The sequence below is a fragment of the Mycobacterium sp. NPDC050441 genome, assembly GCF_040655355.1.
Classification (GTDB): domain Bacteria; phylum Actinomycetota; class Actinomycetes; order Mycobacteriales; family Mycobacteriaceae; genus Mycobacterium.
The window spans coordinates 114,660-172,330 of record NZ_JBFAJS010000004.1; the positions used below are offsets into that span (position 1 = coordinate 114,660).

The 57,671-nt window shown below is 64.7% G+C and carries 54 protein-coding genes and 1 tRNA gene (2 of these 55 cut by a window edge); 17 read left to right on the plus strand and 38 right to left on the minus strand.

All coding sequences use genetic code 11. The features are described 5' to 3' along the window. From AB0I14_RS13420 to AB0I14_RS13440, 5 genes are all read right to left on the minus strand, one after another. Positions 1 to 303: the 5' end (the start) of a hypothetical protein gene (locus AB0I14_RS13420; protein WP_358021613.1), read on the minus strand. Its footprint begins 342 nt before the window's first position; 303 of the gene's 645 nt are visible here — the first part of the coding sequence; it begins with the start codon at positions 301 to 303; its stop codon lies off the left edge, out of view. Positions 304 to 1,335: 1,032 nt separating this feature from the next. Beyond that, complete coding sequence (locus AB0I14_RS13425) at positions 1,336 to 1,824, minus strand: hypothetical protein (RefSeq protein ID WP_358021616.1); 489 nt, start codon at positions 1,822 to 1,824, stop codon at positions 1,336 to 1,338. Between the two features lie 68 nt (positions 1,825 to 1,892). After that, a complete protein-coding gene (locus tag AB0I14_RS13430) occupies positions 1,893 to 3,620 on the minus strand; it encodes an alpha/beta hydrolase (RefSeq protein ID WP_358021619.1) in 1,728 nt (575 codons plus the stop codon). Continuing rightward, the gene (locus AB0I14_RS13435; RefSeq protein ID WP_358021622.1) at positions 3,617 to 3,916 is read right to left on the minus strand and encodes a type VII secretion target; all 300 of its coding nucleotides are present in this window, start codon (positions 3,914 to 3,916) and stop codon (positions 3,617 to 3,619) included. Before AB0I14_RS13435 ends, AB0I14_RS13430 begins: the two co-directional genes overlap by 4 nt. 263 nt (positions 3,917 to 4,179) lie before the next feature. Beyond that, positions 4,180 to 4,332 (minus strand): hypothetical protein, encoded by a 153-nt coding sequence (locus AB0I14_RS13440; protein WP_358022901.1) that lies wholly within the window; start codon positions 4,330 to 4,332, stop codon positions 4,180 to 4,182. On the opposite strand from AB0I14_RS13440, the gene AB0I14_RS13445 reads away from it, so the two are divergent. The 3 genes from AB0I14_RS13445 (at position 4,289) to AB0I14_RS13455 (ending at position 6,104) form a co-directional block, all read left to right on the plus strand. Further along, positions 4,289 to 4,636, plus strand: a complete 348-nt coding sequence (locus AB0I14_RS13445) for a DUF4333 domain-containing protein (protein ID WP_358022803.1) — start codon at positions 4,289 to 4,291, stop codon at positions 4,634 to 4,636. The genes AB0I14_RS13440 and AB0I14_RS13445 overlap by 44 nt on opposite strands. Before the next feature lie 196 nt (positions 4,637 to 4,832). Then, positions 4,833 to 5,411, plus strand: coding sequence for a hypothetical protein (locus tag AB0I14_RS13450; protein WP_358021625.1), 579 nt, complete (start codon positions 4,833 to 4,835; stop codon positions 5,409 to 5,411). A 141-nt stretch (positions 5,412 to 5,552) separates the two neighbouring features. Beyond that, positions 5,553 to 6,104 (plus strand): hypothetical protein, encoded by a 552-nt coding sequence (locus AB0I14_RS13455; RefSeq protein ID WP_358021629.1) that lies wholly within the window; start codon positions 5,553 to 5,555, stop codon positions 6,102 to 6,104. A gap of 25 nt (positions 6,105 to 6,129) precedes the next feature. Here the strand turns inward: AB0I14_RS13455 and AB0I14_RS13460 are convergent, their stop codons facing one another. The 20 genes from AB0I14_RS13460 to AB0I14_RS13555 form a co-directional block, all read right to left on the minus strand. Further along, complete coding sequence (locus AB0I14_RS13460; RefSeq protein WP_358021632.1) at positions 6,130 to 6,615, minus strand: hypothetical protein; 486 nt, start codon at positions 6,613 to 6,615, stop codon at positions 6,130 to 6,132. A gap of 9 nt (positions 6,616 to 6,624) precedes the next feature. Further along, complete coding sequence (locus tag AB0I14_RS13465; RefSeq protein WP_358021636.1) at positions 6,625 to 6,933, minus strand: DUF4333 domain-containing protein; 309 nt, start codon at positions 6,931 to 6,933, stop codon at positions 6,625 to 6,627. A gap of 58 nt (positions 6,934 to 6,991) precedes the next feature. Continuing rightward, on the minus strand, positions 6,992 to 7,753 hold the full coding sequence (locus AB0I14_RS13470; RefSeq protein WP_358021639.1) for a DUF4333 domain-containing protein: 762 nt from the start codon (positions 7,751 to 7,753) through the stop codon (positions 6,992 to 6,994). 9 nt (positions 7,754 to 7,762) lie between these two features. Next, positions 7,763 to 9,022 (minus strand): hypothetical protein, encoded by a 1,260-nt coding sequence (locus AB0I14_RS13475; protein WP_358021642.1) that lies wholly within the window; start codon positions 9,020 to 9,022, stop codon positions 7,763 to 7,765. Positions 9,023 to 9,025: 3 nt separating this feature from the next. Beyond that, a complete protein-coding gene (locus tag AB0I14_RS13480; protein WP_358021645.1) occupies positions 9,026 to 9,346 on the minus strand; it encodes a WXG100 family type VII secretion target in 321 nt (106 codons plus the stop codon). Between the two features lie 131 nt (positions 9,347 to 9,477). Then, positions 9,478 to 9,960 (minus strand): hypothetical protein, encoded by a 483-nt coding sequence (locus tag AB0I14_RS13485; RefSeq protein WP_358021648.1) that lies wholly within the window; start codon positions 9,958 to 9,960, stop codon positions 9,478 to 9,480. 36 nt (positions 9,961 to 9,996) lie between these two features. After that, positions 9,997 to 11,529: a type VII secretion integral membrane protein EccD gene (gene eccD / locus AB0I14_RS13490; RefSeq protein WP_358021651.1), complete on the minus strand. Its 1,533-nt coding sequence runs from the start codon at positions 11,527 to 11,529 to the stop codon at positions 9,997 to 9,999. Further along, positions 11,526 to 12,953, minus strand: a complete 1,428-nt coding sequence (locus AB0I14_RS13495) for an AAA family ATPase (protein WP_358021654.1) — start codon at positions 12,951 to 12,953, stop codon at positions 11,526 to 11,528. Before AB0I14_RS13495 ends, eccD begins: the two co-directional genes overlap by 4 nt. A 130-nt stretch (positions 12,954 to 13,083) precedes the next feature. Further along, a complete protein-coding gene (locus tag AB0I14_RS13500; protein WP_166907477.1) occupies positions 13,084 to 13,371 on the minus strand; it encodes a WXG100 family type VII secretion target in 288 nt (95 codons plus the stop codon). 31 nt (positions 13,372 to 13,402) lie between these two features. Beyond that, on the minus strand, positions 13,403 to 13,705 hold the full coding sequence (locus tag AB0I14_RS13505) for a WXG100 family type VII secretion target (RefSeq protein WP_166907475.1): 303 nt from the start codon (positions 13,703 to 13,705) through the stop codon (positions 13,403 to 13,405). Between the two features lie 94 nt (positions 13,706 to 13,799). After that, complete coding sequence (locus AB0I14_RS13510) at positions 13,800 to 15,128, minus strand: PPE family protein (RefSeq protein ID WP_358021658.1); 1,329 nt, start codon at positions 15,126 to 15,128, stop codon at positions 13,800 to 13,802. A 42-nt stretch (positions 15,129 to 15,170) separates the two neighbouring features. Then, positions 15,171 to 15,464: a PE family protein gene (locus AB0I14_RS13515; RefSeq protein ID WP_166907471.1), complete on the minus strand. Its 294-nt coding sequence runs from the start codon at positions 15,462 to 15,464 to the stop codon at positions 15,171 to 15,173. A gap of 159 nt (positions 15,465 to 15,623) precedes the next feature. Further along, positions 15,624 to 17,396, minus strand: coding sequence for a type VII secretion protein EccCb (gene eccCb, locus AB0I14_RS13520; protein WP_358021661.1), 1,773 nt, complete (start codon positions 17,394 to 17,396; stop codon positions 15,624 to 15,626). Beyond that, the gene (eccCa, locus tag AB0I14_RS13525) at positions 17,393 to 19,624 is read right to left on the minus strand and encodes a type VII secretion protein EccCa (protein ID WP_358021664.1); all 2,232 of its coding nucleotides are present in this window, start codon (positions 19,622 to 19,624) and stop codon (positions 17,393 to 17,395) included. Before eccCa ends, eccCb begins: the two co-directional genes overlap by 4 nt. Then, positions 19,621 to 21,063 (minus strand): type VII secretion protein EccB, encoded by a 1,443-nt coding sequence (gene eccB / locus AB0I14_RS13530; protein WP_358021666.1) that lies wholly within the window; start codon positions 21,061 to 21,063, stop codon positions 19,621 to 19,623. Before eccB ends, eccCa begins: the two co-directional genes overlap by 4 nt. A gap of 3 nt (positions 21,064 to 21,066) precedes the next feature. Then, positions 21,067 to 22,791, minus strand: coding sequence for a type VII secretion AAA-ATPase EccA (gene eccA / locus AB0I14_RS13535; RefSeq protein WP_358021669.1), 1,725 nt, complete (start codon positions 22,789 to 22,791; stop codon positions 21,067 to 21,069). After that, complete coding sequence (locus tag AB0I14_RS13540) at positions 22,784 to 23,320, minus strand: YbaB/EbfC family DNA-binding protein (protein ID WP_358021671.1); 537 nt, start codon at positions 23,318 to 23,320, stop codon at positions 22,784 to 22,786. The genes eccA and AB0I14_RS13540 overlap by 8 nt, the downstream gene beginning before the upstream one ends. Positions 23,321 to 23,334: 14 nt before the next feature. Next, a complete protein-coding gene (locus AB0I14_RS13545; RefSeq protein ID WP_358021674.1) occupies positions 23,335 to 24,183 on the minus strand; it encodes an ESX secretion-associated protein EspG in 849 nt (282 codons plus the stop codon). 15 nt (positions 24,184 to 24,198) lie between these two features. Next, a complete protein-coding gene (locus AB0I14_RS13550; RefSeq protein WP_358021677.1) occupies positions 24,199 to 24,510 on the minus strand; it encodes a type VII secretion target in 312 nt (103 codons plus the stop codon). A 32-nt stretch (positions 24,511 to 24,542) separates the two neighbouring features. Further along, positions 24,543 to 26,177: an EspA/EspE family type VII secretion system effector gene (locus AB0I14_RS13555; protein WP_358021680.1), complete on the minus strand. Its 1,635-nt coding sequence runs from the start codon at positions 26,175 to 26,177 to the stop codon at positions 24,543 to 24,545. 392 nt (positions 26,178 to 26,569) lie between these two features. Here AB0I14_RS13555 and AB0I14_RS13560 point away from each other — a divergent pair, with 392 nt between their 5' ends. Beyond that, positions 26,570 to 28,081 carry a MinD/ParA family protein gene (locus AB0I14_RS13560; protein ID WP_358021683.1) on the plus strand — a complete coding sequence of 504 codons (1,512 nt, stop codon included), beginning with the start codon at positions 26,570 to 26,572 and terminating at the stop codon, positions 28,079 to 28,081. Between the two features lie 10 nt (positions 28,082 to 28,091). Here AB0I14_RS13560 and AB0I14_RS13565 read toward each other — a convergent pair whose 3' ends face one another. After that, entirely contained in the window at positions 28,092 to 28,883 is a 792-nt protein-coding gene (locus AB0I14_RS13565; protein ID WP_358021686.1) for a transcriptional regulator, read from the minus strand. A 386-nt stretch (positions 28,884 to 29,269) separates the two neighbouring features. Between AB0I14_RS13565 and AB0I14_RS13570 the strand changes: the two genes are divergently transcribed. Further along, positions 29,270 to 29,563, plus strand: coding sequence for a WhiB family transcriptional regulator (locus AB0I14_RS13570; protein WP_358021689.1), 294 nt, complete (start codon positions 29,270 to 29,272; stop codon positions 29,561 to 29,563). Between the two features lie 237 nt (positions 29,564 to 29,800). Here the strand turns inward: AB0I14_RS13570 and AB0I14_RS13575 are convergent, their stop codons facing one another. Then, the gene (locus AB0I14_RS13575) at positions 29,801 to 30,067 is read right to left on the minus strand and encodes a DivIVA domain-containing protein (RefSeq protein ID WP_358021692.1); all 267 of its coding nucleotides are present in this window, start codon (positions 30,065 to 30,067) and stop codon (positions 29,801 to 29,803) included. A 45-nt stretch (positions 30,068 to 30,112) separates the two neighbouring features. On the opposite strand from AB0I14_RS13575, the gene AB0I14_RS13580 reads away from it, so the two are divergent. Further along, positions 30,113 to 31,078 (plus strand): pirin family protein, encoded by a 966-nt coding sequence (locus AB0I14_RS13580; protein WP_358021695.1) that lies wholly within the window; start codon positions 30,113 to 30,115, stop codon positions 31,076 to 31,078. Positions 31,079 to 31,082: 4 nt separating this feature from the next. Here AB0I14_RS13580 and AB0I14_RS13585 read toward each other — a convergent pair whose 3' ends face one another. From AB0I14_RS13585 to AB0I14_RS13600, 4 genes are all read right to left on the minus strand, one after another. Then, a complete protein-coding gene (locus tag AB0I14_RS13585) occupies positions 31,083 to 31,592 on the minus strand; it encodes a PPOX class F420-dependent oxidoreductase (RefSeq protein ID WP_358021698.1) in 510 nt (169 codons plus the stop codon). Positions 31,593 to 31,675: 83 nt separating this feature from the next. Then, positions 31,676 to 32,833 carry a hypothetical protein gene (locus tag AB0I14_RS13590; protein WP_358021701.1) on the minus strand — a complete coding sequence of 386 codons (1,158 nt, stop codon included), beginning with the start codon at positions 32,831 to 32,833 and terminating at the stop codon, positions 31,676 to 31,678. Between the two features lies 1 nt (position 32,834). Further along, the gene (locus tag AB0I14_RS13595) at positions 32,835 to 35,300 is read right to left on the minus strand and encodes a hypothetical protein (protein ID WP_358021704.1); all 2,466 of its coding nucleotides are present in this window, start codon (positions 35,298 to 35,300) and stop codon (positions 32,835 to 32,837) included. Beyond that, positions 35,297 to 37,225 carry a hypothetical protein gene (locus AB0I14_RS13600; protein ID WP_358021707.1) on the minus strand — a complete coding sequence of 643 codons (1,929 nt, stop codon included), beginning with the start codon at positions 37,223 to 37,225 and terminating at the stop codon, positions 35,297 to 35,299. The genes AB0I14_RS13595 and AB0I14_RS13600 overlap by 4 nt, the downstream gene beginning before the upstream one ends. A 196-nt stretch (positions 37,226 to 37,421) precedes the next feature. Here AB0I14_RS13600 and AB0I14_RS13605 point away from each other — a divergent pair, with 196 nt between their 5' ends. From AB0I14_RS13605 to rfbA, 3 genes are all read left to right on the plus strand, one after another. Next, positions 37,422 to 38,063 (plus strand): nitroreductase family protein, encoded by a 642-nt coding sequence (locus AB0I14_RS13605; RefSeq protein ID WP_358021710.1) that lies wholly within the window; start codon positions 37,422 to 37,424, stop codon positions 38,061 to 38,063. 17 nt (positions 38,064 to 38,080) lie between these two features. After that, on the plus strand, positions 38,081 to 38,854 hold the full coding sequence (gene ygiD / locus AB0I14_RS13610; RefSeq protein ID WP_358022806.1) for a 4,5-DOPA dioxygenase extradiol: 774 nt from the start codon (positions 38,081 to 38,083) through the stop codon (positions 38,852 to 38,854). 99 nt (positions 38,855 to 38,953) lie between these two features. Further along, a complete protein-coding gene (gene rfbA, locus AB0I14_RS13615) occupies positions 38,954 to 39,820 on the plus strand; it encodes a glucose-1-phosphate thymidylyltransferase RfbA (RefSeq protein WP_358021713.1) in 867 nt (288 codons plus the stop codon). Positions 39,821 to 39,973: 153 nt separating this feature from the next. Here the strand turns inward: rfbA and AB0I14_RS13620 are convergent, their stop codons facing one another. After that, positions 39,974 to 40,996: a sensor domain-containing protein gene (locus AB0I14_RS13620; protein WP_358021716.1), complete on the minus strand. Its 1,023-nt coding sequence runs from the start codon at positions 40,994 to 40,996 to the stop codon at positions 39,974 to 39,976. Positions 40,997 to 42,028: 1,032 nt separating this feature from the next. Beyond that, positions 42,029 to 42,979, minus strand: a complete 951-nt coding sequence (locus tag AB0I14_RS13625) for a hypothetical protein (RefSeq protein ID WP_358021719.1) — start codon at positions 42,977 to 42,979, stop codon at positions 42,029 to 42,031. Between the two features lie 730 nt (positions 42,980 to 43,709). Between AB0I14_RS13625 and AB0I14_RS13630 the strand changes: the two genes are divergently transcribed. The 7 genes from AB0I14_RS13630 to AB0I14_RS13660 all read left to right on the plus strand — a co-directional run bounded on the left by AB0I14_RS13630 (position 43,710) and on the right by AB0I14_RS13660 (position 50,424). Further along, a complete protein-coding gene (locus tag AB0I14_RS13630; protein ID WP_358021722.1) occupies positions 43,710 to 44,753 on the plus strand; it encodes a hypothetical protein in 1,044 nt (347 codons plus the stop codon). A 148-nt stretch (positions 44,754 to 44,901) separates the two neighbouring features. Continuing rightward, on the plus strand, positions 44,902 to 45,762 hold the full coding sequence (locus AB0I14_RS13635) for a sensor domain-containing protein (RefSeq protein WP_358021725.1): 861 nt from the start codon (positions 44,902 to 44,904) through the stop codon (positions 45,760 to 45,762). Between the two features lie 105 nt (positions 45,763 to 45,867). Beyond that, complete coding sequence (locus tag AB0I14_RS13640; RefSeq protein WP_358021728.1) at positions 45,868 to 46,200, plus strand: hypothetical protein; 333 nt, start codon at positions 45,868 to 45,870, stop codon at positions 46,198 to 46,200. A gap of 357 nt (positions 46,201 to 46,557) precedes the next feature. Next, positions 46,558 to 47,583: a hypothetical protein gene (locus AB0I14_RS13645; protein WP_358021731.1), complete on the plus strand. Its 1,026-nt coding sequence runs from the start codon at positions 46,558 to 46,560 to the stop codon at positions 47,581 to 47,583. 235 nt (positions 47,584 to 47,818) lie between these two features. Further along, on the plus strand, positions 47,819 to 48,148 hold the full coding sequence (locus AB0I14_RS13650) for a WXG100 family type VII secretion target (protein ID WP_358021734.1): 330 nt from the start codon (positions 47,819 to 47,821) through the stop codon (positions 48,146 to 48,148). Continuing rightward, complete coding sequence (locus tag AB0I14_RS13655) at positions 48,149 to 49,345, plus strand: glycoside hydrolase family 19 protein (RefSeq protein WP_358021737.1); 1,197 nt, start codon at positions 48,149 to 48,151, stop codon at positions 49,343 to 49,345. Beyond that, on the plus strand, positions 49,342 to 50,424 hold the full coding sequence (locus AB0I14_RS13660; RefSeq protein ID WP_358021740.1) for a hypothetical protein: 1,083 nt from the start codon (positions 49,342 to 49,344) through the stop codon (positions 50,422 to 50,424). The genes AB0I14_RS13655 and AB0I14_RS13660 overlap by 4 nt, the downstream gene beginning before the upstream one ends. A gap of 72 nt (positions 50,425 to 50,496) precedes the next feature. Here the strand turns inward: AB0I14_RS13660 and AB0I14_RS13665 are convergent, their stop codons facing one another. The 5 genes from AB0I14_RS13665 to AB0I14_RS13685 form a co-directional block, all read right to left on the minus strand. After that, on the minus strand, positions 50,497 to 50,697 hold the full coding sequence (locus AB0I14_RS13665; RefSeq protein WP_358021742.1) for a DUF3644 domain-containing protein: 201 nt from the start codon (positions 50,695 to 50,697) through the stop codon (positions 50,497 to 50,499). Positions 50,698 to 50,758: 61 nt separating this feature from the next. Further along, positions 50,759 to 54,175, minus strand: a complete 3,417-nt coding sequence (locus tag AB0I14_RS13670; RefSeq protein ID WP_358021745.1) for a DEAD/DEAH box helicase family protein — start codon at positions 54,173 to 54,175, stop codon at positions 50,759 to 50,761. Between the two features lie 9 nt (positions 54,176 to 54,184). Beyond that, complete coding sequence (locus tag AB0I14_RS13675; protein WP_358021748.1) at positions 54,185 to 55,342, minus strand: restriction endonuclease subunit S; 1,158 nt, start codon at positions 55,340 to 55,342, stop codon at positions 54,185 to 54,187. Continuing rightward, a complete protein-coding gene (locus tag AB0I14_RS13680) occupies positions 55,339 to 56,793 on the minus strand; it encodes a class I SAM-dependent DNA methyltransferase (RefSeq protein WP_358021751.1) in 1,455 nt (484 codons plus the stop codon). Before AB0I14_RS13680 ends, AB0I14_RS13675 begins: the two co-directional genes overlap by 4 nt. 263 nt (positions 56,794 to 57,056) lie before the next feature. Continuing rightward, positions 57,057 to 57,139, minus strand: a tRNA-Leu gene (locus AB0I14_RS13685). A gap of 274 nt (positions 57,140 to 57,413) precedes the next feature. Between AB0I14_RS13685 and AB0I14_RS13690 the strand changes: the two genes are divergently transcribed. Then, positions 57,414 to 57,671: the beginning of a DUF3662 and FHA domain-containing protein gene (locus tag AB0I14_RS13690; RefSeq protein WP_358021753.1), read on the plus strand. 1,221 nt of this gene lie beyond the right edge of the window; the window shows 258 of its 1,479 coding nt (coding positions 1-258); it begins with the start codon at positions 57,414 to 57,416; its stop codon lies beyond the right edge, outside the window.

The following is a 57,671-nucleotide window of genomic DNA, read 5'->3' on the forward strand; positions in this document are numbered from 1 at the left end:
GCCCGCTGCCCCCGCCGCTTGCATCGGCACCTGCACAGCCTGCTGCCCCACCTGCATCGCCACCCCCATCAACTGGCTCAACAGATTCATACCGCCATCGCCTGCCGACGAGGCAGCGGCAGGCGCGGCGCTCGCTGGGGAACCGGCCCCGAACGCATCGGCAGGGTCAGCCAACTTGCGTCCGGCCGCACCGATCTGATCCCCTCCCGCCCCATCGGTACCGTGATACACACCTCGCGCAGCCTGCAAGTTTCCGGCAAACCGCTCCTCCCGCGCACGAGTGGCGGCAACTTGCTGTTTCACGTCGGCTTCATAGTCCGGGACCACCGCTGCCACGAGAACGCTGAGAGGGTCACTGCCAGCTGTAACTGCAGGGGCTGGCGGCACCGTCACCTCAGCCGGATCCCAGGCAAGCTTCGCCTCATCGACCCGAATACCGGGATACCCCATCAGCAATTCCCCTCGCACACCCCACGGCACACCCACCAACGCTGGCACAGCACCTGTCAGCTTAACGGCCCTTCGTTCCTGCCATATGCGCCAATTCGTCAGCGTCCACCCCGGCCCGCCCAGCTGCAAGCAAGGTTCCTACCCAGGCAAGGCTTTCGAGGGTGCACACACCCCGATCAGCGCTCCCGGGCTTGAAGCAGCGAGCCGCCCGCCAGAGGCCTCAGCTGCCAAACAACTCCGGCGGACCCGAGTACTTCTGCGCCCACTCCGGTCCACACTGCTGACGTAGCCCCCCACTACATAGGTGACCGAATCCCAACCGCTGCCCCGACCTGCCCGGAACAGTCCCGCGTAGCGCTTCGAGGCACCGATTGCCGCCACCTCGGCCAGGCGGGGTTCCGGACTAGTCGAACGGCTTCCCCGTCAGTTCCCTGAAGGTGTGCGGATAGGAACGCCCATCCGTTTGAGGCTCTGAAGCCCGCTCGAGAAGTTGCCGACCTTACCCAGTTATCCATCGACATCGGCCATCTTTCAAAAAGGCCTTTCCCTCAGCCCAATTCGGGTCTGCGTCGTGCGATTGCTGACGACTCGGCGTCGACGGCTTGGCGGAATTCCCACCGACGATTCAGGCCCTCGTGGTCGTCATCCAATGAGACCTTAACCAGTCTGCGATCCACGACGGTCCCAAGCCGCAACGATTAGCGCGGACCACGACTACCGTGGGCTTTCATCCCGTTTGTGCCACCCGCCAACACGGTGTCATGAGCAGATTCACCTTGCGCGGCAACGCAATCACCTCGTTCATCCACCAAAGCGACTAACGACCGCAGCGGGCTAAGTGCCCCTACTTCGATAGGTCCCTGGCCGAATCGGTTGAGACGAACGCTATCGCGATTCCAGCTCAGCCGTGACGTCGCCTCGGTCGAACGGGTCTTTCGAGTGATCGTAGGAGTCGCGGCATTGTCCATACAGGGTGACGACGACATGTCCTACGGGGGGCGGATCGGCGTCGACCACATTCACTTCCGCGTCTACGTTGTTTTTCGTCAGAGTCTTTGCGTGCGAATGAAAGTCCGGGTCGCCCTGCCACCCGTGCTGCTGTAGCGCGGAAATTACCGTCGTCGGATCCACCGGAGCGGACCGGTCGGCTCCCGGCATCCAGAACACCACCAGCACCTTGCCCCTAAACGGGCCCTTGTTGTTGTCGGTGCAGGATTCGTAGGTGAACCTCGTCCGCACCAGGTTGCCCTGCAACCTCAGGTCCTGTACCAACCCCTTGCCGACATCCATCACCTGCGCGCGGGCCTGCTGCGGCGTCATCGGATCTGTCACCACGTCACCATTACCGCACCCGACCATCACAGCGGCCAGCATCAACAGTCCGATCGCCCCAACCACGCGTCTCCAGCACGTACCCAATCGTCATACTCCTCCCTCGATCGCTAATGCTTGTGGTTGTCTTGAGCTTGCCGGCCGACCTCCGGGTCCAGGGCTTGATCCAGCCCCGGCGGAGTGATCCAGGCGGGAAGGACGAACGGTGTGCCCGGTAGTCCCACTGGCACCTTGGCATACCAGTGATCGGAGCGGTGCTCGGCTGTCATCCCATGCTGTTGCAGTTGATCACCATGACCAGAGGCGATGTCGGCCATGCTATACAGCGACTCCGAGCCTTTTTCGAAGTATCTGCTGTGATCAGTGGTGAAGTCGCCCAGCGACGATTCGGCGTGGAACCGAGTCGATCCGTACCCGTCGATTGACGGGTCGGTACCCAGGCCCAGACCGGGGCCACTGACGTGTTCACGACCGAAGTAGGTGACCGGGTCGGTGCTGGCCGCCCCGACGTACAGGTGCCCGTCTGGGGGCAGGTGGAAATCGGCTGCGGATTTCGCCAGGTCGGTGCCGGGGCTGCCAATCAGCACAATGTCGTCGGCACGCATGCCATATCCGGCCGCCGCATCGGCCACCGTGGTGGAACCGTAGGAATGGCCAATTACCGTCAGATGCGACGGCCCCCTTTGATGGGCTGCCTCCAGGGCGTTGACGTCGGCGGCCAAAAGTTCAGCACCATGGCGAGCCATGTTGGGCACTGCGACAGCCTGGTCGTCCGGCGCGTCATAACCCATCCACATGACCACGGCGTTCGACGTGTCCTTGCCGGCCGCCATGCTGGTCTCGTTGTAGAGGTTGACCGGATCCGGGTTGTCCAACGACCCGGCCTTCACCGACGTAGTGAAGCCGGAGACTTTCACGGTGGTGTTGTCGGCAGTGTCGGGGTTGCCGATGGCGATCGCGGCGGCGCCCTTGCCGCCGAACGCCTCCGGGTCGTACTTCGTCAAAAGGATCGGCGGCTGCCCGCCGGTGCTATCGACGGCGTCGTTGGCGTAGCGGTCCATGGCCTTCTGCACCTCGACCGCATTGTGGTAACGCATCATGTCCCTGGCGGTCAAGCCGTACTGCTCCGGGTGCGCCTGCACCTCATCGGCGCTGACATGATGCGCCTCGGCCACCGAAGTGACCCGCGCCAGGTCCTGTTCGTGAACCTTGAGATTGGCATCGCTCTGCTTCTGGCTCGGGGTTCGGGGAATCCGGTCTCCGGCCTTGTCCCCGATCAACGGCACCGCGCAACCGCCCTGGGTACCCTGGGTGCTGTCCAGACCGGCCACTGCCTGCTGCACTGCTTGGTCGGTTTCCTGGTCGGTCGCGTCGAATTCAGCCAGCAACTTCTTCAAAGCGGCGGTGTTGCGCGCCGCCAGCGCGCGCACCATCAACACGTTGACGGTACTGAGCTGCGCGTAGCGATCCAGCGCACTGCCCGGACGGACCGTGACGGTACCGTCTGGGGCGACCTGCCAACCCTGGCCTTCCAATTGCGCGGTGGTCTGCAGCACCGACGTGCGTTGCTGGGTCAACTGCGCTCCGCCAGCCTGGAGGGGGTCCTGCACTTTCACCATGGCGTCGTGCACGCGCTGCATCTGCGTAAAGGTCTTCAGGCCGTCGGCAATTGCCGCATCCGAAGCCGTGCCCTGCCATCCCGACGCCAGCTTGGCCAGATTCGCTTGTTGCTTCTCGATCTGGGCTTGGTAGGTTGCCGCAGCCACGCCCATCTGGCCGGCGGCCCGGGTCAGCGCCTCCGGCTGTGAGGCCTGCACTTGCGCGATGGTGACAGTCATCGGCTCAACTGCTGAAATCGACGACCGAACGCGACGTCGGTCGCCTCGTACCGCTGAGCTGCCGCCTCAAGCTTCTCTGAGTGATCGTTTAGTGCGGCGCTGACGGCCTGGTTGGCCGCATCGAGCATTGTCTGGGCTAATCGGCAACCGTCTGCACTGTGCAATCCCGCCATGCCGGTCGCCGCATCAGCCAGCGCCGCAGCAGCTCCGGTGTTCGACGCGGCCGCAGCCACCGACTTCTCGTCGGCAGAAACATGTCGCAGCACCGTCGGATACACGCGCAGGGTAGGTGCCATCTTTCAATCGTAAGGTCGTCATCGGCACTGTTCAGGCACCAATTTCAGGTTGGCTGCCCGGCGGGGTCGGACGGAGGCGATGGAACAACAACGTCGGCGCGGCTTCCGGCTCGGGGCTTGAACTGGATTGCGCGAACAGGCGCGCGGGGCAGCTGTCGAACGCGTTCCACGCAATCGTGGGCAAAGCGGGTGATCCCAGGCCCGAATCTGCAGCCTGCCATACTCTTCGGACGCCCGCGGAGATCGCCGGGGGCTGCGAGGATTCAGGGGGCAGATGTGGCTGTGCAATCGATGACGCGATGGATGGCGGTTGCGACATTGCCAGTGATCGGGGTTTTGGCCGGATGCTCCGGCAGCTTCGAGGTCGGCACGATGTCGTCGTCATCCTCGTCGCCTGCACCTTCGTCGTCTGCCACTTCAAGCGCACCAGCCGTGCCCGAGGTGAGCAAGAAGGCTTTGGAATCCGCCGCAATGAAGCAGCTTCAGCCCCAAATCGACGTACCGATCGACTCGGTTGATTGCGACGGTAATCTGCCCGCCAAGGTGAGCGCGACCCAAACGTGCACAGTGACCGTGGGCGAAGACACCTATCACGCGACGGTAACGGCAACCGAGGTCAACGGCACCAACGTCGATTTCAACATTTCGATCCCACCCGGTCAGGGGACGTCAGGCGACTCATCGGGTACCGACGACTCGTCACCCAGCCCGGCAAACTGACACACCCCGCCGGCGCGCTGGCGTCGGATCGCATCGCCGACTGGCGGGAACAACACGGCACGAGCCAAACATCGCTTGCATCGCAGGACGACTTAGAAGAATATTCAGGCCGGAGCAGACCTCAGTCCGGAGATGATCTGCGGTGAACGTGACTAGTGGCCTGCCGGCCGGCTGACTGCCAAGGGGGATTACTGGCATGGCACCTTACGGTTCGAACGACTGGGACGACACCGCCGACGACAACGTCCTCGACGCGCTCGACTTCGGCACCCCGGTGTTCGACGATGATTCCGGCCTTGACGCCCTGCCAGACCTCCACAGCGGCCAAGACAGTGAACACGGTGGGGGCCTCGACGCAGCAACTGACTACCTGGACCACGCGTTCGAGGAACCCGAGGTCAACAGCTTCGGAGCCAACGTGGACCAAGCTGAGCCCAATGAAATAGAGCAGGTCCCAGTGGTTCACGCCACGAACCCGCCTGGCACCGTCACCGTCAGCGCGTATCTCAATGGCTCGATTGCGAAGGTGGACCTCGCGCCGAAAGTCGCCGTACTCACCGAAGCCCAACTGGCCGACGAAATCTTGTTCGTGGCCGGGGTGGCCAACAAACGCGCGACCGCGGTGCTACACGGCGAAGCCGTGGGGATGCTCGTCGAGCACGGAATGGACTTCCGTGAAGCTCAGTACTTCGTCGAGACAAACATGCCCTACGCAACCCCGGAGCAAGCCGACGACGCCGAACGCGCGCTCATAACGCGACACTTCGGCCAGTAGTCCTGCACGTTCCGATCCTGGTCGACCCCGCTCCCTGTGACCAATGCGCCGGCGCGTCGGACGGGCAGGCTCACCTGAGCGCGTTGCCAGGTCGGCGAGACGAGATTGGGGAGAATGAGCGAGTTCATGAACGCTGTCGCCGTGGCGGCGGCCGACACGCCCTATACCGTCGTGCCCACCAAGCGTGGTTTCGATGTGCAGTTAGACACCGCAAATGGGCAATGGTGGGAGCTTTTCGCTCGTATCAAGATGCGCAAGTCGTTCCGTTGGCGCGTTGCCGAGAAGCGCGGTGGCAATACGTTCACCATCACCGACCGCGAAGTCAGTGTGGACTGGCGCGCCGGGACACCCTCGATAAGCAACGGCTCGCAGTCGTTTTGGGACGGTGTCGACTTATCCACGTTGTCCTGGAACGGATCGTGGAAGATCAGAACTGGACGCATCATCGGATGGTCCCGCCAAAACATCTGGGCGATGTCTGATCGAGGCCGCATCGAGCGGGTGGTCGATTACAAGTTCAACGCACGCGAGGGCCGGGACCTGATCCGAATGGTTGCCAAGCAAAGTGGGCTCAAAGAGCGCCAACCGTTGACCGTGAAGATGACGTGGGCCATGGTGTCGGCAGTACCGATCGGATTCGGTGTCTACGGGCTGGTCGAACTGGCACACAACGCCTTGCCTGCGCTGGGATGACCTCAGGCTGGGGCCAACTCAAGTCTCACACGCTCCGGTACAGCAGTCCTTTGTACATCCAGCCAGAAGCGGTCGCAGTATCTCGCAACGGATTCTTCATGTCGTTCGTGTCGAATCGGTAGTCGTATCCATTGACGGTGCCCGACGCAGTCACCTGAAGGTTGCCGCTGGAATCGACCCGGATCTGGCGGAACCGATTGTTGTCGTCGCGGCGCCACTCCCACATCTGGTCTTTGGCTCGCAGTTCAGACTTCTCCGGATCCAACCGCATGAGGATCATGAAGCTCTCGTTGATGTTGATCTCATCGAAGATCGGCTGCCACCGCGGATCGCCCGTCCTCCACTCCGCGACAAGGTCAACCCGTTCTTCGGATGTGCCCTGCCGCACCCGCCACGGCGCTGCAGCGTTGTTCAACCGCATCAACCGTTGCCATAGTTCTTGGGGAGACACCGCGATGACGTCGGGTTGCGGCTTGCGACTGCCACTGCCGAAGAAGTCAGAGAAACCCATGGTTGCCGCTCAGGACATCGGCTTGTCGTCGACCTTGGCATCGAACTTGATGTTGCCGTCACTCACCGATGTCGCGGTGACAGTCACACCCAATTTCGCGCCCTTAACGGTCAACACACATCGCTGCGTCGCCCCCACCTTGGCCTCAAGGTCACCGTCGCACGTCACCGAATCCGCCTTCTTACCCGCTTGCGCCTCCAGCTTCTCCTTGACCGTTTTGGCCAACTGATCTTTTGGCGTTCCGGTCTTGCCGACATGTACGTTGGCCGAGCACGCGCCAAGGAGTCCAGCCGCCACGAGCATTGAAGCGGCCAGCATTCGGCGCGTATCAACCTTCGCACTTAGCATTTCAATTCCCCTCTGAGATATTTCTCAACTACACCATTGGTTTGCGATCAACCTGTATATCGAACTTGACGTCGGCATTTTCGACGCCGGTCACGGTAACTGTGACGCCCAGTTTCGTTTCACCAACCACTAACGCACATCGCTGGACGGCGCCAATCTCTGCAGGAAGGTCGCCGTTGCAGATCACGGCGTCAGCCTTCTTCCCGGCCGAGCGCTCCAGAAGTTCCTTAACCCGCGATTCCAGATGCGCTTTACCCAGGCCGGGACGCCCCGCACGACCGGGAGGTGCATCACCCGTTTCGCTGGTTTCTCGTCGCGCTTGGATAGATTCCATGAACTGCACAACCGCGGATTGCCCGGACTCATAGTCCGCTGCCGGCGCGCTGTACAGCAGCTGCAGCAGAACCAATTTAGACGGTTCTTCAGTCGGTATTTCGAAAAGAAACTGGGACTGCTTGATATCTATGGATCGTCCGTCGAGATTGACGGTGAATTGAAGTTCCTGGGCGTACTGGTCGGGCGGGGACTCCGAGATCATCCCTTCCCGCACCAACGTCAAATCCGTGGTCCGGCCGGCCAGTCTCTGGCGGTACGCAGCAGCGCGCTCGGCTAGGTCTCCAGTGGGCCCCATGAGCTGTTCGGTGACCGTGATGTTCGTCGTGAAGGGCGCATCAAGATCAGCTCTGCGCAGTAAGACGATTGATGCGGCGTCCTCGTTCACAACCTGGGGCTCGACAGAGACCCAACCGTCGGGTACGTCGCCTGTCAGCTCAATACCCTGCGTAGCCACATGTCCCCCTTAGAATCCGAACCACTTGCCGACCTTCTTGGCCCCGTCCTTGATGGTGTCGGTGACCTTACCGGGGTCAATCTCGACGTCGAAGCCCACCTTGCCGCCGATACCTAGTGCAGCACCGAACGATCCACCGATCTTGAGCTTGCCGTCGTGGAACCCGGCGTCCACATCTCCCGAGATTCCGATCCCAGCCTGCAATTCGCCGTGGGCTCCGACGCCCACGCCACCCACATCCACGCTGGCGTCCCCGGTCAGACGTGCGCCGGCAAACGCTTCGGCCTCCAGATTCACGCCGTCGGCGCCTATGGATGCATTGGCGGTCGCGTCGGCTTCGACGGCGGCGCGAACCTCGCCGTCGGCCTCGGCGATGCCGTAGGTTGCCGAACCCTTCGCCTCAGCACCAACCAAGGTCGCATTGGCGTTGGCACCGGCGGAGATGCCGTCTGAGGTGACTTCAACGTTGGCCTTCGCCTCCGCGCTGAGGACATCTACGCCAGCAGTGCCCTTGACCTCAGCTCCGTTGTCGAATGTGTGCTTGCCCTCGGGAGTCTCTTTTGAGTAGACCGACGCTTTTCCGCTGGTTACTTCTTTTTCGTACAGCTTTACGCCGGGGCCCTTTTTGGACTTATCGTCGCCGTTCTTGCCGTCTTTGCCGTCCTTATCCTTGCCGTCTTTGTCTTTGCCGTCTTTTTGCTCGTCTTTTCGAGATCCGAAGTCACGCTCTTTCTTGTTCTTCGGATCGAATTCCTTCGACTTCTCCAGGATCTTTTTCTTCTCGCCCGGCTCGAAGGCCTTCGCCAGGAGGTCGTCTGCCTTGTCCGCCGCTTGCAGCAGCTTGTCGACGGCTGACTGGGTGTTCTTCACCATCGTCTCTACGAGCTGTTTGCTCGCCGACTGAAGCGATTCGACCGACGGTGCTATCACCCGACTGGTGGCCGCGTCGATCACAATCCCGTAGGCGCCCGCCGTTGAACGAAGTGTCGCCAGTTGGGATTTAACCTGACTCACCTCGTTCGCCGCGGTCCTCGCGGCGGTGGAGACTCCCGTTGAATCCTGGACATGGCTGAGCAGATCGCTCGCGCGGGCCTGTGTCTGTTGCAGCGCCGCCGCCGACCCCTGGCCCGACCAACTTTGGAACGCCGTCAGGCCTCCGAGCGAGCCACTGACCCGAGAGGCAGATTCAGCTCGGACTGCGCTTGACTGACTGACCGCATTGATTGCAGCAGAATCCCACCGATCGATATCGGCTACGTTCAAGCCCACGGATCAGACTGCGCTGGAATCGAATGCGTCGCCTGCAGACTTCACCGTCTCCGCCTCGGATTCATCGGTGTGGCCGTACATCGCCGCAGCAGCAACGAAGCGTTCCCCGTGCCCAGAAATATTGTGGTGATGAATCTCGGCGTCCTCGTCCCATTCGGCTAACTTCGCCGCCAAGGCTGCAGCCGACTTACCGATCCACCCGGACTGCGCTGCCGCGAGCTGCTGGCTCGAGGAGGCAAATTCACCCCGCAACGTTTCAGCAAGCTCGCCTACCTGCTTGCCCGACTCATGCACAGCCGCCGCGTCCACACGTAGTTGGCTCATCGGCCCCCCTCTACCAATGCTCAAACAGTCCGCCAGGCGCGGCCTCTCACGAGTAGCTAGCCTAACCCGCGCTCACAGACCTCAGATGCAGAAGTTTGGGCCCACGGACCGCAACCAGCCGTGCGGGGTCCTCAGTTGCCGAACAGCTCCGCCGGTGCAGAGTATTCCTGTGCCCACTCGGTCCACACGGGCGCTGTGGGCCCCACGGCGCTGGTCACCAAATCCCAACCGCCGCTTTGATTTGACCGGAACAATCCGACGTACCGCTTCGATGCGCCGCCGTTTGCCGCCGCTTCGGCGAGCGGAGTCCCGGCATAGTCGAACGGGTTGCCGTCGGAATTCTTGAGCTGGGCGGATAGGAACGCCCACCCGTTCGCCGCCTTGAAGGTCTGTACTGAGAACTGCGCGGGCTTACCCAGTTGGCCATCTACGTCGGTGGCCGCGGCGTTCAGAATGGCCTCTCCCTCAGGCGAATTCTGATCTACGTCATGCAGTTGCGCTGCTTCCGACGTCGACGGCTCGGCCGGCGCACACCCCGCTGCCGCCATCGCCACAAACACGGCCACCAAGCCCACTTGCATGGCAAACAAAAGTCGCCGGCACCGGCTCGTCATGGTCTGACGCCACCCATACCCTGCCGCCCGTAAACCTCAGTGCAAACGCAGGTTCCGCAGCAGGTCGTAGACGCCGGCGATCCACAGCAGCAGCGGGATCACCGCGGCAATGGCCGCACCGTCGCCCAGTTCCAGGATTCGCTTGGTCACCGGTGACACGCGACGCACGCCGTCGGTGGCACCGATGGTGATCACCGCGACCAGTCCGAGTGCCGTGTAGATCGCGAGCACCAGCCAGGCACTGCCCGGATTCCACAGGCACAGGCGCACCATCACGCCGGTGGGCACGGCGACCGCCGCCGCGAGCAGCGCCCAGGAGCACCACCGCTCGGCATACAGCCGCGACCGGAAGCCACAGATCACGGCCACCAGGACGGCCACGATCATGCTGTGTACGAAGAAATGTCCTTGCACCACAACGGCAATCGCGCCGACCGACAGCACCAGCGCACCGGCCGAGAGGAACCCGATCAACAGTTGGCGGGTGAGGAGGCTGCGTTCCTGCAGCCGTGCAGCCGATTCCGGCACCGAGGCGATGATCGCCTTCCACGTGGGCGAGGCCTCGTCGACCTCGTCAGGGGTGATGACCGGGTCGAGCAGCTCGTCGTTGGACACCGACTCACCGGGCGCCGGGATCGGCGGCAGGGCGATACGGGCAACGGCGACAGTGAGTTTGGCTGCGTTGGTGACCACGATCAACCCGAACGCGATGGCTCCGGCCGGCACCCACGCGGCTCCGCCGTAGCCGACGGCGATCGATGCGCCGGTGATCGCGATGGCCAGCACCGCGACAAATGAGGCCACATCAGCGCGGCCGCGCGGCCCGCCACGAGTCGCCAACGTCAACAACAGCACCACCGCACCCGCACCCGCGAGCTGCGGCGCGCCAAGCGAATCGGCGTCATAGGGCAATGGCACGGCCAGCGCCGCGGCGCCGCCCAGCACGATCGTCGCGGCCAACAGCAGGCTCTCGGCCAGATCCAGATTCTCATACCGGCTCTGCGCGGCAAAGCTCCCGCCGAGCAGGCCCAGACCGAACAACCCCAGCGCCAGCGCCCACCACCAGCCCTGGCCGGCCCCGCTCCAGGACACCAGCGACATGACGGTGATGGCCGTGGCTACTACCGGAATAGCAATGCCGACAAAGCGACTCAGTGCCGTGCGGTCGAAGATCGGTGATTCGTCGAGCACGGCGATCGCGTCGATCACGTCCTCGACCAGCGGGCGGTACCGCTCGGTGCGGCTGACCGAAACCAAGGTCAACAACGAGCCGTCGACCACCCCGGCATCGTCCAGGGATTCGTCGGCCTTCAACGGCGGCGCACCCGGGCGGGCGAATGCCCACATGCCCTGCTCGGAGAAATCGAACCCGGCGAGGGTGTCCTTCGGAGTGTCCTCGAGCAATTCGCCCAGCACACTCACGGTTTCGTCGATGTAGGTCTCAATCGCCGCCGTGGCCGGCAACACCAGATCCGTCATCCGCTTACCGGTGAGGATGGTGACCCTGGTGGTGGACGGCCTGCCGGGCGTCGCGCTCGATGTGTCAGCGGCAGCTGCGGTCGCGGTCAACGCCGTTCAAGCCTGTCGAAATCGTCGGACAGCGCAGCGGCCAGTTCGGTGATGCGGCGCTGGAACGTGTCGCTGAGCAGCTCGAGCTGAATCTCGGTGCCCGCGGCGACGTGCTTGTCCCACGGCAGCACGACGACACGGCCCGGAGGTACGTGGCGTTCGAACTGCTGCACCAGATCCTCGACGTCGACGTTCGGCTTACCCGGCGTGACGTGGTTGATGACAACACAGGACCGCCCGAGCAGATCCTGGTATCCGTTCTGGCGCAACCAGTCCATCGTGATGGCGGCCTGCCGGGCCCCGTCGATCGAGGCACTGGCCACGATGACCATGCCCGACACGGTGGACAGCACGCCGCGGGAGGCCTTCTGGAACAGACCCGCACCACAGTCGGCGAGGACGAGGTTGTAGTAGCGCGACACCACGGCGGTGGCGCCCTTCCAGTCATCGTCGTTGAACTCGCGCTGCGCGCCGCTGTAGTCCTCGGACGACAGCACCTCGAGGTTCGCCCCGTTCATGCTGGTGTAGGCACGAATGTCGTTGTAGCGCGACAGTTCCTGGTCGGCGAGCAGATCGGAGATCGTCGCCGCGGACTGACGCCCGGCCCGGTCGGCCAGGTTGCCGCCGTCCGGATCGGCGTCGATCGCCAGGATGCGGTCGCCGCGGACCTTGGCCATCGCCGACCCAAGCGCGACGGTGACGGCGGTCTTGCCGACGCCGCCCTTCAGTCCGAATACGCCGATCTGGTAGGAGTCGCGGGCATTACGCCGAATCCGGCCATGCAGTTCAAGTTCGTAGACCTCATCGGGCGACAGACCGAGGTTGATCCGCGTCGTGAGATACAGCCAGTGCCGCCATCCGCGCTGGGACGGCATCTTCACTCCGGTCTTCACCCCGACGTGCGACAACGCGTCGATCGCGCGGTGGTTGCCCATCGTGGCGGCCGAGGTGGGGCCGGGCGCGGCCGGGCTCGGGATGGCCTGCCCCGCTCGCCACTGCCCACTGACCTCGGGATCGAGATCGGCGAACTGCGACGGCGCTGGGCCGGGCGCGACGCGCGGGGCCGGACCGGGCATGGCGCGGGCCTGCTCGTGCCGCGCGCCCTGGCCGAACTGCTGCTGCTGCGGGGCCCGCAGCATGGTGTTCTGCGGCCACTGCGGTGCACTCGCCGGCGGCGGTGGCATGGGCGCAGGCATCTGCTGCGCGGTCTCCGCGTGCCGCGGCTGCGCTGCCGCTTGAGTCTGGGTGGAGGCCGTGGGGGCCACAGGCACATCCGTGGAACTGGTTTCCCCAACCGGGACCGGCGGTGGCGCCGCTGCCGCGGCGGCCTTCAGGATGGCATCTCTGTCCACGATGGCCGTGGCGTCGTCGACCGGTTTACCCGGTTCCGACGAGTGAAAGAGCCGGTCATAGTCGGCCGACATGGGGACCCCTCAGATAGTCAAAAACAGATGGTTAGATCTTTACACCCAAGCACAATTGGTGGGCGGGTTCGGGCCATCAACAGATAGTCCGAACACCCGCCCACCAAAGCATGCTTGTTGCCGCGTAGTGCTAGGCAAACATCCCCGAGACGCCGGCCTCGGTCTGGGCCATGGTCTGCCCGGCTTCGCTGATGGTCTGCGCGAGGTTCTGCAGCGCCTGGTTCAGCTCGTTGGCGGTGCTGTCCCAACGGGTCTGAACGGCCTGGTAGGCCTCCGAACCCGAGCCGCCCCACGCCGAGGCGAGCGTGGCCAGCGAACCCTTGCCCTCGTCCAGCAGGCCGGCGGTGGTGCCGACGGCGCCCTGGATTTCTCCGGCTCCGCCTTCGATGCCTGCGAAGTTCCAAACCTGTTCTGTCATGTCTTGTCTCCGTTTCTTGTGGTCAGTTAGGTCAGATGTTCATCGACGAGGCCAGGGTGCCGGCCTGATCGTCGTCGGTGCTGGAGTACTGGGTTCCCGAGGTGTGGATGTTGGTCGAGATCTCGTTCAGTTCCTGCATCTGCTTGTCAGCAGCCTCGTGGAACCGCATCAGCGCCGACTGAGCAGCGGTGCCGGCCTGGCCCTGCATCTGGGCCGCCAAGGTCCCGCCGGTCGACTCGACCTGAGCCATCACGCTCTTGAGCTCACCCGAGATACGCTCGAAATTCGCAGCCTCCTTGGCGAGGACGGCGGCATCTGTATTCATCTGTGCCATGTTGGATTCCCCTTATTTTTCCTTTGTCCTCACCAGAGAAGATTTTGGCGAGTCCTCCGGCCGGGTGGCCGGAAAGTCTGTGTGGTGGAACGACTTACCAGTCGTCGTCTCCATCGTCGATTTGGTCGTATGTGAGCGCCGTCGGTGACACCAATCCGTCCTTGGTTTCGGCGCTCTGCTCTTCCTTCTTATTGGCGGCGTGCACCGGTGCCCCGCTGCCACCGCCGCTACCGCCACCTGCCGGCGCAGCCGGACCTGCGGGCCCCGCCGCGAAGGCCGACGCGGCCGGCTTGGCCTCGCCGCTGATGCCCAACATGCTGGACAACAGCGCCGTGCGCGGAGGAGATCCGAGTGCGCCCGGCAGCGACGCCGCGCGCACCAGGCCGGCACCCGAACTCGGGCCCGTACCCCCGGCCAGCGGATGGCTCGAGAAGGGCGACGCCCCCATCAGCCCCATCTGCATGCCCTTGTCACTGCCCCCCATGCTGGAGAACTGGCTGACCATTTGCGTCACCTGCTGCAACGGCTGCGTCATCGCCTGCATCGGGCTCTGGAGCATCGACGGGATCTGCCCTGCGAGCTGACCACCCTGCTGCGCCATCTGCATGACCATCTGCATGCCCTGCTGCATGGGGTTCTTCTCGGTCGGATCCTTCTGCTGCTGCCCCGCGTTCTCACCCTTGCCCGCCGCACCGACCGCCCGCTGCTCGGCATGGTTGGCCTGCGCAGCGGCATTGCCGACAGCCAATTTCATCGACGACAGCGTGGATACCGCGCTGATCGCTTCGACCGTCGCGTTGCGGGCCAGACCTACGGCCGTTCGTGGCGCCGTCGACGCGATCGCCGCTGCCGCGGTCGTCTCACCGATCCCGGGCATCACGATCGGCTGCATCGGTACGAACGGCTCGAACAGCAGGTTGGCGGTGGTTTCCGCGTGATACGCCTCCATCGCACCGGCAGCCTGGTTCCACATCCGGACGAAGTAGTCCATCTCGTTCAACCCGATCGGCATCGCGTTGATACCGAGGAAGTTGGTGGCGTTCAGGACTGCGTTCGTGACGTGGTTCTGCTCGATCTCCGGAATCGGCGGAGTGGTCGTCAGAGCCAGGGTGTACGAGCTCGCCTGGGCGCTTGCCTGCAACGCCCGCTTCTGCGCCTGCAGCACCATGGTCCGCAGCCACATGATCATCGGCATGGTTGCCGAGACCGCGCGTTCACTTGCCGCGCCGCTCCACACCGAGGTCAGAGTGCTCAGCGCCCCGGCCAGCTCGTCGGCCTGCGTCTCCAGCAGGATGGCCAGACCCTCCCAGCCCGCTGTCGCCTGGAGCATCGGCGCCGGGCCGGCACCCAACATCAAGCGCGCGGTGTTGACCTCTGGCGGCATTGCAAACCAGGTCGGCGGAACCGGTGGTGCCATGACCATTGCTGGACGACCCTATCTGAAGACGATTTTGCCGACGGGCGGTTAGAGCGTGGTGGCCTGAGCTGCGTCGACCGCGTTGTAGATACCCGCGATCTCCTGGTACGCCGCACCCGCCCGGGTGAGTTCCTCCTGGGCGAACGAATTCGCGGCAAGAGCCTCGACTCCCTCGCTGGCGAAGGCCATCGCAGCGATTACCGAGACCTCGTCAGCGCCAGCCGGAACCAGCGCGGTAACGGCCGCAGTAGCGGTGGTGCCGCCGGCCAGACCGCGGGCCGCGTTTGCGATCACCTGTGCCGCAACACCTTCGGCACCCGGGTTGTGCATCAATGGTTCCATTTGCTTGCTCCCCTGTCTCGATTACAAATAACCAGGGACAAGCACCCAAAGGCGACGTGGCAGAAAGTTTGCCATGCCGTCAAGAGATCTGTCCCCCGATCTCTTTGCTGGCGGGCCGCCGCCAGCGTTGCTGAGTGCGTTGGTCAAATACTAACTGCCCTATTGGGGTGCTGCGAACACTTCTTCTTCGGGTGGATCGACATAGGCCGCCTGAATGACTTCCTTGCCTTCCGGCGCGACCATAAATGCCTGGCCAGGCGGCCTCTTCTTGACGATGATCTCCCGCGACGGGAAGTCGTTCTTCTCCCCGGAAAGGAACAAAGTCGGCGAACCGGCGCCATAGGCGGCGCCCACGAACTTATCCATCGTGGCCCGGTGCGCCAGGCTCATCTGGCACGTCACGATGACGTGCAGGCCGATATCGGCCGCTGCGGGCAGCAGCGGACCCAGCGGCGCCATCGGCGACAGCATGCCCGCGGCCGCGGTGATCATGTGCCAGTCGTCGACCAGCAGCACGATGTCCGGACCACTCCACCACGACCTCGCTCTCAGCTGCGCGGTGGTGAGGTCCGCCGGCGGCAACCGCTTCTTCAGGTTGGTCGCCAGCGCCTTGATGGCCTCTTCCAGCGACGCACTGTTTCGGTTGATCGCGCCCGCCGCCAGCAGATGCGACTCGGGCACCGCGTCGAGCAGGCCCGACCGGTAGTCGGCCAGCATGAACCGCACCTGGTCGGGACTGTTGCGATTGCAGATCGCCTTGGCCACCGCCTGCGCGATGGTGGTCTTCCCCGACTTCGGAGCGCCGAAGATCAGGAGATGCGGCGTCATGTTCATCTGGTTGTAGGCGACAGCGAGGTCGGACTCGCGCACCCCCAGCGGCACCTGCCAGCGAGTCCGGTAATCGGAATCGGCTCCGGGCGGATTCGGGTCGAGTTGATGGAGGTAGATCTTTTCCGGGAGCACCCGCACCTGCGGTGCCTGGTCGGTGTAGCGGGAGGACACTTCCCGCACACCCGCCGTGATCGCGTCGACGATGTTGGCGGAGCTGTGAACACCGTCCAGTCGCGGTACCCCGATCATCAGGTGATGTTTCTCGAGCGAAACGGCGCGGCCCGGCCGGTTGGCCGGGATGTCGCGGGTGATCCGGTCGATCTGGGTCTCGTTGACGTCGCCGAGGCGGAATTCGACCTTGGTTCCGAGGTAGTCACGCACACGTGATTTGAGCTCGGTCCAGCGCGGCGTGGAGATGATGACGTGCACGCCGTACGCCAGCCCCTGGCCGGCCAGGTCCTGCACGGCAGGCTCGAGATCGGGGAAATCCGCTACGAACGCCGGCCAACCGTCGATCACGAGGAAGACGTCGCCGAAGGGATCCTGCGCGGCCGGGTTGTTCGGGTCCTCCCGCATCTCGCGGTAGGCCGAGACCGAGCCCACACGGTACTGCTTGAACACCTGCTCGCGGGCTCTGAGAACCGCCTTGACCTCGGCCACCACCCGGTTGACCCGGTCCGGTTCGGCGCGGGTGGCGACGCCGCCGACGTGCGGCAGGTCTTCCATGTACATCAGGCCACCGCCACCGAGGTCGATGCAGTAGAACTGCACCTGCCGCGGCGTATGGGTCGCCGCTGCCGACAGCATCAGGGTCTGGAGGAAGGTCGACTTGCCGGTCTGCGGGGCACCGCCGATCGCGATGTTGCCGCCGGCCGCCGACACGTCGACGCCCCAGATGTCCTGTCGGTGCCTGCGCGGCTCGTCCATGATTCCCAGCGGGAAGCGCAGGGGCTGACGCTGGTGGTCGCGCTCGATCAACTCGTTGACCGGAGTCGGATCGGTCAGCGGCGGCAGCCACATCTTGTAGGCGCGGCTCTCACCGGTGCCCAACTGCCCGAGGACGACCTCGCGCAGGACCCTCGGTTCAGCATCTGTACTCATGAGCTCACCGCCGTATCAAAAATCGGTGTCGTCGTGAACTGATGAATCCGCAGCCGGGACTGACGCTGCGAGCGTGGCCTGGCCTCGCCGTCGGCAGACTCCTCGACCTCGGGCACGTAGTTGGCTCCGGTGTAGAGCGTGCTGAACTTCACCGGATCCTCCATACCCACCCGCAGGAAGCCCACGCCGCTCTCCTTGTTGGTGATGTACTGCGCCTCAGGCGTACCGATCACCGCCTTCGACTCGGATGAGCTGGTGGTACGCAACGCAATTCGGTAGGTCAGGTTGGGCTCGAGCTTGTCGATCCGCACGCCGCCGGTGTTCAGCGACTGGGTGGCCAGCAGCAGGTGCACGCGCAGCGACCGGCCCACGCGGCAGATGCGGTCGAACAGCTGGATGAAGTCGGGGTGGTTCTGCAGCAACTCGGCGAACTCGTCGACCACCACGAACAGCGTCGGCAACGGAGGAAGGTCCGCACCGCGCTCGCGATGCTTCTCGTACTCGGCCACACCGGACAGCGCACCCGCGGCACCCACCTGCATACCGGCCTGACGCAGGATCTGCTGGCGCCGGTCGAGTTCACCGGTGAGCACCTCACCCATACGGCCGACCAGCTCGGCTTCCTCTTCCATGTTGGTGACGACGGCCGCGGTGTGCGGCAGCTTCTCCATACCGAGGAAGGTCGAACCGCCCTTGAAGTCGGTGAGCAGCAGGTTGATCTGGTCGGGGTGGTGGGTGGCCACCAGCGACAGGATCATGGTGCGCAGGAACTCCGACTTACCCGAGCCGGTGGTTCCGATGAGCATGCCGTGCGGGCCGGCACCGAACTCCGCGCCCTCCTTGATGTCCAGCTTCATCACCTCGCCGGACTTGAGCTCGTGTCCGAACGGGATCTTGAGCCGGTCGCGGTCGGTGTCGGTGAACATCCGCCAGCGCGCCGGCGTCACCTCCTCGACCGACTTGGCGCCCACCAGGTGGTGCCATTCCTTGGAGACCTTCTTCTGAACCCGGACGTTCTTGTCGATGATCGTGCCGGTGATCGACCAGCCGGCCAGCTTGCGGGCGACCCGGCCGGCCTGCGCCGGGGTCATCCGGTCCACGACCCGGGTGACCTCGCGGTAGTTCTGGTTGGGCAACTTGTCGTCGGCCGTCCCGTCCGCGTCGACCCGCAACCGGTATGCCGAACCCCGGTGATTGCCGAGGGTGAGCACAGTGACCCCGGCCCGGCCGTCGACCGGGAAGCCGGCCTTGCCGCCGGTCAGGTCCACCACGATCACGTACGGGCCGCCGGGCGCGGCGTCGGCGCTGTGCGGGCCGCGCGCGGTCAGATCGCTCAGACCATCGGGACGGGTGTAGACCAGGCGGGTGGGGCCGGCCGCATCGGTATCGGTCTGGTGTTGCACGTGCGGCAGCCACTTGAGCCACGACCACTTCGGGTCTTCCGGGTTGTCGGTGAGCACCCGGATCTGCAACAGGTCCGGCGGATGGAACACCGCCAGATGACAGATCATCGCGGTCAGCATCGCCGAGGCACCGTCGAGGTCGCCACCCACGGCGATCGTCGGAAATGTCCGCAGCTGAACAAGTTTCGGGCAATCGTGAATCAGGCCGTGGGTGCGCAGGAACTTGGTCACCCACATGTGGCTGACCGGCTCCAGGTGCGGCTGCGGCGCGCCCTGCGGACCGGCCAGCTCGCCGCTGGTGTTCGGCTTGAGCAGCCGGTCCACCGCGATCTCGGCGCCGATGCCGATCCGGGTGGCGGCGTAGAAGTCGGAGTTGGCCTGACGGGACCACTGCCGGTGGGTGCCGATGATCGACAACAGATCGTCGGGATGCGGTGCGTGGTAACCGAAGAACGAGACCTGAGCCGACGCCGACGACGTCACCCGCGTGCGCAGGCCCGCCAGGTACCGCAGGTATTCCTTGCGGTCCGCATTGATCTCCGGGACCTTCTTGCCACCGCCGCCGCCACCGCCCATCATGCCGACGGTGCCCATGATCATCATCAACGGCATCATCAGCATGTACGGAGACAGCTGACGCACCCCGGTGAAGATCATGATCGCGATCATGCCGATCATGCAGCCGCCCATGACCCATGGCATGGCCTTCTGCATGCCCGACGGCGGGATCTCGATACCGAGGTCATCCGGTGCGGCGACGTTGATCTCGCCCGGTGTCAGCCGCGGCCCCCGCTTGATGGTCGGGGTGAACTTCTTGGTTGTCATGAGCCTTGCTTGCTTTCCACTTTGCGCGGATGGGGGTCGGCAGGCAGCGTGTCGTGCTCAAGCAGAGCCGCGTCCTTCGACAACACCGGGCCCTCGACCAGCAGCCCTACGACCTGCCACGGTGCGTTCACCGCACCGGACAAGCCCAGATTCTTCGCGGCATCGTCATTGGCGATGCCGTACCGCACTCCTTGCGGGTCGATGTAGTACAGGCTCTCGCCCACCCGGGGATCCGGCGACTGAAGCCGCACGAACTGGCCGCCTTCGATGTACACCGTTGCGTCACCGCCGATCTGGTCGATCCCGGTGCCGACGGCCGACGACGGGATCGGCAGCCGACGGCCGGCGATCACGGTGGTCTTGGGCGCCTGATCGCCCGGTTCCCGCTGCCAGGCCCAACACAGCACCGGCGAGTCCTGACGCAGCAGCACCTCGAGCGGCTTGTCCGGCAACGGCGAGCCGTAGACCTGCTCGGCGATCTTGGCTACCACGCTGGCCTCCACCGACGGCGGCTGCAGCAGGCCGTAGGAGTTGGTGGCGCGCAAGGCCGCAGCGGTGGTCTCGTTGACCCGGGCCACCCCGTCCGGCAACACCACGTAGTGCTGCGGATCAGATTCGGTGGCGGTCCGGAACACCGAACCGATCACCAGATTTTCCTGCAGCCCAACGGTATTCGGTGCACCAGCGGCCGGAATCCCCGGCAGCTGCCAGGGGCCCCGGTTGGCCAGTGAGTTGAACAGCCCTTCGGAGACCGGCGTGGCCTTCGCGGTGACCGGGATGCCCACGGCCGAGCTGATCGCCCGGTCCGACAGGTCGATGCTGTGCCTGCCGTCTTCGGTGACCAGCCAGTTGCCACCCTCGAAGGTCACCAGCATGCCCTGGTTCGGGCGCATCGGGCCGACCGCGGTATCCGTTGCCAGCGACCTGATCAGAACCGAGGACTCCACCTTGGGCGCCGAGCTGTCGGGCTTGGCCACGGTGTCGCACAACGTCCACCGCGAGGCGGGCGCCCCTGTCGGCGTGGCATACGGCGCACCGGGAATACCGATCGGCTGGCCCTTGGGCAACCGGTTCAGCTCCTCGGACTTCACCGCGGACGGGGTACCGGAGTTACCGAGCGCCAACCGGGCCGAGGTCAGGTTGTACACCGGGCGCAGCAGATTGCTTCCGGGCAGCATCACGTAGAGCTGATTGGTGGTGCGGTCCACCAACAACTGATCGCTGCCCTGCTTGCCCAGCGGCTTGAAGTACGCCATCAGCCCCGCGCCCAGGCAGATCAGCACCGAGACCACGACACCGGCGAACACCGCGCGGCTGTAGAACTGCAGCGGATCGTCGAACATCCGGGTGTCGCGGCGCACGATCGCGTGCTCGACGCGACGCAGCAGAAAACGCCAGCCGCTGACCTGGACCTTGGTGGTGAGCCGGAAGCCTGCCATCGCCTATTCGCCGATATTCAGGCGGCTGTGGACCGCCGCGATCGCCGCCGACATGTCGTCTCCGTTGACCTCACTGAGCTGCTCGACACCCAGACTCTCGAAGTCCAACGACCGGGACAGCCGCATGTCGCGGTTCTGCTCACCGGCTTCCACCAGCTGCCGCGCGTACCGACCGTTACCGGCGATGTCCAGTGCGGGCTTGTTGTTGAGCGTGCGCTGGCTCAACAACAAGGCCGCCTCGTTGACGCGCTTGCAGGCGTCGTCGTCGAGCCACGAATCGTTGGCCTTGGCAATAACTTTGGCGATCTCGACGATGTCGTCGGGCGAGTACGAGTCGAACTCGATGCGGGTGGCGAACCGGGAACGCAGACCGTCGTTGGCCTCCAACAAACGGTCGATGTCATTGCTGTAACCGGCGATGATGACCACCAGACGGTCGCGGTCGTTCTCCATCCGGGCCAGCAGGGTGTCCAGCGCCTCGGTACCGAACGGGTCGGCACGGCCGTCACGCTCCTGCACCAGGGTGTAAGCCTCGTCGATGAAGAGCACGCCACCCAGGGCGCGATCGATCGCCTTGGCCGTCTTCACCGCCGACTGGCCTTCGTACTCCGCGACGAAATCCTTACGCGAGGTTTCGATCAGCTTCGGCTCGGCGATCACCCCGAGGCCGGCCAGGATGTTGGCCACCACACGCGCGATCGTCGTCTTACCCGTACCAGGCGGACCCGCGAAGATCATGTGCTTGGAGGTCTGGGCCACCTTCATGCCGCGCGCAGCACGGATCCGCGCCATCTGCGTCGCCGCCCGGTAGGCCTCGATCTGCTCCTTGACCCGGCTCAGGCCGATCTGCTTGTCCAGTTCGGCCTGAGCCTCGGCCAGCAGCTTCTCCCGCCCCGAGGTATCGGCCACCACGCTGGACGGATCCCACGGATCGGTGCGGGCAGCGATCTTCTCAGCGGTCGTGGTCTCCAGCCGGTAAGCCGGATCACGCAGTGCCGCAGTGACTTTGGGCTCAGGGAAGTTCGCCTGCAACCATTCCAGGAGAACCTGGGCGGATTCCTCGTTGCCCTGGTAACGCCGGGCCATCGCCAGGTACCAGGCGATGGCCGGTGCGCATGCCTGACCGGCTGGTGTGTCATTGGCCTCGGTGAGCCTGCGGTCGGCCTCGGTGAACAGTCCGAGGTTGGCCGCCGCCACACCGTGCGCCACGCCGGCCGCCGCGGCGAGGAATTTGTCCGGCCACTGGTCGGCGCCCCGCACCTGGTCGATCACATCGGTCCAGCGTTGCGCCGCAGCGTAAATCACCGCCTTGACCCAGGACACCAGATGGTCGGACCCGCCGGCGGGGGCGTCTTCCAAGGCCTCCATCGCGTCGGCGTAGTTGCCCTCGGCCGCCTCCTGCACGGCGAAGCCCATGGTGATCGCCAGCGGCGAGTTGATCGGGTAGGAAATATCCTTCCCGTAGATTCCGCCGATCGGCACCCGCGCACCGACACCGTTCATCGAGATCTCGGCCGAGCCGGCCAACTGACCGAAGTTCGAGCGCGAATACCAGGCCCGGAACAACGTCACCCGGTCGGCGTCACCGCACCGGATCCGCCCGACCCACGCGTCACAGGCGGTTTCGTCGTAATTGGTTATCTCGGTGAATATCTCGAGTGAGCGGGCCGGCGAGCCGGACAGCATGCCGACCGCGCTACCGAACATTCCAGCAAGGTGGTCAGCCATCGTCGCCTCCATAGCGGGTCGAAAAGACCTGGGCCCGAGCATCATCAGCTTGCTCCGGGCTGAGTAGATCCAGGTCACGGGTCAGGAAGTCGCGGGTCGCCGCGTCGTCGTGTCCATGCTCACGCATTCCCGCGAGCATGAACGAGTACTGGGCGGACTTGGCCTGTTGAGCAGCCAGGCCCGCGATCACCAGGATCTCCTCGGCGAGATCCCGTTCGGTCAGGTTGGTGGCTTTCGGCGCCAGCTCGATCTGATGCACCCGGCCATCCATGAATGCCGTCACCGTGACGGTTTCGGGCGGATTGGTGACAGTGAACAGCGGCACCGTGAGTTCGTCGTCCTCAACACCGGACACTTCCGAGAACCCGTCGCCGGATTCCGCATCGTCGACCGGCACGAAGTCGTCGTAGGTCCCGAGCGCATCGAGGCCCGCTGCGTTCGAAACGTCGTCCGAGTACGAGAAATCCAACGCCGAGAGGTCGTCATGGTCGTCATCGTCGTCCGGAGAATGTGGCGGAAATTCACCCACCGTGGAGGCCTCTTTCAGTACGCGTAGGAACTGTCCGGATCAGACTTGTCGAACCACGAACCCGACGGCAGGAATTCGATCAAACCGTCCAGAGCCCGCTGCAGGTTGTCCTTGGTCCCGGTCAGGAAGCTGCCGTAGAGCTCCCCGTTCACCCGGCGTGGGATGGACACGATGCGTCCCTGCTTCGAGTCGAGCACGCCCGCGGCCACGTCGACCTGAGCGACGGTGCCGCCCGGATTGCGCTCGGACACCACCAGTTCCACCCAGCTCTCGGGCTCGGAGATGATGTTCGCGTAGACCCGGGCCGAGGTCGGCGGGATCCCATAGCCGGTCAGCTCGTCGGCGGTCCGGCAATTGGCGAGTGTCGCCGCGACCCCGGTCAACGGCTCGACGCTGGCCGGCTGGCCCTCGCCGAGCACGGTCATCACCATGCCGGCCAGACCCACCTGTGCGGCCACCCGCTGCAGCACCAGCATGTCGTTGTCGCGGGCCGCGACCACATGCCGACCGCCCTTGCGGCACACCACGAACCGGATCATCTTGCCGCCCACGTCGCGACGCCACCAACGCCCCTCCAGCGTGCGCTCGGGCCGGCTCAGGGTGTCGAGCATCGCCGCCACCTCGGGGTGGGGGTTGCCGAAGACATCCAGCACGCCCTGGGCCGTGAGATCACGGGTCACCTGTTCCCACACGATGTTGCGCAGATCGGGCTGTGGAATGTTCAACCGGATTCCCATCGAGGGCGGGAAATCGGTCAGCCCCAGCTTGTCGGCGACCACCAGGATCCCGTCGATGGTCAGCTCGGCCCCGACGACATCGTCGATCGCCTGAGCATTCGCGTCGGCGCCATACGGAGTACTCATCAGTCCGCTCCGCCTCTACCGAACGGTTCCACGGACGGCGCCGGACATCGTCGAATCCGTCCGGTCGTACCCGCTGGCCGCACGGGAGAGCTTCGCCCCGAGGTCCCGCGACACACTGGCCATACACGTTCCCGCAGCTCGACGCGCGTTGAGCGCGGCCGCGACGGCTGAGGCCGTCGACGACGAAATCGGCCCATGCGTCAGGCGCACCGCGGTGTCGACACCTTCGACCACGCCGGTAGCCACGGTCAGGTTGGTCGCAGCCTGGCCCTGTTTGGCCGATAACTCATGCAAATGCGCGGTGGCAACCCGCAAATCACCCGCCATGAAAATTCCCCTCGATCCCTGTCCCCGAATTCTTACCTGTCGATCACGGCCGCAGATCCGGGTACACCGCGATCTAATGTAGCCGCCGCTGCCACATGCAGCTGGCCCTGCTCGAAATCCGCCCCGACATGCACCGGAGCCGGACCCGCCGCGGCGCCACCGGCGGCCGTGGCTTCCAGGTCTGGAGGCAGTGTCTTGGCGGCCTCGTCATCCGTGCCGGCGCCCAACGGATCAGCCGGCGCACCCGCAGAATCCGTGGCAGGCAGTCCATCGGCCTCGCCCGCTTCGGGCTCGCCCACCTGGTCCTCGCCGTCCTCGCCGTCCTTGTCGTGCTCGTCCTTCTCGTCGTCCTCGGCCTTGTCGTCCTCGGCGTCGTCGTCGCGGCCGTCCCGGTCCTCGTCGTCCTCACCGTCTCGGTTGTCGGCGTCGACCCCGGCGCTGCCCGACGCCTTGTCGAGCTGGGCGGCGTCGGCAGCGGGGCCGCCCGCCTGCCCGGCCGCCTGGCTCGCCATCTGCGCAGCCTGGGTCCCGGCCTGGGTGGCCGCCTGCGCGGCCTGTCCGGCAGCCTGGGTGATCCCGCCGAGCATTCCGCTGAGCGGGCTCACCAGTGAACCCAGGATCCCGCCGAGGGCGCCGGCCGCATTTGTGGCCGCATCGGACGACGGGGTACCCGTACCTGACATGCCAGTGGGCATCGCAGGTGCCGACGAGGAGCCCGACGGAGTACCTCCCGAACCGCTGGTCGACGGGACACTGCCACCGCCGCCCGAGGGAACACCACCTCCCGACGGAACATCGCTGCCCGACGGAGCATCGTCGGCGCCCGTGGGACGGCCCGGGTCCGTGGCCCCGGGATCTTCCGGTGCGGTGGGCACCTGGGGGTCGGCGACCGGCGGCTCGAACTCCGCGCCGGTGGGAGTGGCGCCGCCGGCCAGGCTCTCGTACTGCACCGCCGCGGTCTGCAATACGGCGGCGTTCTCATCGATGTGGCCACGCAGAGTTCTGAGATCGTTGTTGGAGTCGCCGACGGCTTTGGCCACCATCGCGAACTCGGCCGCCATCTGGGCCGCCGTCCCGAAACCCGGAACAATTCCCGCGCTCGTGGTGAGCAGGCTCATCGCGCCCAGCCAGTCGGAGTGTCCGTCGAGACGGTCGCGGGTGGCCGCTATCTGGCCGGCTTCGGTCGACAGCACCCCGGCCACCATGTGGTCCAATCCGAGCATCGTCTGGACCCGGCCGACCTGTTCGGTGTTGCGGCCCGCGTAGGCACTGGCCCCGCCGCTGTCCCAGCTGTCATCGGGGAAGGCCGACACGAGCACCTGCCCGACCGCGCCCATCTTGTCGGCCCCCTCCCCGAAACGTTGCCCGTTCTCCGGATCGCCGACACCGGTGCTGTGCTTCATCGACTCGATGGTCTGCTGACCGGCGACGAGGATCGGCGACCGGGCGGCTCTGATCAGACGCCGGCCGATCTGCGATGCGAGGAAGTTGGCGGCCTTCTGGCTGAGGTCGGTCATCTGGCCGCCGAACTTGGCAACCTGCTCGAGTTCGGCGCCGACGGTGTTGCGGACGATGAACTCTCCGACCTTGGCGGCACGCTCGGTCCACTTCCGATTGTTCTCGATCACGCCTTTGCCGAAATCGGCAATATCCCCCAGCAGTCCCATACCCCGAATCCCCTTCGCCGGAACAGAGATTACCAGCGCATTCGACCCGGTCAGCGCACCAATTTCGCGCTTGCAACGGCATCGAGAAGGCAGTCCCAAAACTCGCCTCGACCACCACCTATTGCAGTTGAACGGTCGTTTTTCCGGGAGCATCCGAGAGGGTGGGCCTCACGCCCGTGCGGCCACCCCGGGGCGCCGGCGCAAGGGCACTCCGGGGTGCCGCCGGGGGCACCGCCCACCGCTTCCGCGACCCGCTTCGGGATTTGCCATCCAAATTTGCTGCGACGTCAGTTCCGCCGGATTACGGGCGGATCCTGCAAGCCGGACGAGTTGTAGTCGATACTTGAGCACGGTCAAAGTTCCCTTTTGTGAGTTCCGGAGGAGATTCAGGCGTGCCCGACCCCGACGACACCTTGCGTAGAGAGCTCGGCTGGACGGGGCCGGAGGAATCACACTTCGAACCCGACACCAGGCCGACCCGTCGCAAGCCACCAGAACCGCCGCCATCGATACCTGGGCGGCCCCCGGTGGATTTCATGCCGTCGAAGCCACCGGCCAGTTCCGACTCCGACGATTCCGGCCCATCGCAAGTCGTACCCGTCGACCGCGACGCCGAGCGCGCCCGCAACACGTTCCGGGAGTCGCCTCCCGCACCGTCGGCCCCGCCGCAGCAACAGGCGCCGCCACCTCCGCCGCCTCCCCCGCCCGCACCACCGCAACCTCCGCACGATTCCCATCAGGCGCCGCCCAACCAGGCACCACCGAACATGGGCCATCCCGAACACCGGCCGGATGCATGGGAGCAGGGCCCGCCCGGCTGGCAGCTTCCGTCGCAGCGTCCGCCCGGCCCGGGAGGTCCGCCGCAGCGGCCGTACGGACCACCACCCGGTCAGCCCTGGCCCGCCGAAGGCGGATTCGCACCGGATCCGGGTGCGGCCGCACCCGGCGTACCGCCCCTGCCGACCGGCTCATACGCCGACCGCATCCGGGTCAATGACCTGGTTCCGCCGAAGCGTCAGCCACCGGGCAGCGGTTGGCGATTGTTCGTGTACCGGGCCAGTTTCGGGCTGATCAATCCCGGCCCGTCGCCGGAAGACCTTCGGATGACCGAGTTGGAGACCAAGATCAAGGGCCTCCTGCGCGGCCACTACAAGGTCGGGGTGATGGGCAAGGGCGGGGTCGGTAAGACCACCGTCTCGGCCAGCGTCGGATCGATCTTCGCCCAGTTGCGTCAGGACGATCGCGTGGTGGCCATCGATGCCGACACGTCATTCGGCAAGCTCGGCAGCCGCGTCGACCCCCAGGCCCAGAGCTCGTACTGGGAGCTGGCCAACGACAAACACCTGGACTCGTTCGCCGACGTGCGCAGCCGGGTCGGCACCAACGCCGCAGGGCTGTTCGTCCTCGCGGGCGAGGGCACCCCGGCCCGCCGCCGGGTGCTCGACGCGGCCATCTACCGCGAGGCCACCACCCGGCTCGACCGGCACTTCTCCATCTCGGTGGTGGACTGCAGCTCAACCATGGATTCGCCGGTGACCCAGGAGGTCCTGCGGGATCTCGACGGCTTGATCGTGGTGTCCTCGCCGTGGGTCGACGGGGCCGCCACCGCCGGGCAGACGCTGGACTGGCTGGCCGCCCACGAGATGACGGACCTGCTGCAGCGGACCGTCGTGGTGCTCAACGACTCCGACGGCCACGCCGACAAACGCACCCGGACGATTCTGGCCGGACAGTTCTCGGGTCAGGGCCAGCGGGTGATCGAGGTGCCGTTCGACGGGCATCTGCGGCCCGGTGGCGTCGTCGACCCGCGGGAGATGTCGACCCCGACCCGGCGCCGGTTCCTGGAGATCGCCGCGGCACTGGCCGAGCACTTCCCGACGCATGACGAGCGCCGGGACCGCTAGCCGGGCCTGATCAGCGCATCGCGCCGATCAGCGCCTCGAGGGCGTGGACGGCGGGTGCGTCGACGGGGTATTCCGCCTCGGCGCGCGCCACGATGTCCTCGGAAACACCGGCGGCCGTTGCGGTTTCACTGATCGTCAGATTCGCCTGCCGACGGGCGGCATACAGGCGCTGCCCGAGCGTGGCGCCGGGCGCGGTGGCGGCGAGGGTGGTCAGCTCATCGATCTGGCGACGCACCGCACTGAGCGCCTTGATCAGCGCCGGGGTCACCATGCTGAGCCGCGCCGCGCGGGCAGCCACCGCCTCGAGCTGACGTAGGTCAGCCAGGACCGACGTGACCCGCGGCGTGAACTCCGGTTCCCCGACGGCGGGCAAGGTGGCGATCGTCGACTCGAGGGTGTTCACCGCGGTGAGGACCGCCTGGGCGATCAGCGGTACCTCGTCGCTGGCCGGCGGTGTCGTCGTCAATGGCACGGCGGACGGTATCGCGGTGACCACGGTGGGCGGCTCTATGTGTGCCGGAGCGGGCATGGTCGGATCGGGTGCCGGCCCGCCCTGTCGCAACCGGGCGATCGTGCCCGGCGGCCAGCGCAGCACCTCTTCGAGCTTGAGGCGGGTGCGCTCGCGGGGCCAGCTGCGGCCCTTCTCGAACGCGATGAGCGCTCCGGCGTTGATGATTCCGTCGGCGGCAAGGCTGCGCTGGCTGATGTCCAGTTCGCGGCGCCTGGCTGCGGCTGCGGCACCAGCGCGGATAAGTCCGACATCGAACTCACCAGTGGCGAGATCGTACTCAGCGTCGGTCATACGGGGCTGTTTCCTCGCCGATGTGCTCAGCTTCAGCGCGAGTGCCGAAGCGGTTGCCGGGACCTCTCAATCCTAACCCCAGACTGCAGCACCGCTACACCTTGGGTTTTTCTCATCCGTAGCAAACAACCCCGACGCTACGGCTTCTCGTCCGGACAAACCGCAGCCCTGCTACGGGTACATCGAAGTACCTACGTGCGGTCTGACGTGCGTGTTTAGATCCATAACGACTTTCCCCTGGTGGTCCCGCATCGTTACCAATGCAAATTTCCGTAGCGTTGCACCGCTGCGGTTTGAACCAAACTGTTGCATCGCTACGGTTGTTCCTATAGCGTTCCCCTCAACGCGGTACACACCGCAACAGGAGCCCTAACAGGAGCAGCAGCATGAACGCACTCATGGCCAACGGCATCCCGCTCGGCGTCTGCACCAGCAACCCGGAGCGGTGGACCTCCACCCCTGACGACCAGGCCAAGGCCATCTGCCGGGAATGCCCGCGGCGCTGGCTGTGCGCCCGCGAGGCCTGCGAACTGCCCCGCGCCGAAGGAGTTTGGGCCGGAATCATGGTTCCCGAGGCGGGCCGCGGCCGCAGCTTCGCGCTCAAGCAGCTGCGATCGCTGGCCGAACGCAACGGCTACCCGGTGCGCAAGCTCGGCCTGGTCTTCCCCGAAGCCGCCTGATCCGGCTCACGCAACACGGTTTTCACCAGATCTTTTATCTGGCTCTCTCCCTGCCGATTCGAGGGGACGGCAGGGCAAGGGCGAGTTTCCACTGGGGGAGGAATAGGGGCCCGGGGTGTGTCGTTACACCCGCGGACGGTGCCGGGCATTGCCCCGGGCCCCACACCAGAAAAGTCGCTTCGAGCGACCACTCGCCGCGAGGCGCAGTGACGGCACCGTCCCCAACTTCTTCTTCGACTACCGCTCGAGCGTGACGACTACCGCGTCGAGCAGGCTGTCCACTTCGTCTTCGTCGTAGCCGCGCTGAAACATCGGCGGCTTCGGGAACACGATGTTGCGGACATCATCGGGTCCCAGGTGCCCGCGCCCGTCTAGCCTGCGGGCGACCAACGCCAGAAAATCGTCGACCGACTTCTTGTCGTAACCCCGCTTGCCCAGCGGCGGCTTCGAAAATTCGGTGCTGCGAAGGTCTTCGGCAGTCATTCCCCCGGTCATGCCGGTCATGCTAACCGCGCACCGGTTCAGCCGAACGCGGTTACCGTGAGGTTCATGAGCAATACCGATACGGCGCCTGCCGAAGTCACGTGCGCCAACTCGGAGTTCACCGGGGTGCTGCACCCGCGCGAGGTGCCGCTGGGCGGACCACGCGCGATCCTGGTCCGGCGCACCCTGCCGCAACGGGACCGGTCCATGATCGGTGCCTGGTGTTTCGCCGACCACTACGGTCCGCACGACGTCCGAACCAGCAGAGGCATGGACGTGCCGCCCCATCCCCATACTGGATTGCAAACGGTGAGTTGGCTTTTCGAAGGCCTCATCGAACACCGTGACAGCGCCGGGGTCCACGCCATGGTCCGGCCGGGCGAGCTCAACCTGATGACGGCCGGCGCCGGGATCTGCCACTCGGAGGTCTCGATGCCCGAGGCCCCGATCCTGCACGGCGTGCAGCTGTGGGTGGCCCTGCCCGATGCCGCCCGCGACTCCGGCCGCGACTTCGCGCACTACGCACCGCCGCCGCGGACCGTCGACAGCGCCACCATCCGGGTGTTCCTCGGCGAGCTGGCCCAGTCGCAATCGCCGGTGCACACCTTCACGCCGTTGCTCGGCGCGCAGGTCGACCTCGAGCCGGGTGCGGAGTTGACGCTCGACGTCGATCCGGCCTTCGAACACGGCGTGCTGCTCGATCAAGGTGCGGTCGAGGTGTGCGGCACCACGTTGGCGGTCGCCGATCTGGGCTATCAGGCCCCGGGGCGCACGCAGCTGCAGTTGGTCAACCGCGGCGTCGGCCCGGCCCGGGCGCTCCTGCTCGGCGGGCCACCGTTCACCGAGGACCTGGTGATGTGGTGGAACTTCGTCGGCCGCAGCCACGACGACATCGCGACCTACCGCGAACTCTGGCAGGCCAACGATGCACGCTTCGGCGATGTGGAGGGCTACAGCGGCAACGTCGCTCGGCTACCCGCACCGCCCTTGCCGAATGGACGACTCAAGCCCCGGCAGCGCCCGGCAGGCTAGGAATTCAGGTACTCGCGTTCAAATACTCCGAAGTGCTGCCGCCCACCGGCATCTCGGGTAGCCCGAGCTTGCGGTGGTCCCAGCTGCGCAGCCGGCTGGGCACCACGCGCACCGCGATGCGGTTGTTCATCATCTGGTCCACGAACGGGCGCATCTCCTCCGTGTAGGGGCCGGTGTAGCGCTCCCACACGCTGATGCCCACGCGCAGAATGGTTTCCGGATCGTCGACGATCTCGGCGGTGCCGTCGATCGACACTCCGCGCAGGGTGTTGTAGGTGTCGCCGTCCTCGATCATCACCGTGATCGTGGGGTCGCGACGCAGGTTGACCGCCTTCTGCGACTTGGCTTTTGTCTCGAACCAGATCTCGCCGTCGAGCACCGCGTACCACATGGCGACCAGGTGAGGTCGGCCGCTGGGCAGCACCGTGGCCATCGTCGCAGTCCGGCTGCGTTCGATGAATTCGGCGATCTCGTCGTCACTCATGACGATCTTCGTGCGCTCGTTCTTGCCCACCTGTCACCTCTCTGATCGGTCAGCCCACCATAGCCACGGCCGCACAGCCACCCGCGAACGCGGTCGGTAACGGAGCCGGCCGGCTACAGCACGCCGAACTGTGAGGTCACCCAGCGCACCGGATCCACGCAGCGGAACGGGGCAATACCCCTGGCGTGCAACCGGTTTCCAGTCGGCGGATGCCCGAGCGCCGATACCGCGAAGTACCGGCTGGCCAGCCGTGCACCCGCGGACGGGTTCTCCACGGCCGCCACGATCGAGCCGCCGTGGAGGCGGACCAGCAGGCTGCGCACCTCCTGGTCGAGCAGATGACCGTCGACGTCGTCGTACTGCTTCCCGTCGGAGGTGTCCCGCAGGAAGGCCGCTCCCCCGTTGGACATGACCAGCGCCCATTCCGAACCCTGCACGTCGCGCAGCGCCCGCAGCACGTCGAACTTGGACAGGATCACCGCCAGCTTGGGCTGACCCGGGTTGACCGCCAACAGCAGATTTCCCAGGACCGAACGCGGCTCCCCACCGCTGAACGGCTGGGGCGGCAGCAGATCCTGCAACTGATCGCGGATGGCCTTCACCCGCAGCGGGTCGAACATGAAGAACACCGCATCGGCGTGGCCGAAGAACTGGAAGGGCGGCGCGCGCAGGTCACCGTTCTCCAGGTCCTCTCCCGCCACATCGCGCAGTACCAGGAACCGGCGCACCCCGTGCCAGACACCGATCGAGAACACCAGGGGCTCACGCTGATTCGGGGCCTGGGTGTGCACCGTCGGGGTGGGAGGCAACAGGCCCCGCTGCACATACAGCGGCCCCTCGTAGTTGGTGGCGTAGTTCTGAGCGGTGGCCCGGGTTACCGCTTCCAACACCACACCGAACCGCTCGCAGAGCAATTCCAACTGCTTGATCAGCACGGCGATGTAGAGGCTCTTGCCCGTCGCCCGCGCGCCGGCCAGCGCGATGCAGATGGCGTGGCCCTCCCGAAAACCCTCGGGGAGGGTGAAGTGGCAGACCGGACAGATCTCCACCGCGGCGCCCTGCAACGCCCGGTTGGCCTCCGACGTGGGCGGCGGCGGACCGTTGTAGCCCGGGCTTCGGGTCCAGGTGTACAGCGGACCGCAATCGGCAGGTGCACCCACATAGGCCGAGGCGACGTCGTCGCGGTACCGGGTACCGCCGGCCTGGGGAGGCAGCGTCCACAGATGGTTGTTGGGACTCAACGGGGTGAAGCAACGCGGGCACTTACTCATGTCAGCCCCGGCTCCCCCTCAGTCGCTCCGCCAGCGACGGATTCTCACTGCGCCGCGTCAGCAGCCTGTTCACCATCTTTCGGTACCCGCGCATCGTCCCCTCAGAAGAATCACCCGACAACTGCGCCATCAACACCACCACGGACTCGGCGTCCGCGCCCCCCATGGTGGCAGCCAGCTTCCCGGCCAGCATGCCCGCGAGCTGATCCACCGGATCGAGGACGTAGGCAGCGGACTCGGCTGCCGCGGTGCGCAACAGACTGATCGCCACCACCGTCACCGGCGCCAACAGACCGCCGTCGACCAACGGTAGTACCCGATCCACCGCTTGTGTGCCGCAACCGGTTTCGGCTGCCAACGCGTTGCAGGCCGGCGGGTAGGGCTGCCCGGCGAGTACGCCCAACAGCGCGAACGCCAGTAGCCGTACCGAGAAATCCGGGTGGACCGACTCCGGTTCCACATCGGCCAGCACCTGATCCCACAGCGGCGCATAGGAGCTCTGGTGGGTGTGCAGGTAGCGCTGCTGCAGCCAGTCGCGCGGCTCGATGTGGCGGACCGCCGCACAGGCGACCACCACACCGTCGCCGTCATCGTTGTCGTCGATCACCTTGCCGGCCAACTGCCGCAGCGCGGCCGAATCCGCGGCACCCACGAGCGTGCGCACCGCAGCCCGGCCCGGCAGCGGTTCGGGACCGACGGCCAGCAGCAGATCCGACGGGTTCCAGACCGAGGCCGTCGCGGCGGCCTCGAAATTCTCCGGCTCCGTCGTCCGCAGCCACCACAACTGCGCACCGGCATCACCCGGGTGCCGCGGCCCGCGACGGCGCGACCGCAGCCCCCGCAGCGCAGCGCGGATCCACACCGAATCCCAGGGCTGGGCGCGGGCGAGTTCGGCGGCCTCGGGCACCGGGCCGGCCTCGGCGAGCCAGTCCAGGAGGTCGTCACCGATGGCGCTGCCGTCGGTGTCGCCCTCGTGCAGCAACCACGCGCCCAACGACAGCCGATCGGCGGCCCCGATCAACCCCCGCACCCCCGGATCGGCCAGGCCGGGCACCACATCGTCGGCCAACGCCGCCTGCAGCCGGTCATCGACGACCCCCGCCCTCAACAGCAGGTCAACGATCCTCAGCAACCGGTGGGCGCCCTGCTGCCGGCCGCGGTCCAGGGCCGGCCCGATGGCCACCCGCAGCGACGAAGGTGTTGGTTTCCCGTGAAACGTTCTCGGCCCCAACGAGATTGGTCCGTCTTGGGTCATCCACGCATCGTCGACGATGGCCCGGGCGAAGAAAATGGCGTCGGCGTACGTCGCCCCGGCCCCGTCCGGCAACTCGTGCCGGGCCCGCCAGGCGTCGGCTGTGGTGACACCCACCACGGCCGAGAGCACATCGGCGATGACGTGGGCCGCCTCGGACCCGACCAGGGCACCCGCCGGAGAATACGCGGCGATCACCTCGTGGGCCTCGGCCTGCGCGTCGGCGAATTCCGGGTGTCCGGCCACCGCCATCGCGATCGGCCAGGCCGGATGCAGCCCGTCATCGCGTACCTGGCTGGACAACGTGTCGATGTCATCGAGAACCCCGCGAGCCGAGGCTACGTCGAGCAGCACCACCTGCGCCATCACCGACCACCGGGTCACCTCGATCCGGTGCCCGCCCGCAGTGCGGTGCGGATCGCCGCCGAGCTCACCCAGCGACACAGTCTCGGATTCGCTGATCAGCACCAGGCCCGGTTCGACCGCGGGAAGGTCCTCGATCGGCACCGCACTCAGCACCTGACCGCCGTGCAGCGCAACCTGTTCGGCGCGATCGAACGTGGAAAAGCTCAGCCTCGCAGCGGTTCCCGGCGACATCAGGAAACTCACCAGACCGATCCACTGTGCCGCCGCGTCCGGCGACTGCACGCCCAGCACCACCGGCGGCCCACCCCTCAGCGCGGCAGCCACCGCATCCAGGAGCGCGAACAGCGTTGCCAGCCGCCAAGTGGTGGTATCCAGCGCGAACGCGACCACACTGTCCTTGGTCACCGCGTCGCCCAGCTCCGGCAGGTCCCCGGGGAGTTCGGCACGGGCCACCGCGGCGGCGCCGTAGGGCTGGAGCCAGTGCGGTGACCGCCACCGCTGGATGGCGCGGCAGCGCGGGTGGGTGTCCGGCGCGCGATCCAACAGCGCGTGGGCGAACACGTTGCCCGGCCGGCCCGTGCTGTCCGACCCGGCCGGGAAGGTGTGCCAGTAGCCGGCGCCGTCAGGGACATGCCGGTACGCCAGCCGGCGCGGACCCTGCTCGAGCTGCTCGGGGGTGGGGAAATCAGGTGTCTGCCCCACCGGTCGGAAGACCGTGTGTACGCCGGCCATCAATGCCTGCGTCTCCGCCGGCGTGAGCCCACCGCTGGTTTCCTTGAGCTGCCAGCCACCGACAGTCCCGACGGCATCGAACGATGTGTAGGCAAGCTGGCCGTAGCGCGACGTCATAACACCGTCGCGGTGAGCTGCAACGTCTGCGCCGGCGGGTCCAACAGTGCGACGGTGCGCAGCTGGAGCGGGTCGGTGATATTCAGAAACAGCCGGATCCAGCCGTGCAGGCCACTGACGTTGGCGGCCCACAGTTCGCCGGCGCCCGACGCCGTTGCCGCCGTCCAGCGCAGGTGCTTGGACGGGTGATCCGCCAACTGTCCCTGCGCGTCCAGGGGAGCGACGTCGACGGGCTGACCGTCGTGCACGCTCAACGGCATCCGCTGCGGATTGTTGACCAGAACGAAGGCCGGCGAGCCCGGCACTTCATATTCCGAACGCACCGCGACGGTCGCCGTGGTGGGATAGCCGCCTGCGTCGCGCCCGATCCGCACCGCGTACTGCAGCCTCAACATGCCCGCGTACTCGATGCTGGCTACCGGTCCGGTGACCCGTCGCCCGCCGGAGAACGCCACCGGCGCCAGGTGCAGTGAACATCCGCCCACCGGAAGCTCACCGGTCAGGTGCATGCCGCCGTACTTTTCGTAGTCCTCCAGTGAGATCTCGAAGGACCTGCCGGTCAGGCCGGCCCGGGCGTCATGTCCCTTGGGTGCCAGGGTCGCCACCACGCCGGCCGCGCCGGCCGGCCATTCGAACGTCAGCACCTGCTTGTTGCAGTACTCGACGAGTTCGACATCACGGATGGTTCCGGTGTGCACCGCCGACACAGTGCGGCCCAGCACGGCCCGCCCGGCCAGGATCGTCACCGGCGTGACATAGGCCCGGCTCCACCCCTGCGGCCAGGGCACCCCGGTCATCAGCGTGAGATTGCTGCCATCGGGTTGCGCCTGATTGACCACCGGCTGCCGCAGCCTCAGGTCCGCGGCCAGCCCCACCTGCTCGAGGGCGTTCTCGGGAAGTTCGGTGGAGACACCACCGGCGCTCGGACCGGTCTGGCTGAGATAGATGGCCACCTCTGCTCCAGGCGACGCCCAGGACACGTCGAACGACTCACCGTCGAATGCGGTGTCCACCGAGATGTCGGTGACCGCGGCAAGCACCGCCGACACGTCGATGTCGGCGTCAACCGGCTCGGACAGCTGCACGGCCCCGTCGAGGTCGACCGCGCTCCGCACCCGGTAGCGATAGCGCATACCCCGGGCCGCACCCGAATCGACGAACCCGGTCCGGTGCTCGCCTTCGGCCAGAATCCGGTAGCGCGACTCGTCGATCGCGGGCACGTCGGCCTCATCGTGTGGGATGCGGTACACGTGTACGGAGCTCGCCCCGGGCGGTGCCGTCCACTTCCCGATCACCAGGCCGCCGTCCTCGCGGATGGATACATCACCCGGCTGGGCGACCAGCACCCCGCCGGCATGCAGCACCGGCCGGGTGCTGAGGGCATCCGCGCGCGACGTCCCGGTGATGACCCAGACCTGGTAGTAGCGCACCGGCCCGGTCAACGGCCGGTCGTCGCTGGCTGCCGACAACGGAGTCGCGGCGACGAGGTCGGCGTTCTCCGATGATCGGGGCGCCCGGTCCTCGGCGCTGACCACCCGGTACAGCACCACTCCCCCGTTGGCCTGATAGTCCGGCCAACTCAATTCGACGACCCCGGGGCGGGACTCGCCGTGGCGGAACGCAATCGGGTGCACGTCGCCCGCTGCGGTCGGCGCCTGCTGCGGCGGGCTGTCCGGGGCCCGGGTTTCGAGCTCGGCGAGCAAGCGGGCCATCTCTTCGGCGTGCTCGGCGACCGATCCGGGCAACATCTCGCGGATCTGCTCAACGTCGGTGCGACCGGACCGGAGCACGAGCCGCAGATGGGCTTCCTTGAAACTGCGAGCTGCGACCGCGCCGGAATCGACCAGTTGCTGACGCCAGGCCAGCAACGGCGCCAGCCGGGGATCCGCGTCGTCGGGATCGTCGACGGGATACAGATCGGGCATCAGAACACCAAATCCCCGCCGGACATGAGCGCTACGCGTCACGTGCTCCGGCAGCTCGAACAGCGCGAACTCCTGAGGTGCAGGCCCACACTGGCCTGCACACCCAGAAACGCTACCGCAGCAGCCGCCTGGTCACCGCCACATGGTGAGCCGGGCCGATGCGATGCGGTTGTGCTCCGAGGCATAGGTTCGGCACATGTCTTCTGCCAGCTCGTCGGCCAGCGCGGACGTGTGGGAAGTGATGTCGACAGCGCGGACCATCCGACGGTTCACCGGGGAACCGGTCGACGACGCGACGCTGACCCGCTGCCTGCAGGCCGCGGTGTGGGCGCCGTCGGGAGCGAACGCCCAGGCCTGGCGGTTCGTCGTACTGCGCTCGGCCGAGCAGCGAGCAGTCGTCGCCAAAGCGGCGGCGCAGGCCCTGGCCGTCATCGAACCCGTCTACGGCATGACCCGACCGGCCGGGGACGACACCAGCCGGCGCGCCAGGACCAATCGGGCCACCTACGAATTGCACGACCGGGCAGGCGAGTTCACCTCGGTGCTGTTCACCCAGCAGCGCTTCCCCACCGCCTCGGAACTGCTGCTCGGCGGATCGATCTTTCCGGCCATGCAGAACTTCCTGCTCGCGGCGCGGGCCCAGGGGCTGGGCGCGTGCCTGACCAGTTGGGCCTCCTACGGCGGTGAACAACTGCTACGCGAGGCGGTCGGGGTGCCCGAGGACTGGATGCTGGCCGGCCACGTCGTGGTGGGCTGGCCGCGCGGTTCCCACGGGCCGGTGCGACGACGCCCGGTCGAGGAGCTGATCTGCGTGGATCATTGGGAGAACCTGACATGACTGGCGTGACCGGACTGATGCCCGCGGCGTTCATCGGCCATGGCAGCCCGATGAATGCGATCGAGTCCAATGGCTTCACGGCGGCCTGGCGCGGTTTCGGGCAGACCGTGCCGAGGCCGCGGGCGATCCTGGTGATCAGTGCCCACTGGTACATCAACGCGACCGCGGTGACAGCGATGGCGCGTCCGCGCACCATCCACGACTTCTACGGATTCCCGCGTGAGCTGTTCGAGGTCCAGTACCCGGCGCCGGGGTTGCCGGAGCTGGCCGAGGAGGTCAGCGACGTGGTGAAGCCGACCTGGGTGGGTGCCGATGTGGACAGCTGGGGCATCGACCACGGCACCTGGTCGGTGCTGGTACACGCCTTCCCCGACGCGTCCATACCTGTTGTGCAACTGGCGATCAACGCCAACGAGCCGGCCGAATACCACCTGCAGCTCGGTGCGAAGCTGGCGCCGCTACGTGAGCGCGGCGTGCTGATCGTGGGCAGCGGCAACATCGTGCACAACCTCGCCGGCATGGACCCCACCCGACCCGAGGACGGCTTCGCCTGGGCCAGGCGGTTCGACGACGCCGCACGGGAACAACTCACCCACTCCCCCGCCGACGTCCTCAATCTCGAGGCCCATCCGGACTACGCGGCCGCCGTTCCCACCCCGGACCACTTCATCCCGATGCTGTACTTCGCCGGGCTTGCCGGTGCCGCAGCAGATTCCGGCCGGTCGGTAGACACGCTGGTCACCGGCTACACCTACGGGTCGTTGTCGATGACGTCGTATGTCCTGCGGTGAGGCAGCTCAATTCGTCGAACCCGCGCTGACGGGCACGCTATGGTGACGGGCGTGTTGGGCCATGACGAGCGAGTAACCCCCGTCGGGGTGTAGGCGAGCGTGCGCGGAATCATCCTGGCCGGCGGTTCCGGCACACGACTTCATCCGATCACGACGGGCGTCAGCAAGCAGCTGCTGCCGGTTTACGACAAGCCGCTCATCTACTACCCGCTGTCCACGCTGATCATGGCCGGCATTCGCGACATCCTGGTGATCACCACACCGGTCGATGCCCCAGCATTCCAGCGGCTTCTGGGTGACGGCTCCGCCTTCGGGGTGAACCTGACGTACGCAGTCCAACAACAGCCCGAAGGCCTGGCTCAGGCATTCATCATCGGTGCCGAGCACATCGGCACCGATTCCGTGGCACTTGTGCTCGGCGACAACGTCTTCTACGGCCCCGGTCTGGGAACGAGCCTGCGACGGTTCCAAAATGTCAGCGGCGGAGCGATATTCGCGTACTGGGTGGCGAACCCGACCGCCTATGGCGTCGTCGAGTTCGACTCGGACGGGTCAGCGTTGTCGCTGGAGGAGAAGCCGGTCGTCCCCAAATCCCAATACGCGGTGCCCGGGCTGTACTTCTACGACAACGACGTCATCGAGATCGCCCGGTCGCTGCGCAAATCGGCCCGCGGCGAATACGAGATCACCGGGATCAATCAGACCTACCTGAGCCAGGGCCGGCTGTCCGTCGAGGTACTGGCCCGCGGCACCGCCTGGCTGGACACCGGCACCTTCGACTCGTTGTTGGATGCCAGTGATTACGTCCGCACCATCGAACGCCGCCAGGGTCTCAAAATCGGTGTGCCCGAGGAGATCGCGTGGCGGGAGGGCTACATCGACGACGCCCAACTCGCCGCGCGCGCCAAAGAACTGCCCAAGTCCGGGTACGGCGACTATCTGCTGGAACTGTTGGCGCGCAAGTAGGTGCGCGGAACCGCTTGAAGGCAAGTCAGTGGTGGTGACGGCCGACGGATGCCCTGCTCCACCGTCATGTTCTCGCTGGAGCAGGGCCATACCGACCCACCGGAGGCGGGCCTGGTCGATCGGCTGATCAGAACACCGCGTCGCGACTGCCGCTCAGCTTTTACCGTTGATCTTCGTGCCGATCTCACGGGCGACCGAAAGGCCGGCCGTCACGTTGTCACTGCTGCATCCCCGCACATCGACAACTACGTTGGCCCGTCGGGACACCCCGCGACTACAGGTGATCGCATTGGCGGCCCCGCTGGTGTCGGTGAGAATCGACATGTTCAGGAACTCTTTGGCCTTGTCCTCACCGTTGCCGGTGGTTTTCACCGTGTCGGTGCCCAGGCCGTTGTAGGTGGCGTTGAGTGTCTTGAATCGACACGCCGTCCAGTCGGAGGCCTGCTTCTGGAACGCCGCCTTTGCCGCCGCCTCGTCAGGGAACAACACCGCGGCCTGAACCAAGTGGAGTCCCTTCCCGCCCTGCGCGGTCTGGATTGCCACGCCCGTGTAGCCGGAATCGGCATAGGTCGATTGGGCACCCGGAGCCCACACGCCCGCGCAGTTCGGGGGTGTGACGGGATCGGTGGACAGTGACGTCTCGACCGGCCCGGCCGTCACGCCCGAAATGTACAGTTTCTTCTCGATCTCACTGGCAGACAACAGCACACCCTCCAGCTCCGACGCCTCCACGGTGCCGTCAGCGCCGGGCAGTGCTGCCGTTGCCGAGCTGGTCGCCGGACTCTTCGACGTCGTCTGGGTAGACCCCGACGGACGTGCGCTAGTGGTGCCGGTCGCGACCGGACCATCGCCCGACTCATCGCTGCCACCCAGATTGACTGCGACAAGGACGATCGCCAGCACCAAGACGACCGCGCCGGCAACCACGCCCCCGATGATCCACGGCCCTTTGTTGTTATTGGGCGGCTGGCCGTACGGCGGGTTCATCATCGGCGGTGCGTTCCACGGACCGGGTTGCCCGGCCTGCCATTGCCCACCGGGCATCTGAGGCGGCGGATATGGCGACGGGGCCGATCCCTGCGGCGGGCCCGCAGGGACCCAGGGTGACTGCGACGGGGCCGGCTGATTGCCAGGCCAGCCGCCGCCCTGGAATGGGTCGTTTCCACCAGGATTCATTCGTCCTCCATATCTTGTTGTCAACGAGCTCGAGCTGCGTGCCCACGTCGCCCGCCCGGTATTCGCGAAAGGGCTTCGGCGGCAGGCGCTTCGATGCCTTCTCCTGGTTCCTGGCCAATTTCCCTGCGGGAAGGTGTCGCTCGGCCCGCATGACGCCGACGCATCGCCAGAACTGCCACCTGGCCCGGAAAATCACCCCACCCGGCAAACGGGACTATGTCGAACGGATGCATCGGGTCTCCCGCTGGCCTTCCACGCGTCATTGGCCAGCCACACCCTTGATCACGCCGGCGACGCACCGTAATCGGGTCGGCCGCTGCGCCGCCGCATACCGGACAGCGCAAAGGACCCCTCCAGTTCTTTGGTGCTCTCGACTTCTTTGGTGCTCTCGACAGCCCGCACAACCCTAACCCTGCCGATCACCAGCTGAGGACGCCAAAATGCCGCACCACAGCCCTGCCCTCCACACCCATTCCGCGCACCACAACCTCATTGGTCGCAATTTGACCGGGACCAAGGTGACAACGTCTGATTGTCGGCCCCTGGAGGTTGTCCGCCTGCTCAACCGTGAACCTGTGGCCTTTGACGTTGATACTCACGCCCCTCGACTCGACTGTGTGAATCGGCGGCCTCCCGGCGCGGGCTACGACCGAGCGCCCATGCCGCCAGTCATGCGAACACCAGCGGAAGGCGTTCAGCAATGCCCCCGGAGCACCCGCTCGAATTCAGAGGCAAGGAGTCCCTATCGGGCCTCCGCATGCGCGCCCAATCGCAAGACGCTCCCAAACACAAAGGCCGCGAACTCAGTTGAGTTCGCGGCCTTTGAGTTGCAGTTCGTAGAACCGCTCTCTGTGTGTGGTGCGTTTCCGCGGATCACGGCTACCGGGAGTTGATCGGTTCCAGGGATTTCTTGCAGATCTTCCAGCGGTTTCTTTGGCTGCGCTCGTCTGCTGTGGGTCCCGAGCCTCGGAGCCTTGATCGCGAAGACCAGTTCGTCGCGCAAATCGCGGAACTGGCGGACTCTACCGGTCATCACGACGTGGCCTTGCAGCTCCACGTGATAGTTGCTGATAGATAGACAGCAGACTGGGATAGATAGTTGTCTACAGGTCGATAGTTGGGAAGCGCGAGGACATATGCCCGACGGTATTGCGTCGCCAAGACGGCAATATCTTCGAATGTCGGATTCCCGCTAGCTCTGCCCAGGCGCTCCATGTCTTCTGCATTCGTCGACATCACGGTGGCTGAACTATCAATGATGACTCGTTGTTCAGGAGTCCAGTCGCTGGCGGGGATTTTTGCGTCGACGGTCCGCCATGGTGCTGTCGTATCGTCAAACATCGCCAGGAGGGGGCCCCAGTCTGCACAGTTGGGATTGCCCGCTGCAAGGAACGGTTCTGCGGCTGTGGTGTTGTCGGGAGACAGTACTTCCGACGGTGGGCCAGGAACGGCAACAAGCGGAGCGAGTGTCTGCGCTACGTTCACGTGAATTGCTGAGCAGATGTTCGCCAGCGCAGATGCCGCCGAATCTGTTGATCCCGAAAGGATGTTGTCGGCGCTGACATACGTTGGGATCGAAGCCACAGCAAGACGTGAGTAGGCAACAAACTGCGAATACAGTTCACGCATCACCCTATGAGGTGTCTGCTTGGTCAAGGACGCGGCTTGATCCGCAGTACGCGTACGAGCCTTCCCCACGGTCTCATACATCGTGCGCTGCTCAGGTGTCCACGCCGTCGCTGGTGCCGACTTATCCCGTTTGGCCCAGCCTGATGTCCTGGTCGCCGAGACGTAGTCCTGATACACCCGGCCCCAGGCTGCACAGGTCGGGTCCTCGGTGATGATGTTGACGGGCCCAGTGTCGTTGGCGCTGGCGAATTCCGATGGTGAGTCGGCTCCGCCAGCGTTCGACGGGCCGTTGCTGCCGCTGTCGGGTTTGACGATGAGCACGGTGATGACGACGGCCACGACGATCGCCAGCACCGCGGCGAGTCCGCCGAGGAGCCACTTGGCTTTCCCGCCACCGCTCGACGGTGGCGGGCCGCCGGCCCACTGCTGTTGAGGACCCCACCCACTGGGCGGTGGACCCGCCGGGCCGGTCGGTGGTTGCTGCCATGGTTGTGGCGCGCCGGCACCGGCGGGCGCGGATCCGAATGGATCTGGTGGGGGCAAACTCATCGGCACACCTTCGACTCGGACACGGACACGGACATAACACAATCGCAGAAGCCGAGGGCTCTCCTTGCTGCCGACGAGCACTGTCCAAGGAAATCTAGTGGTTTGACGTGTCGCCGTGGGGATCGGGCGGCAACCCGCGTCGTGCTGTGGTTGTCGGTCGTCTTTCCTGATAGGGATAGGGCGCAGGCCTATTGCTGGTCGCGTCGATCGATGGGGGGAGCTGCCCCCCCCGGGGGGCTGGCCTCGTGTCGGACTGGGTCGTGCGATGTGCTTCCTCGTCGAATAAGCCCCAAAACTGGTGCGTTTCGGGTGTGTCGGAACCACTTAGGCTGTGAGGGCGGATGCCCAGTGGCGGTCCGTTGTGGGAGGAAGGCCCGACATGAGCTATCAGCCTGGACCGGGCGGTTCGCCGTGGAACCCGCCGCCGCCCTCGGGTTCTGCTGGTGGGTCGCCGCAGTGGCACGAGGGCACGCAACGTCCCGGTGGTGGAGCCCAACAGCCTTGGGGTGGGGCGCAGGCGCCGGAGCAGTGGGCGATGCCGCCGGGGCCGCAGTCGTTGCCTCCCTTCAACCTTCCTCCCGCGCCATCGCCGAAGTCGTGGGTGAAGTGGGTTGTGATCGCAGTGGTGGTGGTTGTGGTGCTGGCCGGGGCGATCGTGGCCATCGCGGTGTTGAAGGGCAAGGGGTCATCGCCTGGCGGTTCCGATACGGTGTCTGCGGCGCCCAGCGATGTCGCTAGTGCCGGGGACAAGAACCCGGCGACGATCGTGGTCGAGGACGTCAGCTGTGACGCGCAGACCCCGATCTTCAAGAATTTCTACGATGCGGTCAAGGCATCTGGCTTTGAGGACTTGGATCACAGTGTGCCGGCGTCGCTCTGGTCGCCGGAGGAGCGCCGCATTAACGATGAGGCCAAACGGGCTACCGCGGCGGCAATCGCCCAGATGGGCCCGTTGGCCAAGCTGACGCCTCACCGGGTGCGGCGTGAGCTTTACGATCAGACCATGGCCTACTGGCAAGCCTGGATCGACAAGATTCCGACGTATGTCGGGTCCGACGATGCGTATCGGGCAGCGGGCACCGAGGGCCAAAAGGCACTCGTGAGGATGTGCAACGCGATTCAGTACAAGTCGGCTCAGGCGCGATCGTTTCTGGCCGATCCGGCTATCGCACCCAAGGGCTTCGCTCCGGTTACTTCCAATGCACCGCAACCGTTTCTGGGCAGTGGATCCGATCAGTGCAGTGACTACAGCGCCGCCCTCGCCGCGTACTACGACGATCCGGTGGTCAAGGATTGGCAGAAGATCGACTACAAGCTTGATGCCAGCGGATGGGATTCGAACCAACGTCAGCTCAGTGATCAGGCGGCCGACATCCTCGTCGAGCTTGCCCACAAGCTTGCCGGCCTGGGCGGCGACAGCGGTAACCCGGTGATGGCTGATTTCACTGCATTGGGTGCCCAGTACATCACTGCCTACGCACATGCGATGTCGTCCTACACGTCTAACGACGACAGTCTGGTCGGTGCTGGCCTGAGCCTGATGCGTTCTGTCAACTTTGCCTGCAAGGCCGCGGGCTGAACCGATGCGCCGCTGCCGCTGGAATGAGTTGGTGTTGCACTAGTTGGCGGCGTCGCGTTGGTCTGGATTGGGCCAGTTGGAGGTCGGTGTTTGTGACGACGGGAACTTCTGTGTTGTGTTCGCCGATCGACCAGGGTGAGGCAGGGCGATGACGGGCCCGGGCCAGGGCCAGGGTTGGGGTGGTCACGGTTCGCAGCTGCCGCCTGGCGGTGGGCAAGCGGACCGATTCTCCGGGCCGGCGGGCGCCTCTGGCTGGCCGCCGGTGGGGGTTGGGCACGACAACGTTGCGGGCTATGGCTGGGCAGCGCAGCTGCCGCCGCGGCGTCGGGCTCGGGTCGGCGTGTGGTTGATGGCCGGCGGCGCCGTGGCCGTGGTGCTCGTAGCCGTCGCGGTGGTGTTGCTGCGTTCCGGTGGGAGCACTAGCTCAGCGATTGAGTCCAAGAAGCCGACAGCGTCGAGTATGGCGAGTTCGTCGGCGGCGCACCCTGCCTCGACGTCGCCGCAGACATCGGCACCGGTGGCTGACAAGCCGGTCAGTTTCGAAGCGGCGCGGCGGACGTTGCTCAGTCCCGCGGACATCTCTTCACTGATGGGTGTGGGTGAGCGGCGGAGCACGTGGGATTACCCCGTGCTCAGCTCCAGCTCCAGTGGGCCACCCATCTGTGGCGGGATCAACACACCGGGGCTGCGTGACACCTACGACGGGTCAGGGTTCTTGCAGACCCGCAACGAGGTGCTTTCGAACGACAAGAGCATCGTGATGCAGCAAGTGTCGACATTCAAAAGCTCAGCTGCTGCAAAAGAATTCGTCGCGGATCTGAACAACAAGTGGGGTCCGTGCGCGAGTACAACGATCACGTTGCAGGCCGAGACGTTGGAGTACTGGCGGGCGGGGGTGCCCAACATGGCCGATGGGGTGCTCACTGTTCCCATGCACGACGAGAACCGGACTGATTGGGGTTGCCAGCGTGCCCTCACGGCCCGCCAGAAGTGGTGGTCGATGTGCTGACCTGTGAGTTCGGAGGCAGCTCGAAGGGGGTAGTTCTGCTTCAGCGAACTGCCGATCGCGTACCTCGTGGGTGATAGCGAGGATTCGGGGAGGGACGATCACCACGTGGCGGTGCGACGTGTGGCGTGGTGGGTCGCTGACATCGCCGTGTGGATCAGCATCAGCTTTTCGGTCATGGCGCACCTGTGCCAACGGTTCGCCGACAGCCACCGGCGGGTGCGTGACGAATACGGTCGTCTCGAAATGCCCTCCATCGCAGACCCATTCGCCCTGCATGTCGGGCAAGGCTTCGGGTACGTCGGGCTCGGCTGGATCGGCGTCAGCGTCGTCTTGGCGATCATGTGCCGGGTTCGATACGGGATCGCCAAGGAGACAACCATCTACCTGGTGCTGCTGGCAGTCGCGGGCGTGGCCGTCGGATCGCTGCGCGCCCTCTGACAAACAACTGACGACGTTCCTTGAGAACAGGGCGTCAGCCGGGCCCCCCGGGTACAGCACCGTCGAGTAGCTCTCGGGGGTTGTGAGCGGGTCCGATGACTTCCTCGGCTCGTCTCCGCCTAGCTATCCTGGCTGCTGACTTGCCGAAATCCGCCACCGCCATTGCCACCTAGTGGCATCCACGAGACGGGAAACCAGATGTTGCGAGCCATCGTATGTGCGTCGGCGGTTGTGGTTATCGGCGTATCGCTGGCGGCTTGCGACACAAAGACCCTCACGTCCCAGACGCCGTCATCCACCGATGCTTCAACCGGCCCTACACGGCCCGACCAGTCAGGCGTCTTCTTTCCCGCGACGGTGGACACCTATGGGCTCAATCCGGCACAGGTCGACCGAGATCACCTCGCCGAACTGCACGCCCTCCGTCAGATCGACCCCTGTGGTTTCGTCGATCAACAAACCCTGGCCACCAGCGGCCATCCAGATTTCAGCTACACCTATACGGCCGTCCCGTCGATTGAATCCAGCGGGAACTCGCCGATTGCCCCACTCGGTGGCTACGGGTGCAACATCGCCTTACCGTCTGCGAAAGCTGTTCTCGCGCTTCAGGTTTTGCCGGGACAGCCGCGGTGGAACGACGCACAGTTCAGCCCCGACCCCGAACACCCAGGCGTCACGAGACAAGCCGCTGCCGCATGCACGCTTCGCGTCACACTTCCCCTGACCAGCCTGGCAGGCGCACCCCCGTCGATGCGCGACCCCATGCTCGAAATAGCGCCGGTGAACATTGCCGACAACACGCCGAACACCGAGGACAACTCGGCGTGCCCAGCGACCGAATCGGTCACCGAGGCGATCGCTGCACGTATCGAGCACACCGGTGTCCCGGTGCATTCTGCACAGACCGCGCCTGTCGCACGGTTTCTCTCCGGCGATCCGTGTCCGGCTGCAGCGGACCTACCCGCGACAGGCTTCATCTGGAAGGAACCCAACCCCACCGCTCAGTGGCCAACAACATGGCGGCACCCCGGGGTGTGCAATCTCCAATTGAACGAGACCGACAACGGCCCCGCGAGTGCCGTGGTCAAATACGGCCTCGTCAACTGGTCCGACGACATTCTCAAGATGCCCTGGGGTGAAGACCCCGGACGCGACGAGCAAGACGGCGTCGCATTGTTTGACTTCACTTCGTACCTGGCTCCCGGCTGTCTCGTTATCGCCAAGGCCAACCTTGATGTCGAGCCGGTCCAGATCGGAACTGGGGCGCCCGGTCTGGTGCCGTCCACCCCCGTAGTCACTGTGCGACTGAACGGACCCGTCGGCGGGAACTGTGCCGACACCGCCAAGCAAGTGGCACTGAACGCTCTCAAACGTGCGAGCTAAGAAGCCCTGCCGAACAGCGACCCGACGTGCGCCCGGTGGAGAGGACAGGGCCCGGACACTCTCGGTCGCTCACGATTTCTGATGCTGCGGTGTCGAGACCACGCTGGCGGCAACAAAGTCCAGTAGCGATGTGCGGGCTGCTGAACACCCGAGGCGATGGGGTAGTGAGCAAATGGCGGCGGAATGCTCGCAATGGAGGGCTTACGCTGACAGCAAGCTCGGGGGAGGAGCATCCATGTCAGAGTCATTGCGCGTAGACACGCATGTGCTGGCCGCGTCAGCCAAGGACACGATCGATCATGCACACGACGCCCACCAGGCGCTCAATACCCATGACAACGGCTTAGCTGAAGCTGGGTCCCGTTGGGTGGGTTCGTCGGCGTCCGCGCTGTCGGAGCTGACAGAACGGTGGCAGGCCCGTCATGTCACACACTTGGAACAGACCCGTTCATTGGGTGAGAACATGTCCAATGCTGCCCTCAACTATGTTGTGACAGACGATGATTCCAGCGAAGCTGTCACCCGTACGGCTTGTTCCATCTCGCCGGACCAGATGGGTTTGTGAGTGGCTCCGCTGACCGTTTCGACGATCTTGAATTGGGATCCGGCGGCGATCTACGACGTATTCCGGATCGCCAAGGACCGGGAGAACACGTTCGCCAATTTCGGTGCCAATCTGCAGCGGACCCAAAACACGGTCGCTGATTGGAGCGGCGAAGCCGGCGAAGCATTTCACGACGCGATGGGCCGGCGCCGGGCAGATATCGACGCCGACGGACACGAATCGGCACAGGTGGCAAAAGCCGTCGCACGTGCCGAACACGACGTCGAGAACGTCCGAAATCGGATGAAGACAGTGGTGAACTACTTACAACAGCGCCATATCGATGTCGCCGACGACGGCACTCTGAAGATCCAGCCCGGCTGGGAAAGCAATCCCGACGTGAAGAAGACCCTTGCCCAACAGGCGAAGACGGGCAACGGGTTGACAGTTGCCGAGATCATGACCGATGCCGACCGGGTCGATGAAGAACTCGCCTCCGCGATGCGCGCCGCGGTGGGTGATGAACAACTCGACGAAGACGGCAGGCCACTGCCCGATACCCAACCCGCGCCCTCGCAGCAACCTCTTGTCACTGCCGAGCAACTCAGCGAAATTTTCCCCACACTGCCGGCATCCGATACGGCGCGCTATGCAGGGCCACTTAGCGACGCGATGAGGGCAGCTGGGATGACGTCACCGGAGGCACGCGCAGCATTTCTGGCAACCTTCGCGGTGGAATCCGGCGAACTAAAGTTCTGGACAGAAAACCGCAGCGAGGAAGAGTGCACCAAGATGTACGGCCCCGAGTACGCCGGCGTCACCTTTCCCCCGAAGACATTAGACGGCGTCGACGGTCCGTACACGAACTCCTCTGGACAGCTCGGCAATACGCAACCAGGCGATGGGAACCGCTTTCGTGGACGTGGACCGATTCAACTCACCGGCCGTCACAATTACGAGGTTGCAGGACAGGCGCTGGGGATCGACCTTGTGAACAACCCCGACCTAGCTTCCAGCCCAGACGTCGGCTTCAAAGTCGCCACGTGGTACTGGAACAACCACCAAGCCATACTTCCGGACGGCAGCTCAGTGCCCCTCAACCAGGCGGCCGAGGCTGGAGATTTCAAGGCGGTCACACGAGCGGTCAATGGAGGTCTTACCGGATATCCGGATCGTCTCGAGTACTTCAATCACGCCGTGAAGGTGCTGAGTCGTTGAGCGGGCCAGCCCGTATCGCTCGCCTCGCGGCGCTGGCGATTGTCACGGCATCGTTGGCCAGTTGCGGACAAAATACTCACCCGGCCGAGCCGAACACCTCAGCGGCCAAAGGCGCCCCAAACACGGCCGCCCCATCGGTTTTCGCATTCACCACCGACAACGGACTCAGCCTCGTCCGAGACGGTGCCGTGATATCCACAGTCGCCACATCCAGCCCGCCACGGCATCCGGTGTTCACCGCCACTGGCGAGTATGTTGCCGCAACTGCCGACGACGGGACCATCCTGATCACAGGGCGCGACGCCGAATCGTCGCGGACCATCGCCGCCCACGCAACGCAGGTTTTTGCAGATCGTGGCGACACAATTGCCTGGTGGCAAGGCCCCAACCAACTGATCTCGCTAGACCTTTCGCAGCCGTCATCGGCTCCGACCTCCACAGTGATCGGTCTGCCAGGAGGCAATCCCGAGAACACCCGGCTGCTCAGCATGGCCGACGGGATCGCGGTCTTCGCTCGACCGGACGGTTCAGACGGGAGCGAGGAACTGATACGGATGGATCGCAACCAGACGTTCGAGAGTCTAGGGCCCTCGCCAGAGACCGCCCATCCCATTCAAATCACTGTGCCCAGCCCCGATGGACGAGAATTTGCTTATCAGAGTCCGATTCGGGCGGCATGCCCTAAAAGCGGTGTCGGCGTGATTGATACACAGACCGGCCAGTTTTCATCTCCAGCGCTTCCAAGCTCGATCGACAGCGTCGCCACCGCGTCGACCATGTGGTGGGATACAGATCGCGCACTCCATATCGCCCTTGCCACACGCCCCTGTGGCTCGGACGCCAGCAGCCGCAGCACCGTCACAACATGGAAGCTGGACCAAGACGAATGGATTCGTGCCGACCCAGCTGATGTACTCGCATCACGCGCACTTGCTGGCGGTCAGACAGCACTCGTCACCCCCACAAGCACCAAACCCCCGCGGGGCACTCTTTGGCTTGACACCGGCGCCACACGTGTCCAGGTCGCCGACGACGTCACCGACCTCGCGACACCAGCCGTGCCGATACCCAACGAGTAACCGACACCCTCGCCCGGGCCGTACCGCACCCGCCGACACGGCCACATCCGAGCCGACAACGCCGACCACACGTCAGCTGTATCGCTTGGTGCAATCTGAATCGCTTGGTGCAATCTGACGCCCGGGTCTGCCGCACGTCCAGGCGATGTGCATGTGGACGATGAAGCCCTCAAGCGCTCGTTCACGGCCAGGATCATTGAACAGGCTGACCGCCAGCAGCGCCTCCTGCTGTGACGCTCGCAGAAGGAGTTCCCACCGCTGAGGTCTCGCCATCGTGCACCATCCACTCCCATGCCGGCTGAATGATCCCAAAATTGAGAGTCATGTTTAAGTCCTACGCAGCGCCGTCTTTAGGAGCTGCGTTGTCCCGCACGGCATTCAGGATGGCCACAATATTGTCGACATCCGCCTGGCCGAACACGTCGTCGGGACCTGTAGGTGCGTGGTCGATGTATGGCGACTCGTAGAGCCGCACGGGTTCCATGAAGCCGTTGGCTGTCAGTTCGGTGACAATGAGGTTCACGAAGCGGATCTGGTCGGCATTGAATCGAGTGCCGTCCAGGTACACGCCGAAGGCTTCGGCGGCGGCCTCGCGGTCCAGCCCGACCAGCGACCGCACGAACAACCCCAGGCCATGCGACTGCTCCTTGGCGAGCTCGATATCGGCTTGCTCTCCCGTACCGCTCTCGATGAGCATCTGCTCCAACGAAGCGAGGTCGTCGGGGGTCAAGGGTTTATTTCGTCGTAACCTCTGCAGCGCAACGTGATCCTGGTGCTGTCTGAGATAGGCGCGGGCCTTGGCCTGAAAGCGTTCCCAATTGGTGCCGGGCGTGATCCCTGGGAGATCAACGAGGGTGGCTTCGCTGAGTTCGTCGGCGAAGTCGGTATAGACCTGATTCCGCTTAACCTTCTCCAGGAACCGGAGCAAACCGCGTAACTTGCGCCGCACGGATTCGAGCATCGGCAGAGTGACGTCGACCCACCACTCCTCCCCCCCCACCTCTTCGAGAAGCACCTCTTGTGCCTTCACCGACGGGATCGCTGTCTGGCTCAGCAGGCCGGTCGCGATGTTCTGGATCTGTTCGCGTAGCCGTTCAGCCGCGACAGCGTCGCCTTCAAGTTGGGCTAGTTGTCGGCGTAGAACGAGCATGTCGAAACGCTTGGCGTCCTCGTCATCGTCCTTGTGGGCTGATGGCAGTCCGGCGAGGTGTTCGGCTACATCGCCGGCGATGTCCAGCGTCAACGATGTCCACGCCGGCCATTGCGAGTATTGCTCGACTAACCTGCGGTGGGGTCGCACCAGAAAGTTGTCCAGGTTCATTCCCGTGACGGCCCGATGGAGCGACCATGCAACATCGACCCGCAATCCTCGTTCGGTTTCGGTGCCCTGCCCCTCTTCGGGTTCTGGCTCCGAGGGCGGCCACGCGTGGTCGATCGCGGTGATCAGCCCGAGGCGCGTTTCGAACAGCCGCTGGTTCAATGACTTCTGAAACGAGCCTTCCGATCCGGGCAGGTCCTGGCTGAAGAACTCGAGGTTGCCGCAGAAGTCGAAGACGTAGAAGTTCTGCTTGTCCTTGCCGGGGCCGAAGAGGTCGGGACGCAGACGGGTACCGCGGCCGATCATCTGCCAGAATTTCGTCTTGGACCGGACTAGCTTGAAGAAGACGAGGTTGACGACGTCGGGAACGTCGATACCGGTGTCGAGCATGTCGACCGAGATAGCGATGTGCGGAGCCTTATCGGTCACGGAGAAGTCGTCGATTAACGACTGGGCATACGCAGTGCTGTGGGTGATCACGCGGGCGAATGTTCCGGCGTACTGCGGATACTGGATGTCGAAGCGTCGCGCAATGAACTCGGCGTGCGCCTGGTTCTTGGCGAAGATGATGGTCTTGCCGAGCCGATCACCTTCGGCGACACGGTGGCCCTTACTCATCAGCTCGGCGAGTACCTTGTCGACGGTATCCTCGTTAAACAGGAACCGGTTGATCTCGTCAGCGCCTACCTCATCGGGCGGATCAACGTCCTCGCCCCAATCGAGAGCATCCCAGTCGTCCTTCTCCTCGTCGGTCAGATCGGTGTAGCGGATCCCTTGGCGCAGGAACTTGGTGCCGACGGAGATCCCGACCGCGGGGACCAGGAAGCCTTCTTTAACGGCATCATCCAGGCTGTAGGCATCCGTGGGTACGCCGTCTTCGAGGTGGAACAGTCGGTAAGTGTTGTGGTCAACTTCGTCCTTCGGCGTGGCGGTCAACCCGACCAGCAGCGAGTCGAACCACTCGAAGATGGCCCGGTACTTCTGGTAGATAGACCGGTGGGCTTCGTCGATTATGACGAGATCGAAGTAGCCGGGCCCGAATTTCCTAATCCCCGAATCAGTGTCGTTGATGAGGTTCATCATCGTCGGATATGTGCTCACGTAGACCCGGCCGTCGGTGATCTTCTCGGTCACCAGGTTCACGGTGGTGGCATCGGGCAGGTGTGCCTTGAACGCGTTGGCGGCTTGCGTGACCAGAGCGGTGCGGTCTGCGAGGAAGAGGACCCGTTTGACCCAGTTGGCTTCCATCAGCTGCTTCACCAGCGCGATGACGGTGCGGGTCTTCCCCGATCCGGTGGCCATCACTAGTAGGGCTTCGCGTTCCTTGGCGGTGAACGCGTCGTCGATCGCGCGGATCGCACGGTGTTGATAGTGCCGTTCTACGATGGCCGAGTCGATGGGCATGTCTGTCAACGGCTTGCGGGTGTCGCGGCGCTGGATTAGGAGCTCCAGCTCGTCCCGGGTGTAGAAACCCTGGATTTCCCGCGGAGGGTAGCCGCCGGTGTCATCCCAGATCCAGTGCTCGAAACCGTTGGTGTAGAAGATGACCGGCCGACGCCCTGTCATCTTCTCCAGGCAGTCCGCGTACAGCTTGGCCTGCTGCTGGCCGACCTGCGGGCTTTTGGTCGTCCGTTTTGCCTCCACGATCCCCAACGGGAGACCGTCTGCACCCCACAAGACGTAGTCGACGAACCCCTTGCCGTCGTCATTGGGCATGCCGGTGACCGGGTACTCGCGGTCCTTGGTGTCTGTCAGGGGCCAGCCTGCTTCGGCGAGCATGACGTCGATGAACCGGTCTCGGGTGTCGGCCTCGTTGTAGTCCCGGTCGTCGGTCTGCTGGTTGGTGGCTTGGATCTGCTTGACCGCCTCGCGCAAGGCCGCGATCTCGGCGTCCTTCTGCGCGGCCAGCTCGTCCTTCTCCGCCAGCGCCTTGGCATGGGCTTCGTCCTGAGCGGCGAACTTCGCGGCGAGTTGGGCGACTTCTTGCCGCGTCAGCGGCGCGGCTTTGGCGGCGATCCTCGGGTCGAAGGCGGCCTTCATCGGAACTGCTTGCGGCTGAGTCGAATACCGGAATGCCGCCCACAGCATGACGTGGTGTAGTTCGCGAAGCGCATCCAACGCCACCCGTGGCGGGATCGGCTGAGCCTCGTGGACAGCGGTGTTGCCAAGCTTGCGAATCAGATTCAGCTTGGTCGCGATCCCGACGCCAACCTTCGATTTGAAAGGCGCGTCGTTGATCTTGGCGGCCAGATCATTCTTGTACGGAGTGTGCAGCGCCAGAACGTCGTACAGATAGTCGACCAGAATCTCAACAGTGCGTCGGCTATAGAAACACGCTGAGCGTGGATCGCTAAGGGCGTAGCTCTCCGCGCGTGCACAGTCGGCATGCATATCCGGCCAGGCGACGGCTTGCAAGAAGGCGAAGTTCGACACGCTAACTACCTACAGCTGACTGGCGAACGCGCGTGATTGGAGGGAGGCGAAGAGTTCATCCAGAGAGGCTGCTTTAGACACTGCCGTTCGTTGCAGCGAACGAATTTCATTGATACCGGTGCTGTAGCGTTCCTGCTCGCTCTGCGATGGAACGTATATCGGCGTGCCCCGAAGCTGGGACATGTTGATGGAAGCTATGCCTGTGGTCTGCTTCGCGGACCGCAAGAAATAGCTCTTGGCGGGGTTACTCGCCAAGTATGCTGACAGATAGTCTGGACGCAGCTGATCGTCCCGCATACGCACTCGGAAGATGTGATTCTGGTGGAGGCACAGAGGCAGTTCCTCCCGCCATACGGTGCCACGGCCGAGCTTATCGGGATCCCCACCTTCGGTAAGTACGATGTCGCCCGCGGCGAGGGCATACCGTTCAATCTCCCGGTCTGTAGCCTCAATTTCCTTCACCTGTCCGAGATTGAGATGTCCCGCCTGAACATTCGCAACTGCCAGATACGGGGTCAATCTTGTCGGCTCGGCAGTCTTGCGGCCCTTCGTGATACCAGATGCGATATCAGCGACCTCGCCGAGCGTCGTCGTTGGATTGCGAAGTTCGGTGCCAAACGCCGAGTTGAAAACGGCTTCGGCTAGGTTCTCGAACTGTGCTACCACTTCATTACGCATTTCTCGTAATGCATCTGCACGATCAAGAATTTCGGCGATACGTCGCTGCTCACCGAGCGGCGGAAGGTCAAACGGGAATCGCAGAAGTTGGACACGATTCAGCTTGGGTATGTTTGCCCGACTCGACAGGTTTGTCGCATAATTAACGAATAGAGGACTTCGCAAGAGATGCTGAAGGAACGCGGCGCTAGTTTTCATTGAATCAACTTCTAACGCATACATATCCGCGCTACAAAGTCCCTCGAAGTTGACAAGCGCCACCTTGTTCAGGTTCGGGCGGATCTTCGAGTAGAGAACGTCGCCCGCCTCGAACCGATACTTCCCACTCTGGACGCCGGACTCCCCGATTGTCTTGTAGGGGAACAACCGGCCCGTGCCGCGCTCAATCGTGTCTGGCGCAATATGCGGAAGTACTGAGTACTTGTCCTCTCTCGGGTCAACCAGTGACGAGCGCACCGCAACCACGTCACCTAATACCACCGACTTCACGACAGCATCGCCTTCAAGTCCGCAAGCCCCGAAGTGATTTCACCTTCGAGCTTTTCGATCTCGGCGATGATCTCCAGCGGCGGCCGGGGCTCGAGATCGTCGTGAACGACTTCCTTGAACCGGTTCAGCGACAGGTCGTACCCCTGCGCAACGATATCGTCCTTCGATACGCAGAAGGACTGGTCGGTGCGTGCCCGCTCAAGCTCAGCGCCGGTTCGCTCGCGCCAGCGAGACAACGCGTCTGGGAGATCATTGGCTTCGACCGGGTTCCGCTTGTCATCGAGCGAGAACCCGTCGGCGGCGACGTCGTAAAACCACACGTGGTCGGTACCGCCGGAGTTGGTCTTTGTGAACAGCAAGATCGCCGTCGATACGCCCGCGTATGGTTTGAACACGCCGGGCGGTAGCTTCACGACTCCGTCAAGCTTCTGGTCCTCGACCAGCATTCGCCGAAGATCCTTGTGCGCCTTCGAGGACCCGAACAAAACTCCGTCGGGGACGATCACAGCAGCTCGACCGCCCGGCTTTAACAGCTTGAGGAACAGCGCCACGAACAACAGTTCGGTCTTCTTAGTTTTGACCACCCGCTGCAAGTCCTTCGACGTCGACTCGTGGTCGAGCGACCCCGCGAAGGGTGGATTCGCGAGGATCAGCGTGTACCTTTCCGCGTCCTCGGAAGCGCCCTCAGACAATGAGTCCCGGTAGCGGATGTCCGGCGATTCGATGCCGTGCATGAGCATATTCATGCTGGCTATCCGCAGCATGGTGTTGTCGAAGTCATAGCCGTGGAACATGCTGGAGTGAAAGTGTTTTCGCTGTACGGCATCGGTCAGCACGCCAGGATGCTGTTCGCGGATGTACTCGGACGCCGCCACGAGAAAGCCCGCGGTGCCGGAAGCGGGGTCGCAGATCTCGTCTGTTGGTTGTGGCGCCATGATTTCGACCATCAACTTGATGATGTGGCGAGGCGTGCGGAATTGACCGTTGACGCCGGCGCTCGCGATCTTGGACAACAGGTACTCGTAGAGATCGCCGTTGGTGTCGCGGTCGTTCATCGGAATCTCGTCGAGCAGATCAACCACCCTTGAAAGCAGTTGCGGCGTCGGGATGGTGAACCGGGCATCTTTCATGTGCTCGCCATAGGTTGAGCCGTCGCCGCCAAGGGTCCGCAGGAACGGGAACACGTTCTCCCCGACCGTCGCAAACATGACGGCCGGCTCCTGGTTCTTGAACCGCGACCACCGGAGCTCTTGTTGGTCTAAACCGAAACGGAGCTCACCGGCTGCCCCGAGTCGAGCTTTGCGCTCCTCCAGAGTCTCTAGGTCATCGAGGCGTCGAATGAACAACAAGTAGGTGATCTGCTCAATGACCTCCAGTGGGTTGGAGATGCCGCCGGACCAGAACGCGTCCCAGACCCGGTCGACCTTGCTCTTCAACTCACCGGTGATCACGGCGGAGGCCCCCTCAATTCATCGTCCCGAACTGAACGGAACTGTATATAGGACCGAGCCGACAAGTGGCGCACAACGCTGAGGATCGACTTGGCGCATCGGGACGTCTCCGTAAAAAGCACCATCCAGACGGGACTTGGAACTCGATATCCCGCAGCCCAGGCGCCGGGAGGTTCACTCCAGCACTGCCCACCAAACACAAAGGTCACGAACCATTTCTGGTTCGTGACCTTTGCGTCGGCAGTTCGTAGAACCGCTCTCTGTGGGCGAAGGGGGACTTGAACCCCCACGTCCCGAAGGACACTGGCACCTGAAGCCAGCGCGTCTGCCATTCCGCCACTCGCCCGAATGACCGAGGCAGCGTAACACTGCGAGCGCGCCGTTCCCAAACCGCCCGATCAGCGGGCCGATCGGGCGGCCATCAGGCTGTCAGAGAATCCTTAACCTCATCTAGATCAGGTCACTGACCTGCATCGATCGGATTCTCAGAGTTCTGTTGGTCCCGCATTACGGCACTAGGCCGATACCATGCTTGTGAGCAGTGTGGCCAGAGCGACACGCGGTAGCACGGGTGGCCGTGCCGAGGCGACGTACGACAACGAGAAAAGGCGGGCGGTGACATGGGTCTGGTCGACCGCATCGAACGCAAACTCGAGTCGACCGTCGGCGATGCGTTCGCCCGGGTCTTCGGCGGCTCGATAGTGCCCCAGGAAGTAGAGACGGCGTTGTACCGGGAAGCCGAGTCCCGAGCCCGTACCGTGGCCGGTGGACAAGTTTTGGCGCCGAACGACTACGTAATTACGCTCAGTGGCACTGACTATAAGAAGGTAAGCGCCGATACTGACCTGACCTCGACCGCGTTCGCCAAACATCTGGGG

Excerpts from the sequence above, each read along its gene's own strand:
- AB0I14_RS13425 (WP_358021616.1), bottom strand. The coding sequence starts at position 1,824 with ATGCTGGCCGCTGTGATGGTCGGGTGCGGTAATGGTGACGTGGTGACA.
- AB0I14_RS13430 (WP_358021619.1), bottom strand. The coding sequence starts at position 3,620 with ATGACTGTCACCATCGCGCAAGTGCAGGCCTCACAGCCGGAGGCGCTG.
- AB0I14_RS13435 (WP_358021622.1), bottom strand. The coding sequence starts at position 3,916 with ATGGCACCTACCCTGCGCGTGTATCCGACGGTGCTGCGACATGTTTCT.
- AB0I14_RS13445 (WP_358022803.1), top strand. The coding sequence starts at position 4,289 with ATGTCGTCGTCATCCTCGTCGCCTGCACCTTCGTCGTCTGCCACTTCA.
- AB0I14_RS13450 (WP_358021625.1), top strand. The coding sequence starts at position 4,833 with ATGGCACCTTACGGTTCGAACGACTGGGACGACACCGCCGACGACAAC.
- AB0I14_RS13460 (WP_358021632.1), bottom strand. The coding sequence starts at position 6,615 with ATGGGTTTCTCTGACTTCTTCGGCAGTGGCAGTCGCAAGCCGCAACCC.
- AB0I14_RS13465 (WP_358021636.1), bottom strand. The coding sequence starts at position 6,933 with ATGCTGGCCGCTTCAATGCTCGTGGCGGCTGGACTCCTTGGCGCGTGC.
- AB0I14_RS13480 (WP_358021645.1), bottom strand. The coding sequence starts at position 9,346 with ATGAGCCAACTACGTGTGGACGCGGCGGCTGTGCATGAGTCGGGCAAG.
- AB0I14_RS13485 (WP_358021648.1), bottom strand. The coding sequence starts at position 9,960 with ATGACGAGCCGGTGCCGGCGACTTTTGTTTGCCATGCAAGTGGGCTTG.
- AB0I14_RS13495 (WP_358021654.1), bottom strand. The coding sequence starts at position 12,953 with ATGTCGGCCGACTATGACCGGCTCTTTCACTCGTCGGAACCGGGTAAA.
- AB0I14_RS13500 (WP_166907477.1), bottom strand. The coding sequence starts at position 13,371 with ATGACAGAACAGGTTTGGAACTTCGCAGGCATCGAAGGCGGAGCCGGA.
- AB0I14_RS13505 (WP_166907475.1), bottom strand. The coding sequence starts at position 13,705 with ATGGCACAGATGAATACAGATGCCGCCGTCCTCGCCAAGGAGGCTGCG.
- AB0I14_RS13510 (WP_358021658.1), bottom strand. The coding sequence starts at position 15,128 with ATGGTCATGGCACCACCGGTTCCGCCGACCTGGTTTGCAATGCCGCCA.
- AB0I14_RS13515 (WP_166907471.1), bottom strand. The coding sequence starts at position 15,464 with ATGGAACCATTGATGCACAACCCGGGTGCCGAAGGTGTTGCGGCACAG.
- eccCb (WP_358021661.1), bottom strand. The coding sequence starts at position 17,396 with ATGAGTACAGATGCTGAACCGAGGGTCCTGCGCGAGGTCGTCCTCGGG.
- eccCa (WP_358021664.1), bottom strand. The coding sequence starts at position 19,624 with ATGACAACCAAGAAGTTCACCCCGACCATCAAGCGGGGGCCGCGGCTG.
- eccB (WP_358021666.1), bottom strand. The coding sequence starts at position 21,063 with ATGGCAGGCTTCCGGCTCACCACCAAGGTCCAGGTCAGCGGCTGGCGT.
- eccA (WP_358021669.1), bottom strand. The coding sequence starts at position 22,791 with ATGGCTGACCACCTTGCTGGAATGTTCGGTAGCGCGGTCGGCATGCTG.
- AB0I14_RS13545 (WP_358021674.1), bottom strand. The coding sequence starts at position 24,183 with ATGAGTACTCCGTATGGCGCCGACGCGAATGCTCAGGCGATCGACGAT.
- AB0I14_RS13550 (WP_358021677.1), bottom strand. The coding sequence starts at position 24,510 with ATGGCGGGTGATTTGCGGGTTGCCACCGCGCATTTGCATGAGTTATCG.
- AB0I14_RS13555 (WP_358021680.1), bottom strand. The coding sequence starts at position 26,177 with ATGGGACTGCTGGGGGATATTGCCGATTTCGGCAAAGGCGTGATCGAG.
- AB0I14_RS13565 (WP_358021686.1), bottom strand. The coding sequence starts at position 28,883 with ATGACCGACGCTGAGTACGATCTCGCCACTGGTGAGTTCGATGTCGGA.
- AB0I14_RS13570 (WP_358021689.1), top strand. The coding sequence starts at position 29,270 with ATGAACGCACTCATGGCCAACGGCATCCCGCTCGGCGTCTGCACCAGC.
- AB0I14_RS13575 (WP_358021692.1), bottom strand. The coding sequence starts at position 30,067 with ATGACCGGCATGACCGGGGGAATGACTGCCGAAGACCTTCGCAGCACC.
- AB0I14_RS13580 (WP_358021695.1), top strand. The coding sequence starts at position 30,113 with ATGAGCAATACCGATACGGCGCCTGCCGAAGTCACGTGCGCCAACTCG.
- AB0I14_RS13590 (WP_358021701.1), bottom strand. The coding sequence starts at position 32,833 with ATGAGTAAGTGCCCGCGTTGCTTCACCCCGTTGAGTCCCAACAACCAT.
- AB0I14_RS13595 (WP_358021704.1), bottom strand. The coding sequence starts at position 35,300 with ATGACGTCGCGCTACGGCCAGCTTGCCTACACATCGTTCGATGCCGTC.
- AB0I14_RS13600 (WP_358021707.1), bottom strand. The coding sequence starts at position 37,225 with ATGCCCGATCTGTATCCCGTCGACGATCCCGACGACGCGGATCCCCGG.
- AB0I14_RS13605 (WP_358021710.1), top strand. The coding sequence starts at position 37,422 with ATGTCTTCTGCCAGCTCGTCGGCCAGCGCGGACGTGTGGGAAGTGATG.
- ygiD (WP_358022806.1), top strand. The coding sequence starts at position 38,081 with ATGCCCGCGGCGTTCATCGGCCATGGCAGCCCGATGAATGCGATCGAG.
- AB0I14_RS13620 (WP_358021716.1), bottom strand. The coding sequence starts at position 40,996 with ATGAATCCTGGTGGAAACGACCCATTCCAGGGCGGCGGCTGGCCTGGC.
- AB0I14_RS13630 (WP_358021722.1), top strand. The coding sequence starts at position 43,710 with ATGCCGCCGGGGCCGCAGTCGTTGCCTCCCTTCAACCTTCCTCCCGCG.
- AB0I14_RS13635 (WP_358021725.1), top strand. The coding sequence starts at position 44,902 with ATGACGGGCCCGGGCCAGGGCCAGGGTTGGGGTGGTCACGGTTCGCAG.
- AB0I14_RS13650 (WP_358021734.1), top strand. The coding sequence starts at position 47,819 with ATGTCAGAGTCATTGCGCGTAGACACGCATGTGCTGGCCGCGTCAGCC.
- AB0I14_RS13665 (WP_358021742.1), bottom strand. The coding sequence starts at position 50,697 with ATGGCGAGACCTCAGCGGTGGGAACTCCTTCTGCGAGCGTCACAGCAG.